Origin of the sequence: Pseudomonas cichorii (assembly GCF_019719005.1) — a bacterium.
GTDB lineage: Bacteria > Pseudomonadota > Gammaproteobacteria > Pseudomonadales > Pseudomonadaceae > Aquipseudomonas > Aquipseudomonas cichorii_E.
The window spans coordinates 1-57,671 of sequence record NZ_JAIGPJ010000030.1; the positions used below are offsets into that span (position 1 = coordinate 1).

General features: G+C 59.0%; 25 protein-coding genes and 4 tRNA genes. 17 read left to right on the forward strand and 12 right to left on the reverse strand.

Annotated features, from left to right (window positions below):
• Positions 1-156: 156 nt before the first annotated feature.
• Genes K5D32_RS19420 through K5D32_RS19440 form a run of 5 tightly spaced genes read left to right on the forward strand, consistent with a single transcriptional unit; the run spans position 157 to position 26,779 of the window.
• Positions 157-462 carry a hypothetical protein gene (locus K5D32_RS19420; RefSeq protein WP_221601476.1) on the forward strand — a complete coding sequence of 102 codons (306 nt, stop codon included), beginning with the start codon at positions 157-159 and terminating at the stop codon, positions 460-462.
• Positions 459-3,872: a non-ribosomal peptide synthetase gene (locus K5D32_RS19425; protein WP_221601478.1), complete on the forward strand. Its 3,414-nt coding sequence runs from the start codon at positions 459-461 to the stop codon at positions 3,870-3,872. Before K5D32_RS19420 ends, K5D32_RS19425 begins: the two co-directional genes overlap by 4 nt.
• Positions 3,869-11,683, forward strand: coding sequence for a non-ribosomal peptide synthetase (locus K5D32_RS19430; protein ID WP_221601480.1), 7,815 nt, complete (start codon positions 3,869-3,871; stop codon positions 11,681-11,683). The genes K5D32_RS19425 and K5D32_RS19430 overlap by 4 nt, the downstream gene beginning before the upstream one ends.
• Positions 11,684-11,697: 14 nt before the next feature.
• A complete protein-coding gene (locus K5D32_RS19435; RefSeq protein WP_221601481.1) occupies positions 11,698-18,153 on the forward strand; it encodes a non-ribosomal peptide synthetase in 6,456 nt (2,151 codons plus the stop codon).
• A 1-nt stretch (position 18,154) separates the two neighbouring features.
• Positions 18,155-26,779 carry a non-ribosomal peptide synthetase gene (locus tag K5D32_RS19440; RefSeq protein ID WP_221601483.1) on the forward strand — a complete coding sequence of 2,875 codons (8,625 nt, stop codon included), beginning with the start codon at positions 18,155-18,157 and terminating at the stop codon, positions 26,777-26,779.
• A 96-nt stretch (positions 26,780-26,875) separates the two neighbouring features.
• Here the strand turns inward: K5D32_RS19440 and K5D32_RS19445 are convergent, their stop codons facing one another.
• From K5D32_RS19445 to pvdM, 6 genes are all read right to left on the reverse strand, one after another.
• Positions 26,876-29,218 carry a TonB-dependent siderophore receptor gene (locus K5D32_RS19445; protein ID WP_260407461.1) on the reverse strand — a complete coding sequence of 781 codons (2,343 nt, stop codon included), beginning with the start codon at positions 29,216-29,218 and terminating at the stop codon, positions 26,876-26,878.
• A gap of 295 nt (positions 29,219-29,513) precedes the next feature.
• On the reverse strand, positions 29,514-31,952 hold the full coding sequence (locus K5D32_RS19450) for a TonB-dependent siderophore receptor (protein WP_409372883.1): 2,439 nt from the start codon (positions 31,950-31,952) through the stop codon (positions 29,514-29,516).
• A gap of 317 nt (positions 31,953-32,269) precedes the next feature.
• A complete protein-coding gene (locus tag K5D32_RS19455) occupies positions 32,270-33,934 on the reverse strand; it encodes a cyclic peptide export ABC transporter (protein WP_221601487.1) in 1,665 nt (554 codons plus the stop codon).
• Positions 33,935-33,977: 43 nt separating this feature from the next.
• Positions 33,978-34,838, reverse strand: coding sequence for a formylglycine-generating enzyme family protein (locus K5D32_RS19460; protein WP_221578638.1), 861 nt, complete (start codon positions 34,836-34,838; stop codon positions 33,978-33,980).
• Positions 34,839-34,879: 41 nt separating this feature from the next.
• Positions 34,880-36,160 (reverse strand): aminotransferase class V-fold PLP-dependent enzyme, encoded by a 1,281-nt coding sequence (locus K5D32_RS19465; RefSeq protein WP_221601488.1) that lies wholly within the window; start codon positions 36,158-36,160, stop codon positions 34,880-34,882.
• A gap of 42 nt (positions 36,161-36,202) precedes the next feature.
• Positions 36,203-37,546 carry a dipeptidase gene (pvdM, locus tag K5D32_RS19470; protein ID WP_221594734.1) on the reverse strand — a complete coding sequence of 448 codons (1,344 nt, stop codon included), beginning with the start codon at positions 37,544-37,546 and terminating at the stop codon, positions 36,203-36,205.
• A 182-nt stretch (positions 37,547-37,728) separates the two neighbouring features.
• Here pvdM and K5D32_RS19475 point away from each other — a divergent pair, with 182 nt between their 5' ends.
• Positions 37,729-39,372 (forward strand): PvdJ/PvdD/PvdP-like protein, encoded by a 1,644-nt coding sequence (locus K5D32_RS19475; protein ID WP_221601490.1) that lies wholly within the window; start codon positions 37,729-37,731, stop codon positions 39,370-39,372.
• A 95-nt stretch (positions 39,373-39,467) separates the two neighbouring features.
• Here the strand turns inward: K5D32_RS19475 and K5D32_RS19480 are convergent, their stop codons facing one another.
• The 6 genes from K5D32_RS19480 to K5D32_RS19505 all read right to left on the reverse strand — a co-directional run bounded on the left by K5D32_RS19480 (position 39,468) and on the right by K5D32_RS19505 (position 46,630).
• On the reverse strand, positions 39,468-40,859 hold the full coding sequence (locus tag K5D32_RS19480; protein WP_221601492.1) for an efflux transporter outer membrane subunit: 1,392 nt from the start codon (positions 40,857-40,859) through the stop codon (positions 39,468-39,470).
• A gap of 7 nt (positions 40,860-40,866) precedes the next feature.
• Entirely contained in the window at positions 40,867-42,834 is a 1,968-nt protein-coding gene (locus K5D32_RS19485) for a MacB family efflux pump subunit (protein ID WP_221601494.1), read from the reverse strand.
• On the reverse strand, positions 42,835-44,007 hold the full coding sequence (locus tag K5D32_RS19490; protein ID WP_221601496.1) for an efflux RND transporter periplasmic adaptor subunit: 1,173 nt from the start codon (positions 44,005-44,007) through the stop codon (positions 42,835-42,837).
• A gap of 236 nt (positions 44,008-44,243) precedes the next feature.
• On the reverse strand, positions 44,244-44,681 hold the full coding sequence (locus tag K5D32_RS19495; protein ID WP_221594851.1) for a hypothetical protein: 438 nt from the start codon (positions 44,679-44,681) through the stop codon (positions 44,244-44,246).
• A 148-nt stretch (positions 44,682-44,829) separates the two neighbouring features.
• Positions 44,830-45,246, reverse strand: a complete 417-nt coding sequence (locus K5D32_RS19500; RefSeq protein WP_221601498.1) for a hypothetical protein — start codon at positions 45,244-45,246, stop codon at positions 44,830-44,832.
• 187 nt (positions 45,247-45,433) lie between these two features.
• Positions 45,434-46,630, reverse strand: coding sequence for an amino acid aminotransferase (locus K5D32_RS19505; RefSeq protein ID WP_221594853.1), 1,197 nt, complete (start codon positions 46,628-46,630; stop codon positions 45,434-45,436).
• A gap of 356 nt (positions 46,631-46,986) precedes the next feature.
• Between K5D32_RS19505 and uvrB the strand changes: the two genes are divergently transcribed.
• The 11 genes from uvrB (at position 46,987) to K5D32_RS19560 (ending at position 57,615) form a co-directional block, all read left to right on the forward strand.
• Positions 46,987-49,002, forward strand: a complete 2,016-nt coding sequence (gene uvrB / locus K5D32_RS19510; RefSeq protein ID WP_221528475.1) for an excinuclease ABC subunit UvrB — start codon at positions 46,987-46,989, stop codon at positions 49,000-49,002.
• 166 nt (positions 49,003-49,168) lie between these two features.
• Positions 49,169-50,650 carry a glutamate--tRNA ligase gene (gene gltX / locus K5D32_RS19515; protein WP_221578775.1) on the forward strand — a complete coding sequence of 494 codons (1,482 nt, stop codon included), beginning with the start codon at positions 49,169-49,171 and terminating at the stop codon, positions 50,648-50,650.
• A gap of 179 nt (positions 50,651-50,829) precedes the next feature.
• Positions 50,830-50,905: transfer RNA gene (locus K5D32_RS19520), tRNA-Ala, on the forward strand.
• A gap of 85 nt (positions 50,906-50,990) precedes the next feature.
• Positions 50,991-51,066 (forward strand) — tRNA-Glu (locus K5D32_RS19525).
• Positions 51,067-51,118: 52 nt separating this feature from the next.
• Positions 51,119-51,194, forward strand: a tRNA-Ala gene (locus K5D32_RS19530).
• 45 nt (positions 51,195-51,239) lie between these two features.
• A tRNA-Glu gene (locus K5D32_RS19535) sits at positions 51,240-51,315 on the forward strand.
• Positions 51,316-51,515: 200 nt separating this feature from the next.
• The gene (locus tag K5D32_RS19540) at positions 51,516-52,055 is read left to right on the forward strand and encodes a TetR/AcrR family transcriptional regulator (RefSeq protein ID WP_221540968.1); all 540 of its coding nucleotides are present in this window, start codon (positions 51,516-51,518) and stop codon (positions 52,053-52,055) included.
• A gap of 49 nt (positions 52,056-52,104) precedes the next feature.
• Complete coding sequence (locus K5D32_RS19545) at positions 52,105-52,542, forward strand: thioesterase family protein (protein ID WP_221601500.1); 438 nt, start codon at positions 52,105-52,107, stop codon at positions 52,540-52,542.
• 376 nt (positions 52,543-52,918) lie between these two features.
• Positions 52,919-53,485 (forward strand): hypothetical protein, encoded by a 567-nt coding sequence (locus K5D32_RS19550; protein WP_221601502.1) that lies wholly within the window; start codon positions 52,919-52,921, stop codon positions 53,483-53,485.
• A 505-nt stretch (positions 53,486-53,990) separates the two neighbouring features.
• Positions 53,991-55,112: a hypothetical protein gene (locus K5D32_RS19555; protein ID WP_221601504.1), complete on the forward strand. Its 1,122-nt coding sequence runs from the start codon at positions 53,991-53,993 to the stop codon at positions 55,110-55,112.
• Positions 55,018-57,615, forward strand: a complete 2,598-nt coding sequence (locus tag K5D32_RS19560; RefSeq protein WP_221601506.1) for a calcium-binding protein — start codon at positions 55,018-55,020, stop codon at positions 57,613-57,615. The genes K5D32_RS19555 and K5D32_RS19560 overlap by 95 nt, the downstream gene beginning before the upstream one ends.
• Positions 57,616-57,671: the final 56 nt, after the last annotated feature.

A 57,671-nucleotide genomic window follows, 5' to 3' on the forward strand; every position in this document is an offset into this window, starting at 1 on the left:
GGCCTCTGTGCCGGTAAAGGCCAGTACCTTGAAGTCGTGTTTGACGTCTTGCAGGTTCAGGCTGAAATGCGTTTGATGGGCGGGTGCGGACATCCTTTTTCCTCCGTCTTTAGGGGCAATAACGCCCGTTGCACGGAGTGAGGACTGTCAAAAAGCGTGCCGACAGAAATTCATCCAGCAAATACAGGCATATGGCGTTTTGCGGACTGGAAAAAAGGCGAAGGATTCAGCAAAAAGTGCGCAAAGGCTTGCGCACCTGCGCAACTTCTTGCATATGGGTTGGAAGCCTTTAAAAACGTGGCTTTCAGCGCTCATGGTCAATTTTTGGTGCGCATTTTCTTGCGCATCAAGGCCGTGAGCTATCAAGCATTAATTTCCGTTAAATATTTTGTCTCCAGTTCGTTCTTGTTGATACGACCAAGCCTCATGGTCAGGCCTATTCAGCAAGGACCCAATGCATGAATCCCGAACACGCCCATAAACTGGCTCGCCGTTTTGTCGAGCTGCCTCCTGAAAAACGTCGGTTGTTTCTCGACGGTATGCGCCAGGAGGACATGGACTTTTCGTTGTTCCCGATCCCGTCCTGCGTTGGGCTTGTTGAGCGTGATGGCTTGTCCTATGCCCAGCAGCGCATGTGGTTTCTCTGGCAGCTGGACCCTGAAAGCTCCGCCTATAACCTGCCGATGTCGGTGTGCCTGAACGGCTCGCTGGATGTCGCGGTGCTGGAGCGGGCATTCAGTGTCCTTGTGGAACGCCATGAAAGCCTGCGCACGACCTTTGGCCAGGAAGGAGACCGTGCTTTCCAGCGGGTGGCCGAGCCTGCGCCGGTGACTATTGAGCTGCTGGACCTGAGCGCCTTGCCACTTGATCAGCGCTGGTCGAAGGCGCATGAGGAAATGGCCCGTCAGGCCGGGCAGTCTTTCGATCTGGAAAAAGGTCCGCTGTTCAGCATTCGTCTGCTGCGTCTGCAAGAACAGGAGCATGTGCTGCTGTTGAACCTGCATCACATGATCACCGACGGCTGGTCGATGAATGTGCTGATCGATGAATGGCTGCATGGCTACGATGCGCTGGTCGCTGGCAAGCCCTTGCAACTGAATCCGCTGGCCGTGCAATACCGCGATTATGCGTTGTGGCAGCGCAGCTGGCTGGAGGCGGGGGAGCAGGAGCGTCAGCTGGATTACTGGCGCGAGCATCTGGGTGAAGAGCATCCGGTGCTGGAACTGCCCACCGACCGGCCTCATCCGGCCTTGCCGACTCATCAGGGCGCACGCCTGGAAGTCTCGCTGGACACCGCGCTGCTGCGGGACCTGAAAACCTTGGCCCAGCGCCAGGGCGTCACCTTGTTCGTGGTATTGCTGGCCTCCTTCAAGAGCCTGCTGCATCGCTACAGCGGGCAGACCGATATCCGCGTCGGCGGGCTGATTGCCAACCGCACGCGCAGTGAAACCGAGGGTTTGATCGGCTGCTTCATCAACACTCAGGTGCTGCGCAGCGAAGTGACGGCGCAGACCCGTTTTGTCGACCTGTTGCAGACCGTGCGTCAGGCGGCGATGGGTGCGCAGTCCCATCAGGAGTTGCCGTTCGATGCCGTGATCGATGCCTTGCAGCCCGAGCGCAGCCCGAGCCATAACCCGCTGTTCCAGGTGATGTTCAACCATCAGCCGGTGGTTGCCGATCTGCTGGACAAGCAACTGGCAAGCGGCCTGCGGGTTGCGAATCTGCCCGCCGAGCAACAGGCCGCCGCCGGGCGCGCCCATGCTGCTGCCAGCGACCTGATGCTGGCCACCAGCGGCGAAGGCGAACAGCTCAATGCGGCCTTTACCTACGCCACCGATATTTTCGACGAGGCGACCATCGTCCGTCTGGCCGGACACTGGCGCAACCTGCTGGCCTCGGCCTGTGCTGATCCGCAGCAGCCGGTGGGCGAGTTGTCGATGCTGGCGGCTGACGAGCGCCAGCAATTGCTGGCGGTGGACGCAGCGCCACGGGCCAGCATTGCCACGCCTGCGCATCGTCTGTTCGAGGCACAGGTCAAGCGCACGCCCCAGGCGCAGTCGCTGGTCATGGCGAGTGAAAGCCAGGCACCCGGCCTGAGTTACGAGCAACTGAATAAACTCAGCAATCGTCTGGCCCACCGCTTGCGTGAGCAAGGTGTGGGTCCCGACGTATTGGTGGGCATTGCGCTGGGCCGTTCGCTGGAAATGGCCGTGGCGTTGCTGGCTGTGCTCAAGGCGGGCGGTGCCTATGTGCCGCTGGACCCCAAGACACCGGCCGAGCGCTTGAGCCATGTGCTGCAAGACAGCGGCCTCAAGTTGTTGCTGACCCGTAGCGAACTGCTGCCCGATCTGCCGCCGCTGGGCGATATCCAGTGCTTGCTTCTGGACCGGCAGGCTGAGCAGAACGATGTCGCCGAACATGATCTGGATGTAAACGTCGATCCGGCCAATCTGGCTTACGTGATCTACACCTCCGGCTCCACCGGTCGCCCCAAAGGCGTGGCCATCAGTCACGGAGCATTGGCCGAATTTATCACCCTGGGCGCGACCTACAGCGATTTGCGCGAAGGTGATCGGGTTCTGCAATTCGCCACCAACAGTTTCGATGGCTTTGTGGAGCAGTTCTATCCGCCGCTTTGCCACGGGGCCTGTGTGGTGCTGCGCGATGATCGGCTCTGGGACAGCAGCACCTTCCATCAGGCGATTGTCGAGCATGGCATCACCCTGGCGGACTTGCCTGCCGCGTACTGGCTGACCCTGGTTCAGGATTACGCCGCCCGTCGGCCCGCGCACTATGGCGCGTTGCGTCAGATTCATGTGGGTGGCGAGGCCATGGCGGTGGAAGGCTTGCGCTTGTGGCGCAAGGCCGGTCTGGGGCATGTGGTGCTACTCAATACCTACGGCCCGACCGAGGCCACCGTGGTGTCGAGCATTCATGATTGCAGCGCATTGACGCCGGACACCGTTTCCTGGCGCGGCGTGCCGATTGGTCAGGGACTGGCGGGACGTCGCCTGTACGTGCTCGACGATCAGTTGAACCTGCTGCCTCAAGGCGCGGTGGGTGAGTTGTATATCGGCGGGCCGGGTCTGGCCCGTGGTTATCACGGCCAGCCAGCGCTGAGCGCCGAGCGTTTTATTGCCGACCCGTTCGTGGCGGGTGAACGGCTGTATCGCACCGGTGACCGGGCGCGGCTGGGCGCCGATGGCGCGCTGGAGTACATCGGTCGCGTCGATCATCAGGTGAAGATTCGCGGCTTCCGGATCGAGCTGGGTGAAATCGAATCGCGCCTGCAACAGTGCCCCGGCATTCGCGAAGCGGTGGTTCTGGCGCTGCCACTGGCCGGCAGCACGCAACTGGTGGCTTATCTGGTGCCTGAAACCGTTGCGACCACCGATGCCGAACAGGCGGCGCTGCGCCAGAACATCAAGGCGCAACTGCAAGCCAGCCTGCCGGACTACATGGTGCCGACCCATCTGCTGCTGTTGCCGAACCTGCCTTTGACGCCCAGCGGCAAGCTCGACCGCAAGGCCTTGCCGGTTCCTGACCCAAGCCAGTTGCAGGCCATCTATCGCGCACCGCAAACCGAGCTGCAAATCTGTCTGGCCGCCATCTGGGTGGAAGTGCTGCACGTACCGCAGGTAGGGCTGGACGATCAGTTCTTCGAGCTAGGCGGTCATTCCCTGCTGGCTGCGCAAGTGATTGCCCGGATCAAGACGCAACTGGGCGTCAGCCTGCCGCTGCGCGTCCTGTTCGAGAAACCTGTACTGAGCGATCTGGCCGCCGAAGTGGCGCTGCTCACCGATGACACGGCTGACAACGACTGGAGCGATATGGACCAGTTCATGGATTCACTGGAGGAATTTGGCGCATGACCGGGACTACTGCTGCACGTATCGCTAAACGCTTTGTCGGGCTGCCCCTGGAACAGCGTCAACAGTTTCTCGCCCGACTGCGCCAGGAAGGCAAGGATTTCAGCCTGTTGCCAGTGCCGGTCAGCCGTCATGATTTCGACGAGATTCCGTTGTCTTTCGCGCAACAGCGCCTGCTGTTTCTCTGGCAGCTCGACCCGCTGAGCGATGCCTACAAGATGACCACCGGCTTGCGTCTGCGCGGTGAGCTGGATGAGTCGGCGCTGCTGTGTTCGTTCGATCATCTGATCGAGCGTCATGAAGTCCTGCGTACGGTCTTCAACACCGAAGGCGACCAGCCACGTCAAGTGATCCTCGGCAATCAGTGTGTGGCGCTGGAACGCGTCGATCTGTCGGCGTTGTCGGTGGATGTTCGTGAGGTCGAGCTGGCTCAGCAGGTCGAGCAGAGCACTCGCCAGCCGTTCGATCTGCAGAAAGGCCCGCTGCTGCGTGCCAGCCTGTACCGCCTGGCTGCCGATGAGCATGTGCTGGTGGTGAGCATGCATCACATCGTCTCTGACGGCTGGTCGATGGACGTGATGATTCAGGAGTTCGTTCACTGCTATCAGGCTTACAGCGAGAGCCGTGAACCGGTGTTGCCGGAATTGCCCTTGCAGTACGCCGATTATGCGATCTGGCAGCGCAAGTGGCTGGAAGCGGGTGAGGGCGAGCGACAACTCGATTACTGGCGTCAGCAACTGGGCGATGAGCAGCCACTGCTGGAAGCCGCCCATGACTTCCAGCGGCCTGCGACCCAGAGTTTTCAGGGCGAGCGACTGCACTTCGACTTCGGCCTCGACCTGTCCCGTCAACTGAACGCCTTTGCCCGCAGCCAGGGCATGAGCCTGTTCATGCTGGGGCTGGCCGGTTTTTCCCTGTTCCTGTCCCGCAAGGCCGGGCAGCGGGACATCCGCATAGGCGTGCCCAATGCCAACCGTGGCCGGGCTGAAACCGAAGGCCTGATCGGCTTTTTCATCAATACCCAGGTGCTGCGCTGCGAAGTGGACGAGCGCCTGAGCTATCTCGATCTGCTGGCCCGGATTCGTGAAACGTCCTTTGGTGCTCAGGCTCATCAGGACGTGCCGTTCGAGCAACTGGTGGATCAACTGGCGCCGGAGCGCAGCCTGGGCCACAACCCGCTGTTCCAGGCCAAGTTCAACCAGAACGTGGTCCTCAAACAGAAAGTGGCCCTCAAACTGCCGGGGCTGGACGTCAGCGAGTACGAGTTCCACAAGGACGGTGCGCATTTCGATCTGGCGCTGGACATCACCGACGACGGCACGCTGATTCATGGCGACATGACCTTTGCCAGCGACCTGTACAAACGCTCGACGGTCGAGGGGTTCATCCCGGCATTGCTGGAGCTGTTCAAGACCTTGCTCTCAGCCCCCGACGCGCCCTTGTTCAGCCTCGGCACGTTGCCGGTCCAGCCTTCGCAAATTGCCCGTGAACCTGCTGCGCAGGTGCTGCAACAGTGGCAGGCTCAGGTCGAGAAGCAGCCTCATGCCCTGGCCGCTCGTTGCCTTGAGCGCACCTTGAGCATCGCCGAACTGGATCAGGCGGCCAATCGTCTGGCTCATCATCTGGTGAGTCTGGGTGTGAGCGAAGGCCAGCCCGTGGCGGTGCTGATGGAGCGCTCCCTGGACTGGCTCACGGCGGTGCTGGCGATCTTCAAGGCGGGTGGTGTTTACATGCCGCTGGACGTCAAGGCCCCGGATGCGCGCCTGCAACAGATGCTGGAAAACGCCCGTGCCCGAGTGCTGCTGTGTGCCGAAGGCGATCAGCGCCAGACTTCGCTGGCGGTGGCTGGCTGTCAGGGCCTGGCCTATGCGCCCACGCTCTGGCAGCAACAGCCTGCGAGCAGCCCGGTCAGCAAGGTTTCGGCGCAGTCACCGGCCTATGTGATTCATACCTCCGGTTCCACCGGCCAGCCAAAGGGTGTGCTGGTCAGCCATGGCGCGCTGGCCAGTTATGTACGCGGTCTGCTGGAGCGTCTGGAGCTGGCTCCGAACGCCAGCATGGCGCTGGTTTCGACCATCGCCGCCGACCTGGGCCATACCGTGCTGTTCGGTGCCCTGTGTTCGGGGCGTCCATTGCATGTATTGACCGAGGCCCAGGGTTTCGACCCGGATGGTTTTGCCGAGTACATGGCCGAGCATCGCGTCGGTGTGCTGAAAATCGTGCCCGGCCATCTTGCCGCGCTGTTGCAGGCCGCCAATCCCGCCGACGTACTGCCACAGCATGCGCTGATCGTCGGTGGCGAGGCGTGCCCGCCAGCCTTGTTCGAGCAGGTTCGCCAGCTCAAGCCGGGCTGCCGTTTCATCAACCACTATGGCCCCAGTGAAACCACGGTGGGCGTGCTGACTCATGAAGTCCAGGCCATCGACCCGGCTCGCTCCGTGCCGGTAGGTACGCCATTGCCGGGTGCTCATGCCTACGTGCTGGACGATGTGCTGAACCTGAGCGACGAACAGGTCGCGGGCGAGTTGTACATCGGCGGCGACAGCGTAGCGCTGGGGTATCTCGGGCAACCCGGCCTGACAGCCGAACGCTTTGTGCCAGACCCCTTTGCCGTCGAAGGACAGCGTGTCTATCGCAGTGGTGATCGGGTGCGTCGCAGCCGTCAGGGGTTGCTGGAATTTATCGGTCGCAGTGACGATCAGGTCAAAGTGCGCGGCTATCGCGTGGAGCCCGCCGAAGTGGCGCGGGTGCTGTTGCGCTTCGATTCGGTGGCCGAAGCCACGGTGGTGGCGCAAGGGGTTGAGGGCGACGAATCCCGCCTGCAACTGGTGGCCTATTGCGTAGCGGCTGCGGGAGCGACGCTGCAAGTCGACACCCTGCGCGAACAGTTGACTGCCAGCCTGCCGGAATACCTGGTGCCTGCGCAGTTCGTGGTGCTGGAGCGCCTGCCGCTGACCGCCAATGGCAAGCTGGATAAACGCGCCTTGCCCAAGCCGGGCGTGGTTAAACAGCGCTATACCGCGCCGGTGGGCGAGATCGAGGAAAAACTCGCTGCCGTCTGGGCCGATGTGCTCAAGCTGGAGAAGGTCGGCACCACCGATAACTTCTTCGAGCTGGGCGGCGACTCGATCCTCAGCCTGCAAATCATTGCCCGTGCCAAGCGTCAGGGCCTCAAGCTGAGCCCCAAGCAGCTGTTCGAGAAACAGACCATCGCGCAATTGGCGACGGTGGCCAAACTGATCCAGAAAAAAACTGCTGCCGTTGTCGAGCAGGTCAGCGGCAACTTGCCGCTGCTGCCGATTCAGGCGCGCTTCTTCGAGATGAACATTCCCGAGCGTCATCACTGGAACCAGTCAGTGATGCTCAAGCCCAATCGCCCACTGGAAGCCAGCCATCTGCTGGCGGCCTTGCAGGCCTTGATCGAGCAACATGATGCGTTGCGCCTGGGCTTTGCCCAGCAGGACGGTCAGTGGCAGGCGACCTTCGGGCCGCTGAACACCCGCGACCTGCTGTGGGTCCATGAGCTGGACGATATCTCGCGCCTGACCGAGCTGGCCGACGAAGCCCAGCGCAGTCTGGACCTGAAAAACGGCCCGTTGCTGCGCGCAGTATTGGTGAGCCTGCCCGAAGGCGAGCAGCGCCTGCTGCTGGTCATCCACCACTTGGTCGTGGACGGCGTGTCGTGGCGAGTGTTGCTGGAAGACCTGCAACAGGCCTATATCGCCCTGAATACCGGCAAGGCTCTGGCGCTGCCCGCCAAGACCAGTTCCCTCAAGGCTTGGGCCGAGCAGCTTCATCGTTATGCTGCCAGCGAAACCCTGGCTGCCGAGCGTGATTACTGGCTGCAAACCCTCAGCGGCGATATCCAGCCGCTGCCCCGGGACAATCCCGAGGGCACGCAGCGCAATCGCGATGTTGCTCACGCTTCGTCCTGGCTGAGCAAGGACCTGACCCACAAGCTGCTCAAGGTTGCGCCAGCGGCTTATCGCACCCAGGTCAACGACCTGCTGCTGACTGCACTGGCGCAGGTGTTGTGTGAGTGGAGCCAGCAGTCTTCGGTGCTGATCCAGCTGGAAGGCCATGGCCGCGAAGACCTGTTTGACGATATGGACCTGAGCCGCACGGTCGGCTGGTTCAGCAGCCTGTTCCCGGTCAAGGTGACGCCACACGCCGAAGTGGGTGCCAGCATCTGCGGCATCAAGGAGCAACTGCGTGCGGTGCCGAACAAGGGCGTCGGCTATGGCGTGCTGCGTTACCTGGGCGATGCCGGTTTTGGTCGCGAACTGGCGGCCTTGTCCCAGGCGCAAGTGACCTTCAACTACCTGGGACAATTTGACGGCAGCTTCAATGAAAGTGAAGGCGCGTTGTTTGTGCCGAGCGCTGACAGCTGCGGCCATGCCTTGAGTGAAGACGGGCCGTTGAGCAACGGGTTGAGCATCAACGGCCAGGTTTTCGATGGTCAGTTGCAACTGGATTGGGCGTTCAGTGCCGAGGTGTATCAGGCTTCGACCATCGAGGCTCTGGCGCATCAATACGAGCAGGCGCTGACGGCTGTGATCGAGCATTGTCTCAATGGCCAGCAGGGCGTCACGCCATCGGACTTCCCGCTGGCGGCCCTGACTCAGACGCAGCTGGACCGCTTGCCGATTGCTGCCGGGAATATCGACGATATCTACCCGCTGGCACCGATGCAGCAGGGCATGTTGTTCCATAGCCTTTTCGAGCAGGAAGCGGGCAACTACATCAACCAGTTGCGCGTCGATGTGTCGGGTCTGGACGTCGAGCGCTTCAAGGCTGCATGGCAAGCGTCTGTGGATGCCCATGAAGTGCTGCGCAGTGCATTTGTCAGCCACCTTGAGCACTCACTGCAAGTGGTGCAACGTCAGGCCATCGTGCCCTTTGTCGAGCTGGATGCCCGCGGACAACAGGCGACGTGGCTGGATGACTGGGCGCAGGCTGATCGGCAAAAAGGCTTCGATCTGGCCCAAGGGCCGCTGTTGCGTCTGGCGCTGCTGCGCACGTCGGACACGGCCCATCACCTGATCTACACCAGCCATCACATCCTGATGGATGGCTGGAGCAGTTCGCGCTTGCTGGGCGAAGTGCTGCAACGCTACAGCGGTCAGCCCATGCCACAACAGGGCAGCCGCTATCGCGATTACATCGAATGGCTGCAACGTCAGGATGCCCAGGCCAGCGAGCGCTTCTGGACTGAACAGGTGGCCGAGCTGGATGAGCCGACCCGACTGGTACAGGCGCTTAAATCCGTTGCAGGCGGGCAGGGTTATGGCGATTACTTCCACCTGATCGATGCAGCGGGCACTCAACGCTTGAGTGATTTCGCCCGCGAGCAGCGTGTGACCCTCAACACGCTGGTGCAATCAGCGTGGCTGCTGCTGTTGCAGCGCTACACCGGGCAGTCCAGCGTGACCTTCGGTGCCACTGTGGCAGGACGTCCTGCGGACTTGCCGGGTGTCGAAGAGCAATTGGGTCTGTTCATCAACACCTTGCCGGTCATTGCCAGCCCGCGTCCCGAACAGAGCGTGGCGGACTGGGTGCAGCAGGTACAGGCCAGGAACCTTGCTTTGCGCGAGCACGAACATACACCGTTGTACGAAATCCAGCGTCTGGCAGCCAGTGGTGGCGAAGCGTTGTTCGACAACATTCTGGTGTTCGAGAACTACCCGGTGTCCGAGGCCTTGCAACAGGCTCCGGCAGGCCTGGCCTTCAGTGGCCTGCACAATCAGGAACAGGCGCATTACCCGCTGACCTTGGTTGTCGAAGCGGGCGACGTGCTGTCGGTGCGTTTCAGCTATGACCGCCAGCACTTCGCTGCCGAGGCCGTGGCGCAACTGGCCAGCCATTTCGACCATTTGCTGCAAACCCTCAGCGCTGCGCCGTCGGCCTCTTTGGGCGAACTGACATTGCCGACTGGCTGGACGCAAGCCGTGCAGACATGGCCAAGCGCACAATGCGCTCATCAACTGATCGAAACCCAGGCCGCTCGCGTACCCCAAGCCATTGCCCTGAGCCTGGGCAATGAGCAACTGACTTACGAGGCCCTGAACCGTCGCGCTAACCGTTTGGCCCATAAACTGCGGGAGCAGGGCGTTGGCCCGGATGTGCGGGTCGGGCTGGCGGTTGAGCGCAGCCTGGAAATGATCGTCGGCCTGCTGGCGATCCTCAAGGCCGGTGGTGCCTATGTGCCGCTGGACCCGGACTCCCCGCAGGAGCGTTTGAATTACCTGATGGACGACAGCGGCATTGCGTTGCTGCTGACCCAGGATCACCTGCTGGCCAGTTTGCCGCTGCCGCCGCAGGTGAAAACCCTGTCGCTGAGCGATGCGCTGGAAGGTTATGCCGGGAGCAATCCGGTCAACCTGAGCTCGCCCGATAACCTGGCTTATGTGATCTATACCTCGGGCTCCACCGGCAAGCCGAAGGGTACGCTGTTGCCGCATCACAACCTGATGCGCCTGTTTTCGGCCACCGATGAGTGGTTCAGGTTCGGTGATCAGGACGTCTGGACGCTGTTCCATTCCTACGCCTTTGACTTCTCGGTTTGGGAGATTTTTGGCGCATTGCTGCACGGCGGTCGCTTGGTCATCGTGCCTCGTGACGTCAGCCGTTCACCGGAAGATTTCCACGCCTTGCTGGTGCAGGAAAATGTCACGGTGCTGAACCAGACGCCATCGGCGTTCAAGCAATTGATGCGGGTCGCTTGCGACAGCGAAAAAGCTCTGGCCCTGCGCTCGGTGATCTTTGGTGGTGAGGCGCTGGACGTTACCAGCCTGAGCCCATGGTTCGAGCGCTTTGGCGATCAAAGCCCGCAACTGATCAATATGTACGGCATCACCGAAACCACGGTCCACGTGACTTATCGCCCGATCACCCAGGCGGATACCTTGAGTGCCGCCAGCCCCATTGGCGAGGCGATTCCCGATCTGTCCTGGTACGTGCTGGACGCGGACTTCAACCCGGTGGCACTGGGTTGCAGCGGCGAACTGCATATTGGTCATGCAGGCCTGGCGCGGGGTTATCACAACCGTGCAGTCCTGACGGCTGAGCGCTTTGTGCCGGACCCTTTCTCTCAGGACGGCGGTCGCTTGTATCGCACCGGTGACCTAGCCCGCTATCGCGCCGAAGGCGTGATCGAGTACGCCGGGCGTATCGACCATCAGGTGAAGATTCGCGGTTTCCGTATTGAGCTGGGTGAAATCGAAGCGCGTCTGCAAGTGCAGGCCAGTGTCCGGGAAGTCATCGTACTGGCGCTGGACGGGCAACTGGCGGCTTATCTGGTGCCCCAGGATTCAAGCATCGATCACCCAACCCTGCGCGATGAACTGAAAGCCGAACTCAAGGCCCATCTGCCGGATTACATGGTGCCGACTCATTTCGTAGTGCTGGACGCCATGCCATTGACCGGCAACGGCAAGCTGGATCGCAAGGCCTTGCCCAAACCGGATGCCAGCCAGTTGCAGAGCAGTTATGTGGAGCCCCAGAGCGAACTGGAGCAGCAATTGGCGGCGATTTGGGCGGATGTGCTGAAAGTCGAACGGGTTGGCTTGAACGACAATTTCTTCGAGCTGGGCGGTCATTCGCTGGTGGCGGTGCAGGTGCTGGTTCGTGTGCGCGAGCAATTGCAGCACGAGGTTTCGCTCAAAGAGTTGTTTGAACAACCTTGTGTGGCGGGTCTGGTTGCCGTGATCGAGCAAAAAAATGGCAAAAGTGACCCTGCACTGGACGAATTGACTAAATCGCTAGAGGCACTCAAACGTTTATCAGCGGAGGAAATTGATAATTTGATTGCTTAGCAGGAGATACCCCCGTGCAAGAGTTGCTTGAGTCCGTTAAATCGCTGTCCGCCCGTGAACGAAAGGCGCTGGCGGTACTGCTGAAGCGACAGGGGGTGAATCTCTACGCCGTCACGCCAATCTTCAAGAGAGAGTCGCAGGAGCCTTCTGCGCTTTCTTTCGCCCAGCAGCGGCAATGGATCATCTGGCAGCTTGACCCTCAAGGCGCCACCTACAACATCCCCCTGGCCTTGCGCCTGCACGGCAGCTTGAATGTCGAGGCCTTGCGCCGCAGTTTCGAACACCTCATTGCCCGCCACGAAACCCTGCGTACCACCTTCGAGCAGCAAGGCGATAACGCCCTGCAAGTGGTGCATCCGGCTGGCACTTTCGCCTTGAACGTGGACCGGTTGCAGACTGGTGAAACGGTCGAGGCGTACGTCGAACAGGAAGTGCAGCGCCCCTTCGATCTGCAAAAAGGGCCGCTGTTGCGGGTCAAGCTGTTGAGCCTGAACGACAACGAACATGTGCTGGTGCTGACCCAACACCATATCGTCTCCGATGGCTGGTCGATGCCGATCATGGTCGATGAGCTGCTGCGCTTTTACGAGGCCTGCAGCCAGGGACGCGAGCCGGAACTGGCCGCGCTGCCGATCCAGTACGCCGATTACGCCTTGTGGCAGCGCAACTGGCTTGAGATGGGCGAGCAGGAGCGTCAGCTGGCCTATTGGAAAAACCAGTTGGGCGACCAGCAGCCGGTGCTTGAACTGCCCACCGATCGCCCGCGCCCGGCGGTGCGGACCTATGGCGGCGCACGCCTTAATGTCGAACTCGATGGCGCATTGCTGGGCCGTTTGAAGGACGTGGCGCGGCAACAGGGCGTTACCTTATTCATGCTGTTGCTGGCGTCGTTCCAGACCCTGTTGCATCGCTATACCGGGCAAAACGATGTGCGTGTCGGCGTGCCGATTGCCAACCGCACCCGCGCCGAAACCGAGGGCCTGATCGGCTTCTTCGTCAACACCCAGGTGCTCAAGGCCGGGTTCGATCCGCAGACAACCGTTGTCCAGTTGTTGCAGCAGATCAAGCAGACCGCCTTGCAGGCTCAGGCCCATCAGGATTTGCCTTTCGAGCAACTGGTGGAAGCCTTGCAGCCGGAGCGCGACTTGAGTCGCAGTCCGCTGTTTCAGGTGGCCTACAACCATCAGACCCAAGGCCGGAACGAGGCGCGGCAGTTGCCCGGCCTGCGGCTGGAATATCAGGTGTCGGACAAGCACACCGCGCAGTTCGATTTGACCCTGGACACCTGCGAGCGGGAAGACGGCCTGGGTGCTTCGCTGATCTACGCCACCGACCTGTTCGATGCCGCCACCATCGAGCGCATGGCCGAGCACTGGCGCAATGTGCTGCAGGCCATGACTGCCAATATCCAGCAGCGTATTGCGGACCTGCCCTTGCTGAGCGCTGCCGAGCGGGAGCAAACGCTGCTGGACTGGAACCGCGAGGTGGCGGTTTTCCCAAGCGTGCAGTGCGCTCATCAACTGATCGAAACCCAGGCCGCTCGCGTACCCCAGGCCATTGCCCTGAGCCTGGGCAATGAACAACTGACTTACGAAGCCCTGAACCGTCGCGCCAACCAGTTGGCCCATAAACTGCGGGAGCAGGGCGTTGGCCCGGATGTACGGGTCGGGCTGGCGGTTGAGCGCAGCCTGGAAATGATCGTCGGCCTGCTGGCGATCCTCAAGGCCGGTGGCGCCTATGTGCCGCTGGACCCGGATTCTCCACCGGAGCGTTTGAATTACCTGATGGACGACAGCGGCATCGCACTGCTGCTGACCCAGGATCACCTGCTGGCCAGTTTGCCGCTGCCACCGCAGGTGAAAACCCTGTCCCTGAGCGATTCGCTGGAAGGCTATGCCGACAGCAACCCGGTCAATCTGACGACGCCGGATAACCTGGCTTACGTGATTTACACCTCTGGCTCCACTGGCAAGCCGAAAGGCACGCTGCTGCCCCATCACAATCTGATGCGTCTGTTTGCGGCCACCGATGAGTGGTTCAGGTTTGACGATCAGGACGTGTGGACCTTGTTCCATTCCTACGCCTTCGACTTCTCGGTCTGGGAGATTTTCGGCGCGCTGTTGCACGGCGGACGCCTGGTGATCGTGCCTCGGGACGTCAGCCGTTCGCCGGAAGATTTCCATGCCTTGCTGGTGCAGGAAAACGTCACGGTGCTGAACCAGACGCCATCGGCGTTCAAGCAGTTGATGCGGGTCGCTTGCGACAGCGAAAAAGCGTTGGCCCTGCGCTCGGTGATCTTCGGTGGCGAGGCGCTGGACGTCACCAGTCTGGCTCCATGGTTTGAGCGATTCGGCGATCAAAGCCCGCAACTGATCAATATGTACGGCATCACCGAAACCACGGTTCACGTGACTTATCGCCCGATTACCCAGGCGGACACCTTGAGTGCCGCCAGCCCCATTGGCGAGGCGATTCCGGATTTGTCCTGGTACGTGCTGGATGCGGATTTCAATCCGGTGGCGCTGGGTTGCAGCGGCGAACTGCATATCGGCCATGCTGGCTTGGCGCGGGGTTATCACAACCGTGCAGCCCTGACGGCCGAGCGCTTTGTGCCGGACCCGTTCTCTCAGGATGGCGGCCGCTTGTATCGCACCGGCGACCTGGCCCGCTATCGCTCCGAAGGCGTGATCGAGTACGCCGGTCGTATCGACCATCAGGTGAAGATTCGCGGCTTCCGCATTGAGCTGGGTGAAATCGAAGCGCGCCTGCAAGCGCAGGCCAGTGTCCGGGAAGTCATCGTACTGGCGCTGGACGGGCAACTGGCGGCGTATCTGGTACCTCAGGATTCAAGCATCGACCCGCAAGCCCTGCGCGAAGAGCTGAAAGCCGAGCTCAAGGCCCATCTGCCGGATTACATGGTGCCGACTCACTTTGTAGTGCTGGATGCCATGCCATTGACCGGCAACGGCAAGCTGGACCGCAAGGCTTTGCCGAAACCGGATGCCAGTCAGTTGCAGAGCAGCTATGTGGAGCCCCAGAGCGAGTTGGAGCAGCAATTGGCAGCCATCTGGGCGGACGTGCTGAAAGTCGAACGGGTTGGTTTGAACGATAACTTCTTTGAACTGGGTGGCCATTCGCTGCTGGCGACTCAGGTGATTTCCCGTATTCGTCAGCAACTGAACCTCGAACTGTCGTTGCGTAACCTGTTTGAAGCCCAGAGTCTGGCCAGTTTTGCTCAGGCTGCGGATCAGGGTCAGACCAGTCAGGCTCCGGGATTCGTTAAAGCAGATCGCAGCCAGCCGTTGGGCTTGTCCTATGCCCAGCAACGTCAGTGGTTCCTCTGGCAGCTTGAGCCAGAGAGCACCGCGTACAACATGCCAGCGGCCTTGCGCCTGAGCGGGTCGCTGGATATCGAGGCGCTGGAGCAGAGCTTCACGGCCCTGATCGCCCGTCATGAAACCCTGCGCACCACCTTCCGCCAGAACGGTGAGCATGCGGAGCAGGTTATTCATCCGGCGTCGTTGTTCACGCTCCCTGTCGAGCATGTGCCAGCCGGCCAAACGCTGGAAGCCTGCGTGCAGCAGGAAGTGCAGCGTTCCTTCGATCTGGAGCAAGGGCCGCTGTTGCGGGTCAAGCTGCTGAACCTGGGCGAGAACGAGCATGTGCTGGTGCTGACCCAGCACCATATCGTCTCCGATGGCTGGTCGATGCCGATCATGGTCGACGAACTGGTGCGCCTGTACGAAGGCTACAGTCAGGGGCGTGAAGTGGATCTGGGTGAACTGGCGATTCAATACGCCGATTACGCCCTGTGGCAGCGCACCTGGATGGAGGCGGGTGAACAGGCCCGGCAACTGGCCTACTGGAAAGAGCAACTGGGTGACGAGCAGCCGATTCTGGAGTTGCCTGCCGATCGACCAAGACCCGTTGTGCAAAGCCATGCCGGTGCAAGATTCGGCCTTGAGCTGGAAAACGGTCTGGTGGATAGCCTCAGAAACGTGGCGCGCCAGGAAGGCGTGACGCTGTTCATGTTGCTGCTGGCTTCGTTCCAGAGCCTGTTGCATCGCCATTCCGGGCAGAACGACATTCGCATCGGCGTACCGATTGCCAACCGTACCCGCGCTGAAACCGAGGGCCTGATCGGCTTCTTCGTCAACACTCAGGTGCTGCGCGTCGAGTTCGATCTGCACACCACGTTCAGCGAGCTGTTGCAGCAGGTCAAACAGACTGCCTTGCAGGCTCAGGCCCATCAGGAGTTGCCATTCGAGCAACTGGTGGAAGCCTTGCAACCGCAGCGCAGCCTGAGCCATAGCCCGCTGTTCCAGGTGATGTTCAATCACCAGACCCAGGCCAATGCAGACGTTCGCGAATTGTCCGGGCTGAGCATCAAAGGGCTTGAGTCGGACAGCCATGCGGCGCAGTTCGACCTGAGCCTTGGTACTACAGAACATGCTGACGGCCTGAGCGCAGGCCTGATTTATGCGACCGCGCTGTTCGACAGCGCGACCATCGAGCGTATGGCCGACCACTGGCTGACTTTGCTCAAAGCCATCTGCATCAATGCCCGCCAGCGGGTCAGCGAACTGCCGATGCAGAGCGAGGCCGAGCGTCAGCAGATTCTGCAAGGCTGGAACGACAGCGCCGCCGTTTACCCGAGCGAGCAATGCCTGCCGGCACTGATCGAGGCTCAGGTTCAGGCCGCGCCGGATGCGGTGGCATTGGTTCTCGGCAATGAACAACTGACCTATCGCCAGCTCAACAGCCGAGCCAACCAGTTGGCCCATAAGCTACGTGAACTGGGCGTTGGCCCGGATGTGCTGGTGGGTGTCGCGGTGCAGCGCAGCCTGGAACAGGTTGTCGGCCTGCTGGCGATTCTCAAGGCGGGCGGTGCCTATGTGCCGCTGGACCCGGATTTCCCTCAGGATCGTCTGGCCTACATGATCGAAGACAGCGGCCTGCAATGGCTGCTGACCCAGACGGCGCTACGTGAGCGTCTGCCGATCCCCGCATCCGTCCAGAGCCTTTGTCTGGATCAGGCCGGTGACTGGCTGGCAGGTTACAGCAGCGAAAACCTGGTCAATCCGGCGCGGCCGCAAAACCTGGCTTATGTGATCTATACCTCGGGCTCCACCGGTCTGCCAAAAGGCGTGACCATCGGCCATCAGGCGCTGGTCAACTTCCTCCATAGCATGGCGGAACAGCCGGGGTTGAGTGCCACAGACAAGGTCCTGTCCCTGACTTCGCTGTCGTTCGATATCGCCGGGCTGGAGTTGTACCTGCCGCTGATGCGCGGCGCTTCGGTGGTGCTGTTGCGCCCTGATGAAAACAAGGACCCGCAAGCCTTGCTGGCCGTGATTGCGCAACAGGCGGTCAGCGTGATCCAGGCCACGCCGTCCACTTGGCGCATGCTGCTGGACAGCGCTCCGGCGGGTGCCTTGCACGGCAAGACCGTACTGTGTGGCGGCGAGGCCTTGAGCAACGAGCTGGCCCAGCGGCTGATCGATCAGACCGGGCATGTCTGGAACGTCTACGGGCCGACGGAAACCACCATCTGGTCGGCGCGCCATTACCTGACCCGCAGCGACGATATCTGGCTGGGTCGGCCTCTGGCCAATACCCGTCTGCACATTGTCAGCGACGATATCAATGTGTTGCCGATTGGCACCCGAGGTGAATTGCTGATCGGTGGCGATGGCCTGGCTCGCGGTTATCACCAGCGGGCTGCGCTCACCGCCGAGCGCTTCATTCCCGACCCGTTCGGTCCGCCCGGTTCGCGGCTGTACCGCACCGGCGACCTGACGCGCTATCACGCCGACGGGGTGATCGAGTACGTCGGGCGTCTGGACCATCAAGTGAAGATTCGCGGTTTCCGTATCGAGCTGGGTGAAATCGAAGCCAGCCTTCAAGAGCACCCACGTGTTCATGAAGCCACGGTCATCGATGTCGACGGGCCTGCGGGCAAGCAACTGGTGGCCTACTTGGTGCCCGCTGACGCTACCCGGGACCCCAATGCCCTGCGTGACGAACTCAAGGCGCATCTGCGGGGCAGCTTGCCGGATTACATGGTGCCGAGTCACTTCGTCTGCCTGGCGCAGATGCCGCTGACCCCCAACGGCAAGCTGGATCGCAAGGCGCTGCCCAAGCCCGATGCCAGCCAGTTGCAGCGCAGTTACGTGGCACCGTCCACCGAGCAGGAACGGCAGATCGCCGAGATCTGGGCGCAAGTGCTGAAGGTCGAGCGTGTCGGCCTGACCGATGACTTTTTCGAGCTGGGCGGGCATTCACTGCTGGCGGCCCGGCTTATTTCCAGAATCCATTCAGGCCTGGGGGTCGATGTACCCCTGCGCCTTGTTTTCGAGAAACCGCAATTGAACGACTTTATCCAGGCACTGGAGAGCAGCGGCTTGTCGCTGACCGAGGACGGCTTGTCCGATATCGAAAAAATGATGAATGAAATGGCGGGTATCTGACATGGAAAAGTCTGCAGCAGAACGTATTGCCCAGCGCTTCGTCGGTTTGCCCGTGGAGCAGCGCCGCCAGATCCTCACCAAGATGAGCGAGACCGGGCAAAGCTTCAGGTTGTTGCCCATCGCGGTGACCCGCCATGACGTGCAACGCATTCCGTTGTCCTACGCCCAGCAGCGCATGTTGTTCCTCTGGCAACTGGAGCCGGGCAATATTGCCTACAACGTGCCGCTGGCTGTGCGCCTGAACGGCCCGCTGGACGAGCGCGCTCTGGCGCAGGCCCTTGAGCGGCTGGTGCAACGCCATGAAACCCTGCGCACCCGATTCGTCTCGGTGGAGGGCGAGTTTCATCAGGAAATTCTTGAGCAGGCGAGCGTGGCACTGGAAGTGGCTCATGCCAGCGCTGACGATATCGAGGCGCAGGTCAAGGCCGAACTGCAGACGCCTTTTGACCTGCTAAGTGGCACGCTGCTGCGGGTGAAGCTGTTCCGCCTGAGCGACGCTGAACATGTGCTGACCGTGTGCATGCATCATGTGGTGTCCGATGGCTGGTCGGGGGAATTGCTGATTCGCGAGTTCGTCCAGCTCTATCAGGCGCAGGTCGCAGGTCAGGCAGCGCAACTGCCGCCGCTGTCGATTCAATACGCCGACTACGCTATCTGGCAGCGCGCCTGGCTGGAGGCCGGGGAGGGCGAGCGTCAGCTAGAGTACTGGAAGCAGCAACTGGGCAGCGAGCATCCCTTGCTGGAATTGCCGCTGGACCATGAGCGGCCGGTTCAGCCGAGTTATCGCGGTGCCATTGTGCGTGCCGATCTGCCGGAAAAACTCTCCGCCCAGCTCAAGACCCTGGCGCGCAATAACGGCCAGACTGTCTTCATGCTGACCCTGGCCGCGCTGTCGGTGGTGCTTTCGCGCTACAGCGGTCAGGCCGATATTCGCATCGGCGCGCCCAATGCCGGGCGTACCCGCCGCGAGCTTGAAGGCCTGATCGGCTTCTTCATCAATACTCAGGTGCTGCGCATTCAGGTGGATGAGCGCCAGACCTTTGCCGAACTGCTGGATCAGGTGAAGAGCGTGGTGATGGGCGCGCAGTCCCATCAGGAACTGCCGTTCGAGCATCTGGTGGATGCCCTGGCACCCGAGCGTAATCTGGGCCACAACCCGCTGTTCCAGTTCAAGATCAACCAGCATGTGTTCGCCGGTGATGAAGGCGACGCCGGTAAGGCCCTGGCCGGTCTGACGGTGGCCGAATTCCCGGTGGGCGGCGGCGATGCACGTTTCGATCTGGCCTTTGACTTCACCGACACCCCGTCAGGCTTGCGCGGTTATTTCACCTACGCGACCGACCTGTTCGAGGCCTCGACCATCGAGCGTATCGCTGCGTCGTTGCATGAGGTGCTGGAAGCGCTGGTGGCGCATTCCGGCGAGCGTCTGGCGGATCATCCGTTGAACGCTACGGCTGTGCCTGCACTTCAGGCGGCCGATTTTGCCAGCTCCGACTTCCTGACTCTTTGGCGAAAAGGCCTGCAAACCGGGCAGGGCAAACCCGCCTTGCGCGTCGGCCAGCACGTGCTGAGCTATGACGAACTGGAGCAGCGCTCCAACCAGCTCTCCCGTTACCTGCAAGGCGAAGGCATTGCCGCGGGCATGACCGTGGCGCTGTGTCAGGACCGTTCGGTGGAGTGGGTGGTCAGCCTGTTGGCCGTGCTGAAACTGGGCGCGGTGTACCTGCCGCTGGACACTCAGCAACCCGCCGAGCGCTTGCAGCAACTGGCCAGAGACAGCGGCGCGGTGCTGCTGATCCACGCCCGTGGCGATGACAAGGCTGCTGGCCTTGGCATCTGCCCTGTTCTGGCCTATGAAGCCAGCCTGTGGGCCGCTACCGATACGAGCCCGCTGAATATTCAAGTGGCGTCGGAACAACCGGCCTACATCATCTACACCTCCGGCTCCACCGGGCAGCCCAAGGGCGTGGTCATCAACCATGGCGCGCTGGCCAACTACCTGCAAGGCGTGCTTCAGCGTCTGGCCCTGAGCGCCACTGCGAGCATGGCCATGGTTTCCACCGTGGCTGCGGACCTCGGGCATACGCTGTTGTTCGGTGCCCTGGCATCCGGTCGTCAACTGCACTTGCTGTCCCATGAGCAGGCTTTCGATCCCGATGGTTTTGCCGCGTACATGGCCGAGCATCAGGTGGAAGTGCTGAAGATCGTGCCGAGCCATCTGCAAGGTCTGTTGCAGGCGGCAAGGTCGGCCGATGTGCTGCCGAGCCAGTTGCTGATTCTGGGCGGCGAGGCCAGTTCCTGGGCCTTGATCGAACAGGTCCGCACCCTCAAGCCGGGCTGCCGGATCGTCAACCACTACGGCCCGACCGAAACCACGGTGGGCATCCTGACCCATGAGGTGCAGGAAAAACTGGAGGCCTGCCGCAGCGTGCCTGTAGGCCAACCCCTGGCCAATGGCAAAGCGCGGGTGCTGGATGCCTGGCTGAACCCCATGGCCGAACGGGTGGCCGGTGAGTTGTACCTGGGCGGGCGCGGTCTGGCCCAGGGTTATCTGGGCCGTGCGGCCATGACTGCCGAACGTTTTGTGCCGGACCCGGAAGGCGATGGCGAACGCCTGTACCGTGCGGGTGACCGTGCGCGCTGGGTAGACGGTTTGCTGGAATACCTGGGGCGTGCCGACGATCAGGTGAAGATTCGCGGCTATCGGGTCGAGCCGGGCGAAGTGGGTCAGGTGCTGCAAGGGCTGGAGGGCGTGGCCGAAGCCGTGGTGCTGGCCCTGCCGCTGGAAAGCGACGAATCCCGCCTGCAACTGGTGGCCTATTGCGTGGCGGCTGCGGGCTCCACACTGCAAGTCGACACTCTGCGCGAGCACCTGACCGCCAGCCTGCCGGAATACCTGGTGCCTGCGCAGTTCGTGGTGCTGGAGCGCCTGCCGCTGACCGCCAACGGCAAGCTGGACAAGCGCGCCTTGCCCAAGCCGGGCGTGGTCAAACAACGCTATACCGCACCGGTGGGCGAGATCGAGGAAAAACTCGCTGCCGTCTGGGCCGATGTGCTCAAGCTGGAGAAAGTCGGCACCACCGATAACTTCTTCGAGTTGGGGGGCGACTCGATCCTCAGCCTGCAAATCATTGCCCGCGCCAAGCGTCAGGGCCTCAAGCTGAGCCCCAAGCAACTGTTCGAGAAACAGACCATCGCCCAACTGGCGACGGTGGCCAAACTGATCCAGAAGAAGCCGGCTGCGGTTGTCGAGCAGGTGAGCGGCAAATTGCCGTTGCTGCCGATTCAGGCCCGCTTCTTCGAGATGAACATTCCCGAGCGTCACCACTGGAACCAGTCGGTGATGCTCAAGCCCAATCGCCCGCTGGAAGCCAGCCATCTGCTGGCGGCCCTGCAGGCCTTGATCGAGCAGCATGATGCGTTGCGCCTGGGCTTTGCCCAACAGGACGGCCAATGGCAGGCGACCTTCGGGCCGCTGAACACCCGCGACTTGCTCTGGGAACACGAACTCAATGACCTGTCGCGCCTGACTGAACTGGCGGACGAAGCCCAGCGCAGTCTTGACCTGAAAAACGGCCCGCTGCTGCGCGCAGTGCTGGTCAACCTGCCTGAAGGCGAGCAGCGTCTGCTGCTGGTTATCCATCACTTGGTCGTGGATGGCGTGTCTTGGCGTGTCTTGCTGGAAGACCTGCAACAGGCTTACGTCGCGCTGAATACCGGCAAGGCTCTGGCATTGCCCGCCAAAACCAGTTCCCTCAAGACCTGGGCTGAGCAGTTGCACACTTACGCCCAAAGCCCGGCGCTGAAGTCGGAGCTGGCTTACTGGCAGGCGCAGTTGCAGGACGTCAGCGATGCCTTGCCAGTCGACCATCCGGGCGGCGGCCAGCAGCAGAAACACGCTGCTTCCGTGACCACTCACTTGAACAGTGAGCTGACCCGGCAACTGCTGCAGGACGCTCCGGCCGCCTATCGCACTCAGGTCAACGACCTGTTGCTCACCGCGCTGGCCCGTGTGATCAGCCGCTGGACCGGCCAGCCTGATACCTTGATCAAGCTGGAAGGCCATGGCCGTGAAGACCTGTTCGACGACATTGACCTGAGCCGCACCGTGGGCTGGTTCAGCAGCCTGTATCCAGTCAGGCTCACCCCGCATGTATCCCTTGCCGATTCGATCATGTCGATCAAGGAGCAACTGCGCGCCATCCCCAACAAGGGCATCGGTTACGGCGTGTTGCGTTATCTCGGCACGGAACCTGTGCGCCATAGCCTGCAACAACTGGCGCAGGGCAGTATCGTCTTCAACTACCTGGGTCAGTTCGACGGCAGTTTCGATGCCAGCGACGCATTGTTCGCGCCCTCTGGCGAGAGCAGTGGCTCGTCCCAGAGTAGTGAGGCTCCGTTGGCCGCACCGATCAGCATCAATGGTCAGGTCTACAACGGCGAGTTGCGCCTGAGCTGGAGTTTCAGCGCGGCGCTTTTCGAGCACAACACGCTGCAACGTCTGGCTGATGAATACGCTCAGGAATTGCAGCAACTGATCGCCCATTGCACCACCGAGGGCGCGAGCGGCATTACCCCGTCCGACTTCCCGCTGGCCCGCTTGAGCCAGAAGCAGCTGGGTCGTCTGTCGGTCAACCCTCGTGAGATCGAAGACATCTATCCACTGTCGCCGATGCAGCAAGGCATGCTGTTCCATACCCTGTTCGAGGAAGAAGCGGGCAACTACATCAACCAGATGCGCGTCGATGTGGCCGGTCTTGAAGTCGGGCGCTTTCAGGCGGCGTGGCAAGCGACAGTGGATGCCCATGAAGTGCTGCGCAGTGGTTTCGTCAGCCATCTGGAGCATTCGCTGCAAGTGGTGCAGCGCACGGTGAAGGTGCCCTTTGTCGAGCTGGATGCTCAGGGGCAATCCGCTGTCTGGCTGGATAACTGGGCACAGGCGGATCGGCAAAAAGGTTTCAATCTGGCTCAAGGCCCGCTATTGCGCTTGGCGGTATTGCGCACCGGCGACAATACCCATCACCTGATCTACACCAGCCATCACATCCTCATGGATGGCTGGAGCAGTTCGCGTCTGTTGGGCGAAGTGCTGCAACGCTACAGCGGTCAGCCAATGCCACAACAGGGCAGCCGTTATCGCGATTACATCGAATGGCTGCAACGCCAGGATGCACAGGCCAGCGAGCGCTTCTGGACCGAGCAGGTGGCCGAGCTGGATGAGCCGACCCGCCTGGTGCAGGCGCTCAAGTCCCATGCCGGCGGGCAGGGCCATGGCGATCACTTCCAGTTGATCGATGCGGCCAGCACCCAGCGCCTGAGCGAGTTTGCCCGTGAGCAGCGCGTGACGCTGAACACGCTGGTGCAATCGGCGTGGCTGTTGCTGTTGCAGCGTTATACCGGGCAATCCAGCGTGACCTTCGGTGCTACCGTGGCAGGACGTCCAGCGGATTTGCCGGGTGTCGAAGAGCAGCTTGGCCTGTTCATCAACACCTTGCCGGTCATTGCCAGCCCGCGCCCTGAACAGAGCGTGGCGGACTGGGTGCAGCAGGTTCAGGCCAAGAACATTGCCCTGCGCGAGTACGAACATACGCCGCTGTACGAAATCCAGCGCCTGGCCGCCAGCGGTGGCGAAGCGCTGTTCGACAACATTCTGGTGTTCGAGAACTACCCGGTGTCCGAAGCCCTGCAACAGGCTTCGCCGGACGGTCTGGCCTTCAGCGGCCTGATCAACCAGGAACAGACTCATTACCCGCTGACCCTGGTGGTGAATCTGGGCGAAGCGTTGTCCTTGCGCCTGAGTTACGCCCGGCAGCACTTCAGCGAAGAGGGGGTGACGCAACTGGCCACTCACTTCCAGCATCTGCTTCAGGCACTGGTGCGTGATCCGGCTGCAGCCATCGGTGAGTTGTCGCTGCTGAATGAGCAAGAACAGCAACAGATTCTGCACGACTGGAACGCCACCTCTGCCGAGTTCCCGGGCGAGCGGTGCGTACAAACCCTGATCGAAGCCCAGGTGCTGGCGACCCCCGATGCTCCGGCGCTGATCTTCGGCAATCAGCAGATGAGCTATGCGCAACTGAACGCACGCGCCAACCAGTTGGCCCACAAACTGCGCGAGTCGGGTATCGGTCCGGATGCGCTGGTGGGGATCTGCGTCGAGCGCAGTCTGGAACTGGTGATCGGCTTGCTGGCGATTCTCAAGGCCGGTGGCGCTTATGTGCCGCTGGACCCGGATTATCCGCAGGATCGTCTGGCCTATATGCTGGCCGACAGCGGCATTGGCCTGCTGCTGACCCAGACGTCGCTGCTGCAAGGCCTGCCGGTACCCGGTCATGTACAAACCTTGTGTCTGGATCAGGAAGGCGACTGGCTGGAGGCTTACAGCCAGGACAACCCGGTCAACCGCACTCATCCGCAAAACCTGGCGTATGTGATCTACACCTCAGGCTCCACGGGCAAGCCCAAAGGCGCAGGCAACAGCCATCTGGCCCTGGTCAACCGCCTGCACTGGATGCAGAAAGCCTACGGGCTGGATGCCAGCGACACTGTGTTGCAGAAAACCCCGTTCAGCTTCGACGTTTCGGTCTGGGAGTTCTTCTGGCCGCTGCTCACCGGCGCACGTCTGGCGATAGCCTTGCCGGGCGATCATCGGGACCCTGAGCGACTGGTGCAGACCATCGCCCAGCACGGCGTCACGACCCTGCACTTCGTACCCTCGATGCTCCAGGCCTTCATGACCCATGAACAGGTTGAAAGCTGCCACAGCCTGCGCCGCGTGGTGTGCAGTGGCGAGGCCTTGCCTGCGGAGCTGGCGTCGCAGGTGCTCAAGCGTCTGCCTCAGGCCGGTCTGTTCAACCTCTATGGCCCGACCGAAGCGGCCATCGACGTGACCCACTGGACCTGCACGCCGGACGATACCCTGAGCGTGCCGATCGGTCGGCCTATCGATAATCTCAAGACGCACATTCTGGATGATGGCCTGCTACCAGCAGCCCGTGGCGCTGCGGCCGAACTGTATCTGGGCGGCGTCGGTCTGGCGCGGGGTTATCACCAGCGTGCTGCGCTGACCGCCGAACGCTTTGTACCCGATCCGTTCTCGACGGAGGGCGGTCGTCTGTATCGCACCGGCGATCTGGCGCGTTATGGCGACGACGGGGTGATCGATTACGCAGGGCGGATCGACCATCAGATCAAGATTCGCGGCCTGCGCATCGAACTGGGTGAAATCGAGGCGCGGCTCAATGAACATCCGGGCGTGCGCGAAGCCCATGTGATCGACATTGACGGCCCGAGCGGCAAGCAGCTTGTGGCCTACTGGGTGGCGAACGATGGGGCACAGGATGCGAATGAACTGAAGGAACACCTCAAAACGCTGCTGCCGGATTACATGGTGCCGACGCACTTTGTCGCACTTGAAGTCATGCCGTTGACTGCCAACGGCAAGCTGGACCGCAAGGCCCTGCCAAAACCCGATGCCAGTCAGTTGCAGCAAGGTTATGTCGCGCCGCGTACCGAACTGGAAGAGCGGCTGGCTGCTCTTTGGGCGGACGTGCTGAAGGTCGAGCGGGTTGGCTTGAACGACAACTTCTTTGCTCTGGGCGGCCACTCGCTGCTGGCGGTGTCCCTGGCGGGCAGGATTCGTGAAACGTTCGATATCTCCATCAAGCTGCATGACTTCCTGCTGATGCAGACGCTTGGCGAACTGGCGGACTTCCTGCGTGCAGGCGAGGCGAAGGTCAAGTCTGCGGTGATCCGCATGAACAACAACCAGTCTGACAAGACCCCGCTGTTCTGCCTGCCGCCGGGTGGCGGCGGCACTTACTCCTATTACCCGCTGGCAGGCCGACTGAGCGAAGATCGGCCGGTGTATGGCCTGGTCAACAAGGCCTATGTGGTGCCGGGCTGGTTCGACAGGTCATGGGAGGAAATGGTCGGTTACTTTGTTGAGCAGATCAGACTCACCCAGCCTGTCGGCCCTTACAACCTGCTGGGCTGGTCCCTGGGCGGAGCCTTGGCCATCGATGTCGCGCATATTCTTGAACGCGGCGGTGACAAGGTGAACTTCCTGGCACTGGTGGACACGATGCTGCCGGCTTCCGCAGGCCTGAGCTGGATCGAAGAAGACCCTGAAGTCCGGGCACAGAATCAGGACCAGAACCTGTTCCAGAGCCTGATCCAGAGTCTGGTGGCCTTCGTGCCGGGGCTGGCTCGGGAGCGTGTGATGGAATTGATCGCAAGCGCCAGGGTATCGCTCAAGGACGAGCGTGAAATCGCTGATCGTGTGATCGAACAGGTTGCTCAGGATGCCGGTATCGGCGTCGAAAGCTTGCGCAGCGTGTTCCAGGACATCGCCATTCAGGATGAAATCGAAACCGGCTACAAACTGCTGCACGCCAACGCCGTACTGGCCGAAGCCTTCACCCTCAAGACACTCGACGTAAAAGTGGATTGCTGGTGGGCAGGACAAAGCCGCGAACCGGACCAGATCCTCAAGGCGCAAACCGTGGTGGAAGAACAATGCTCGGTCAACGGGTTGCGCTCCTCGATCACCATTCAGGAACGGCACGACAATATTGTGATAGGGGAGGCGTTTTTAGGCTCGGTGGTGGAGCGGCTTAGGGTTTGAGCGGCAAGCGGCAAGCGGCAAGCTTTAAGCTTCAAGTCAAAAGCTTGTAGCTTGTAGCTTGTAGCTTGTAGCTTGCCGCTGCTGCCTTCACCAGCTCTAAAACTCCCCTCGCAGCGTGAGCATATAATTACGCGGGTCGCCGTAGTAATTCCCTCGGTCGACATCCCCGGTCGCCTTGTAATACTTGCGGTCCAGCAGGTTGTTGCCGTTGAGGGCCACACTCCAGTTTTCGTCGATTTTCCAGGAGGCTCTGGCATCCCAGATGGCGCGTCCGGGGTTTTTGATTTCTGCTGATGATTCGGCTTCTGAATAGCCGCTCTGGGCTGAAACCCCGGCGCCGAGGGTCAGGCGGCTCCAGGTACCGGGCAGGGTGTAGTTGCCGGTCATGCGGAACAGGTGCCGGGGTGTTTCGGCCGAAATGGACTGGCCGTCGCTGCCACGGGTCATATTGAAGGTGTAGCCCGCCACGGTTTGCAGGCCGGGCAGGGGTTCGCCGCTGGCTTCTACTTCAAACCCCTTGCTGCGGCGGATATTGCCGTTCAGGTAGCAGGTTCCGTAGATATCGTTCATCAGGCATTCGCCAGGATTGGCGTTGTCTTCCACCGCCACATCCTTCTGCTTGACGTAAAACATCGCAAAGGAAAGATTCAGGCGTTGATCGAAGAGTTCGCCTTTGATTCCGGTTTCGTAGTTTGCGCCGATGGCCGGTTTCAGCAGGTTGCCGGCAGCATCCCGGTAAACGCTTTGGGGCAGGAAGATATCGGTGTAACTGGCATACAACGACCAGTTCGGATTCAGGTCGTAGATCGTGCCTATGAAAGGCGTGAGTTCATGTTGCTCTATGGATTTTCGAGTGACGCCCGCCGCCTGGGTCTGGTAGTCATACCAGCTGAGGCGGCCGCCCATGACCAGGCTCAAGGACTCCGACAGATGCAGGCGCAGATTGGCGTAGGCGCCATAGCGTTTGTCACTGAAGTCGGTGATGGAGGTCCAGTCGGGTTGGGCCGGCTCGGCAATCAGGTGGCTGTCGGGGTCGAATACATCGATGGGCTGGTTGGAGGTCACATTGACCTGGCTGGACTTACGCATCTGCTCCGACCAGTTGCCGCCGAAGGTTAGCTGGTGTTCCAGGCCGAACGCCTCGAAATGGCCGTCCATGTGCGCATCGAAACCGTTGCTGTGCAATTGGTCGGAGCGGAACAGGGTTCGAGCGATACGTGAGCCGGTCAATGTCGTCGGGTCGATGGCACCTTGGGCATAGGCCACTTTCTGCTCGAACGAACCCGTGGAATGGGTGGCGGACAGTGTGCCCGACCAGTTCTCGCTGAAGTGATGATCCAGTTCCGTGAACACTTCGTCCGTGCGGGTCTGGTGACGGTTCCAGTCCTGGGCCAGGGAAGTCGAGCGTGGTACGTCCAGGGCACTGCCATCGCTGTAGCGGGGCAGGCCGAAGATGGTGAAGCCTTTGATATCGGCTTCCTGACGGCGAACGCCCACAGCCAGGGTGGTGTCGTCATTCAGGTCGGCTTCGAGGATGCCGTACAACAGCGGGGCGGATTTGCTGAGGCCATCGATAAAGTAGTCACGGTCGGCATAAGACGCCACGAAGCGGCCCCGGATGCTGCCCGAATCGTTCAGTTTGCTGCTGCCGTCCAGATCCACCCGGTTGTTGTTCCAGGTGCCGGTGCGGGTGGTGATCGAAAACTGCGGTATGGCGGTCGGGCGTTTACGCACCAGATTCACCGTGCCGCCGGGGTTGCCCGCGCCGATCAGCAGCCCGGCCGCGCCCCGGAGGATTTCCACCCGGTCGTAGATTTCCATATCGGGGGTCATCCAGCCGGTCACGCTGTAGCCCTGACCGGAGATGCCGTCGATGGTGTAGCTCTCGTCTTCCATGGCAAAACCGCGGGAGCTGAAGACATGGGAGCCGAAATTGCGCTGGGAAAAAGTGACGCCGGTGGCCTGGGCCATCACGTCTTCCAGGCTGTAGAGGTTCTTGTCGTTCATCAACTGGCGGGTCACGACGCTTACCGACTGCGGAATTTCACGCAGGGACCGGGCGCTTTTGGTGATGCTCACTGCCGATGTGGTGTAAGAGCCCGAACCTTCGGTAATAAGGCCTGCCGGTGGTGCCTGAATCGACAGGGGCTTGAGGCTGACCGGAGGAATAATGGCGGTCAGCGTCAGGGTGTTGTTCTCAAGGCTGTAAGGCACTCTGGCCTGATCGAGCAGGTTTCTGGCTGCCTGCTCGAGGGTAAATCTGCCGCGCACGGCCTGGCTGCTTTTGCCCTTGATATCGTCCGGGTTGTACAGCACTTGCAGATCACCCTGACGGCCCAGCTCATTCAGGGCGCTGTTCAGGGGTTGGGCCGGGATATCGAATTCGATCTCCTGCGCCAGCGCCTCGACCTTGAACGTCATCAGCAGCGCAAGCCCCATCACTCTTATCGCAGGCCTTGGCTGGAACAGCAGGCGGACAGGCAGTGGAGGGCGGGTGCGTGATTGCATGGTGATGGCTCTTCGATCAATGACGCAGGGTAAACCATACCGTCGTATGGGGGCACTGCCTCTGGTCATCCTTTACTGGGCGATTTTTCAACGTGGTTCATAAGGGATTCATACGAATGGGGCAGGAATTAATTTAGTGAATTCCTCAATAAAAAAGACCAGAGGCTACCCTCTGGTCTTTTTTTGGTGTGCTACGGATCGGTTTATCCGCAGAGATTGCGCGTTATCAGAAGTCGCCGCGCAGGATCAGGACATAGCTGCGTGGTTCGCCGTACAGGTTGGAACGATCCACTGCCACGGCTGTGGTGTAGTACTTGCGATCGAACAGGTTGTCGGCGTTCAGGGCGACGGTCCAGTGCTCGTCGAGTTTCCAGGCGGCGCGTGCATCCCAGATGGCGCGGCCTGAAACGCCCAGTTGATCGTTGGACGGTACGGTGTAACCGGAGTCCGCCGATACGCCAGCGCCCAGGGTCAGACGATTCCAGGCTCCTGGCAGGTTGTAGCTGGTGTTCAGGCGCAGCATGTGTTTCGGTGTTTCGTAGGCGACTTCCATATCCGAACTGTTTGCCAATTGATTGAAGGTATAACCGCCAAAGACCTGCAGGCCCGGCAGTACTTCGCCGCTGGCTTCGATATCAACACCTTTACTGCGCTTGATGCCGCCCTGGACGTAGCAGGATCCGTCAGAGCTGCCCGGGCAGAGTTCTTCTGTCTCCAGGTCGACGTAGGCTACGTCTTTCTGCTTGATATAGAACAGGGCCATCGACAGATTCAGGCGCTTGTCGAACAATTCGCCCTTGATACCCGTTTCGTAGTTGGAGCCAATGGCCGGATCCAGTGGAGCGCCACCGACCTTCCTGTAAGCGGCTTGCGGGGTGAAGATATCCGCATAGCTGGCGTACCACGACCAACTGTCGTTGATGTCGTAGATCAGGCCGGCGAACGGGGTAAATTCCTGAGTCTGTTTGGATTCATAGGAAAGGGTCGGGTCGTATTTGGAATTGTAGTTATATTCGTACCAACTGAGACGCCCGCCCAGTACCAGGCTCAAAGGCTCGGTCAGGTGAATGCGGGTATTGGCGTAAAGGCCTGCTCGCTCTTCTGTCGAGACGTAATTGCTCGTCCAGCCTGGATTTACCGGTTTGGCAATTGAGCTGTGGTTGACATCAAAGATATTGATGGGGGAAGCAGTCGCTACTGTGACGTTTTTGTTGTCGGCTCTCTGTCTCGACCAGTCGGCACCAAACGTGACCTCATGGGACAGGCCGAAGGCGTCGAACTTGCCTTCCAGCTGGCTGTTCAGGCCCAGACTGTTGACTTCATCGTGGCGGAACAAGGTACTGCGGAAGCTCGAGCCAGCCAGCGTTGTCGGGTTAACGGCACCACGAGCAAAGGCGATGGCCTGATCGAACCCACCTTCGGAGTAGGTCAGGGAGGTCTTGTTGAGCCAGTTTTCATTGAAGCGATGCTCGACTTCAAAGAAGGCTTCGCTCATGTCTGTTTCGAGGCGGTTCCACTTCTGGGCCAGGTTCGTCGAGCGGGAAAGATCCAGCGACTGCCCGTTGCTGTAGCGCGGCAGGCCGTAGATCGAGTAACCGTTGATGACCTTCTCCTGACGACGCAGGCTCATGGTCAGTGTGGTGTCGTCGGTCACATCGGCTTCGAGGATGCCGTACAGCAGCGGCGTGCGGCTGTTTCGGTTATCCTGGTACGAACCATTGTCTTCATAGGCGGCCACCATACGGCCACGGACCGTGCCCGAGTCATTGAGTTTGCCGCTGCCATCCAGATCGACACGATACTGGTCCCAGGAACCTGCACGGGTGGTGATCGAGAACTTGTTCTCGGCAGTCGGGCGCTTGCGCACCAGGTTCACGGCACCACCGGGCTGACCCGCACCGACCAGCAGGCCGGAAGCGCCGCGCAGGACTTCAACGCGGTCATAGATCGCCATGTCTGGCTGCATCCAGCCAGTAATTTGATAACCCTGACCACCAATACCATCGACCAGGAAGCTTTCCGCCAGCAGCGAGAAACCACGGGAGGTATACACGTGGCCACCGAAGTTGCGGTACTGGAAGCTGATGCCGGGAGTGTCTTCCAGCACTTCGCTCAGGCTGGTGAGGTTGTTGTCGTCCATGACCTGACGAGTCATGACCGTCACCGACTGTGGCGTTTCACGCAGCGATTGAGCCGCGCCTTTGCCGATAGTGGTTGCACCGGTGGTGTAGGAGCCTGTGCCGTCAGTGGCGGTGCCCAGATATTGGGAGTCAATCGCGGTCGGTGCCAGATTGATGGCCGCCGATGAATCCTGCGCACTCAGGGTCAGAGCATTGCCTTGCAGGCTGTAGGTCAGGCCCGCTCCGGCCAGCAGTTTCCCCGCTGCCTGTGCCGGAGTGAACTTGCCTTGTACTGCGCCGCTGGTTTTACCTTGCACGTCCGCCGGGCTATAAACCGCGCGCACACCACCCTGGCGTTCCAGTTGACTCAGGGCACTGCTCAGCGGTTGGGCCGGGATATTGAACTCGATTTCCTGGGCCTGTACCTGAGCGGCCATGGGCATGCTCAGTGCCAGACCAATTGCTGCCATGGCAGGTCTTGGGCGGAACATGCGGCTGATCAGCAAGGCCTTGCTCAGTGGTGTGAGTCGTGATGGTGTGTACATGGAGTGGCTCTTTCTAGTTGGTATTGGCAGGGAGATCAAAGAGCGTTGTTCAGTCCTGTCCGTGGGCTGCTTGTGCAGAATCGGAGCAGACGCTGTGCAACTTTTTATAGGGAGCCGGGCTGACGACAGATGCCCGCGCAGGTGTGCTGTTAAAGAGAACGAAAATGCCTCTCAGTTATTTAATGAATTTTTCACATTTGCCCTGAAAAAGATGGCGCAAGGCTATCTGTGGCAAAGGGGCAGATAATCCAGAGGCAAAAAAAGCCCCGCTCGCGGTTTGATCCGGGCGGGGCCATGTCATGGATAACGGGCTGGATTCAGGCGGATACCTGTTCGGCTTGCACCTGTTCCACTTCGATCTTGCCGGCCTGCATGCGCACCAGTTGGTCGGCAATGGGGAAATACCGGTCGTCGTGGGAGATGACGATGATGGTCTTGCCTTGCTGTTTGAGCTCGGGCAGCAACTCGGTATAGAACACGCGGCGGAAAGCCGGGTCCTGATCGGCGGCCCATTCGTCGAACACCAGCACCTGACGCTCATCCAGCCAGGCATTGATCAGGGCCAGACGCTTGCGTTGGCCGGTCGACAGGTCAGTGGTGGTGAACGCGCCATCGCGAATGCTGACCTTGTGAGCGATATCCAGACGCTCCAGGTATTTGCCCGCATCGGCAGGCAGTTTCGCTTCGCCCTGCATCGGTTCGTCGAACAGGTGGTAGTCGGCGAAGATGGTGGTAAACAACTGGCGATAATCGTCCAGTTCCTCTGGCATGACGGCTTTGCCGTTGAGGCGGATTTCGCCTTGCTGTGGCTTGTATAGGCCTAGCAACAGCTTGATCAGCGTGGTCTTGCCGCAGCCGTTCTCGCCGACGATAAACACGATATCGCCCTGTTTGATGCTCAGGTTGACCGGGCCGAGGTGGAAGGACTCGCTGCCTTCCACTGGCGGGTAGTCATAGCGCAATTGATGGAGTTCCAGGGTCTGCATGTTCGCCAGGGTATTGGGGCGGTCGCTGACCAGCAGGTGCGGCTCGGGGCTGGAGAACTTCCACGACAGCTCGGCGATACGGCGCATGGCGATCTGGGCGCGGCTGATGCCGGGCAGGGCGGTGATCAGGCGTTCCAGCGGGCCTTTCATGTACAGCATGACCAGCACGAAACCGCCCAGCACGGTTTTTTCGGTGCTCGGCCACAGCGCCTGAAAGGCAATGGCAATGCCGATAACCGCGAAGAACAGCATCGAACCGAAGGTTTCTGCGCTGACGAAAATGTTGGCGGCGCGCACGCTGGATCGGCAGATGCGCTCGGTCGCGCCATGGATCTGCTCGTCGAGCATGTGCTGACGACGCTTGCGCTGGATGCGCAGTTCCTTGGCACCGGCCGACAGGGCCTGATAGTGCTTTTGCAGCTCGTCTTCGCCGTTACGGGCCGCGACGATGCTGCGGGTGCCGAAATGATGAGCCAGATACTGCGCGCCAGTGCCCAGCACCACGGTCAGTACTGTCAGCGCCAGGATCTGCCACGACAGCAGGGCCAGGTAAGTCAGGCAGCCCAGGGTGACGGTGAAGGAAATCACCATCGGCGCAATCGACAGGGCGAAAGTGCTGAGGGTGTTCACGTCATTGAGCAACACTGGAATCAGGCGATGGGAGCGGTAGCGCTCCAGTTGCTCGATGGGCGCGACCAGCACCTTGGCGGCCAGCTCGCGCCGCAGGTTGGCGACCACGCGCTGGCCGACATAGTTGGTCGACAGGTTCGAGACGGTGGAGCAGGCCAGGGTCAGCACGCACAGGCCGGCGAACAGCAGGGCAGTGTGGGTGTCAGGTCCGCCTGCCATGTTCATCGCGTTGTTGATGGTGGCCAGCAGGGCGGTCACGCTCAGGCCGCTGACAACCCCCAGCACAGTGGAGAGAGCCACCAGCCACCAGAATGGCTTGAGGATCCTCAGGGTTTCCCGGGCGAGGCTTTCTGATTTGGGTGTCATGCTGTTGTCTCGTGATTATCCGTTGATCGGCCTGAAGAAAGCGTCAGAGTTCGCGAACGACCCGGAAGCCCAGCCAGTCGCCGCGCACATCGGGCTTGCGGCTGTTGCGGTTGCCGGAGCGGGAGAAAATCGGCGCTTCGGTCCAGTCGTTGCCGCGAATCATCTTCCAGCTGCAATCACCGGCCAGCCAGGCACTGCCATCGGTGGGGGCGCCGTTGTAGTTGCTGGTTTCGCAATCGGCGGTCCACTCGTAGACATTGCCGTGGGCGTCATAGATGCCGAAGTCATTGGGGCTGTAACTGCCTGCCGGGGCCGTGACGCTGAAGCCGTCTTCCGGGCCATAGGTGTTGGCATGCTTGGCGATGCTGTATTGCTTGCCTTCATCCATGGGGAAGGGGAACGGTCCGGTGCTGCCGCCACGGGCTGCATACTCGCGCTCGGCCTCGCTGACCAGCCGGTAGGTTTTGCCGGTCTTCTTCGACAGCCAGGCGGCGTAGGCCTTGGCTTCGTTCCAGTCCATGCACACCGCAGGCTGGCGGTCGGTCAGTGGATAGCGCGGCTGGCCGGCCTTGCACTCGCGACCCGGACGAGTATCGCCATCGGGCATCTTGTAGCCGGTGCTTTTGATATAGGTCTTCCACTCGCCGCTCAGCACTTGAAACTGGCTGATGGCGAACGGCTTGGCGAAGGTCACTTCATGCAACGGGCCTTCGTCGGGCTGGCGGCCGAGTTCGGATTCCGGCGCGCCCATGGTGAAGGTGCCGGCAGGCAACACGACCATTTCCGGACAATCCTTGCAGTCCTTGAACACCTTGCCCGGTTCTGGCGTGGCGGCCATGGCGGCTGCGGGTAATAGCGCGCCCAGCAGGGCGGTCAGGGACAGGTTGGACAACATCTTGTTCATAGCGGGCCTCAAGGCAGAAATCTGAAAGCGGGTGACAAGCGTCATGGGCGTTGGCTGAGGACGGCCAGGAAGCGGTCTATCTCGGCCTCGTTATTGAGCAGGCCCGGAGCGGTGCGCACGACCGGTCCGATATCGCGATCCACGGCATCGACTACGACATGGTTTTTCATCAGCCAGGCCGCCACGTCGTCGCAGTTGCGGTCCTTGACCCTGAAGAAGCTGAACCCCGACGACAGCTCGGGCGCCATGGGCGTGACCAGTTCGATGCCCGGCTGTTCTTTCAGGCGCTGCTTGATGTAGGTGTTGAGCTGATGAATGCGTGCCTGGACATCGGCCTTGCCCAGTTGCAGGTGCAGTTCGAAGGCTTTGTCCGCTGCCCAGCGGTACTCAAAGGAGTGATAGCCGCCGGGTGTCATGATGGTGCCGAAGTTGATGGCTTCCGAAAAACTCGGGATCAGCGGGGTGACATCCTTCAACTGCTCCGAGCGCGCGCAGATGATGCCGGTGCCCCGTGGACCGAACATCCACTTGTGGGTCCCGGCGACAAAGAAGTCGCAATTCATGCTCGGGAAGTCCACATCTTCGACCCCGAAACCGTGCACGCCATCGATCACGTACAGAATGCGGTCCTTGTCGTCGCGATTACGGTTCTGCTCCTGAACCAGCGCGCCTATTTCGCCGACCGGCAGTTTGACGCCGCTGCCCGATTGCACCCAGGTCATGCCCAGTACGCGGGTTTCGGGGCGAATGGCCTGGGCGATATTGCCGATGATTTCGTCGCTCGAAACCGTGGTGGGATCCTTGAACAGGCGGATCTTGCGAACCTGGGTGCCTTCTCTCTTGTGGCGCGAGTTCAGGATATTGCGGGTGCAGAAGTGTTCATGCTCGGTGGTGAGAATTTCCTGATCCTGCCGTACATGAATGCCGCCATAGATAATCGCCAGGCCTTCCGTCGTGCTGCCGGTCAGGGCGATCTGGCCGGGCCTGGCATTGAAATACTTGCCTGCCCACTCGCGCACCGCGTCTTCGCGGTGGGCGATTTCCTTCAGGTCCCAGTCCATGGCCAGACCGGGGTTGCGGTCGATATTGGCGCGGTGAAACTCGATGGCTTCGCGCACGGGCTTGGGGTGCGAAGTGATCAGGAAGTTGGCGAAGTGGATGTAATCCGGGTCCTGATCGAACAGCCCGCGCAAGGTGGTCCACTTGTCCTTTGAGGTCGGGGCGGTGCTGGAGGCCATGGCCGAAGGCAGCAGATTCGCGCCCATGGGCAAGGCGGCGGCGAGCAGGCCGGCCTGTTTGAGGAAGGTTCTGCGGTCAGTCATGAGCGGCCATACCTGGAATGTCGGTGTGCAAGCGGAATAGGTTCATTGGCTGGCCACCGGTTTTGCCGATTTCTGTACCTGCTCCCAGACCCGCAGGAAGTTGCCGCCCCAGAGTTTGGCAATGTCGGCTTCGGCATAGCCGCGCTCGATCAGCTCGGCGGTCACGTTGCGGATTTCGCTGACATCCTTGAAGCCATCCACGCCGCCGCCATCGTTGAAGTCGGAGCTGATGCCCACATGATCGATGCCGATCTTCTTCACCGTGTAGTCGATGGCGTTGACGAAATCCTTGACGGTGGCCTTTGGCTCTTCTTCGAGAATGGCGTACAGCTTGCTGGCGTAAGCGCCGAAACGTTGCTCCGGCCAGACGGTAATGATCGCGTCGCCGGGCATCAGGGCCATGGCCAGGTTCGGCAGCGGTGGCAGGTCGAAGTCCTTGCGCAGCTTGTTGAGCTTGTCCTGGGTCTTCTGGGTCAGGGGTTTCAGGTAGGCCGGGAATGCCACGACCTGTACCACGCCGCCGCTCTGCTTGATGATCTGCAGTTCTTCGTCGCTCAGGTTGCGCGGGATGTCCACCAGCGCCCGTGGTGCGGAGTGCGAGGCAACCATGGGTGTGCGGCTCAACTGGCTGACCTGCTCCAGGCCCTTGGTCGACATCTGCGATACGTCGATGATCACGCCCAGATCGTTCAGGCGATGCACAGCCTGCTTGCCGATCTCGGACAGCCCGCCCAGCGGGTCTTGGGAATCATTGAAGAACGGCAGCGGGCGTGAAGAGTCCGCCCAACTGTTGTTGCCCACATAGCTGAAGCCGAACATGCGCATGCCGCGCGCCGTCCACTGGTCCAGCAGATTGATGTCGTTGCCCAGCGGATAGGCGTTGAGCATGCTGATGAAAATCGCAAACTTGCCTTCGCCGTGCAGGCGGCGCATGTCATCCGGGGTGTAGGCGATGCCGACCTGATTCGGGAAATCGCGGACCATGCCGGTGATGATCTTGTAGCGGACCTCTTGCTGATGGCGCGCTTCATCCACGAAGCCTGGCGTCGGGCGATGGGGCGCATTGGGGCCGTTCCAGATTTCCGGCCAGCCAAACACCGTCAGTGCCGCACCCGACAAGCGCCCGCGTGCGGTCTTCACCAGATCGAATTGCCCGGAACCGTCCTTGTCCGCTTCGTTGCGCTCGCTGCCGAACTTCAAGGGCACAGTGATGTGGCTGTCGAAGGAAATGATTCGCTCCTGCAGCTCTTCAGCCTGTTTCATCACCTTGACCGGGTAACCCGATGGCGACCAGTAATTCCAGGCCAGCCAGCCTGCGCCGGCACTGATTGCCAGAGCCAGGGGCAGGCCAATGAAAAGAGCCTTTTTCCAACGCGGTTTTGTCATTGCCATCTCTTTCAGGTTCGCCGTTCAGAAGCAGGCACAAGGGCCTTTGCTATCTGGGGAGAACGAGCGGATGGCAGAAAAATTTAGCGTGGATGCAGTTCGCGGTCTTGGCCCTAAATTTCTTGGGCGATGTTACGTCCTAGCTTGGATAAAGGCCGTTTCGGGGCGTTAACAGGTAAGGTATGACGATTTCTCGACGAGGGTTTATAGCGGGCCTGGCGCTCACCGGTGCTGCGGTACCGGCTGCTTATTACGCACATCGCGAACTCACGCGCGTCGAAGAACCCGTTACACCGGGGGAAGCGACAGCCGCGCCGGCCGATACCGCCACCCAACGGTTGGCCGACAAGCTGCGCGGGGTTTGGGCTATACGTTTCGAGGGGCGTGATGCCGGGTTGACCGGTGCGCCACTTCAGGGTCTGGAAATGTTCCTCGACATTGCCCCGCGTGGCCGTGGCCTGCGGGGTTATATCGACACTGCCGAGCGTCTGCGGGGTGAGGCCGAGCCACGTTTTCGGGTCATCGGCGACCTGCGTTCTGCCGACGCCTCGAAACTGTATTTCCGTGTCATTGACGGCCATGCCGATGACAGCCCGCAAAGCGATGCGCCGGACTATGAATTCAGTATGATTCTGGATGAGGTCTGGGGCAGCTTCGGCAATGCAGGCAGCGGCACCTTGAGTGGACGCATCGAGCGTCTGGATCGTCCGCTGGCGCTGCCTGAACTGGAAAACCGTTTTATCGCCACCAAGCATGTGTTTCCCGAAGCCCGTGATCGTGTCGCGCTGACGCCGCCGTTTCTGGCCTGGCTGGTTTCCAAGGAGCATCGCCTGTTTCACCAGCTCTGGCATGCCAGCCGCGACAAGTGGCATCGCCTGCCCGAAGACAAGCGCAATGCCCTGCGCGGTATCGGCTGGCAGCCCGGCCCGCGAGACAAGGAGCGCGATGCCCGTGGTGAACACAAGGACCGTAACGGTTCGGGCATCGACTTTTTCTACATGCATCGGCACATGCTGATTCAGGCCCGCCAGTTTCAGGAACTGCCTTCCTGGCCGCGCTTCCCCTTGCCGCAGCCGGAGCTGGAGCGGGATCGTCAGGGCTTTGCCCGATACTTCGATAACCACGATGGCTGCGCGTTGCCACCGTCCTGGCAGGCCAATGGCGATGCGGAATACAGCCAGTTGGTCAGCGATATCAAAAGCGACGAGACATTCAGCACACATTTCCAGGCGTGGGAATCCCAATACCGGGACCCGCGCTTCCTGTCGAAACTGACCCTTGGCCAGTTCGGTTCCCAGGTTGAACTGGAACTGCATGACTGGCTGCATATGCGCTGGGCATCGGTGGCACGCGACCCTTCAAATGGCGAACCGGTGCCCATGGCCCGTGATTCCGCGGACTTCGCGGCCCGCTGGTTCGAGCCGGAAAACGATTTTCTCGCTGATCCGTTTTCGTCCCATGTGCATCCGGTGTTCTGGATGTTCCATGGCTGGATCGATGACCGGATCGACGACTGGTTCCGCGCCCATGAGCGTTTTCATCCGGGAGAAGTAAGCCGTCTTGAAGTCAATGGCGTGCCCTGGTTCGCGCCGGGGCGTTGGGTTGAAGTCAGCGATCCCTGGCTCGGCCCGCAGACCCATGGTTGCAGCACCACGCCGGGCCTGAATGCCGGAACGACCATGGAAATGGACCCGGAAGTCATGAAGCTGGCGCTGCGCATCACCTTTGCGGCGGATGACAAACTCGGCAACCTCCTGCGCCGTGTGCCGCGTCGGCCGTGGTATGCGAGAAACCTGCTGCCGGAGAAGTGGTTTGGCGGGTTTTAATCCCTGAATCTGTAGGAGCGAATTCATTCGCGAGACGGCATTGAATCCGATGGATTTTCTTTGAATTCACCGGATCTTCGCGAATGAATTCGCTCCTACAGGGGTTGTGTCCAGCCGCCGCCCAGGGCTTTGTACAGGGCAATACTTGCCTGCACCCTCGACAACCGAAGTTGCACGCTCACATCCTGTGCCAGATACAGCGTGCGCTGGGTTTCCAGTACGGTCAGCAAATCTTCGGCTCCAGCTTCGTAACGGCTCTGGGCGATGCGAAATGCAGTCTGGGCTTCCTTGAGTTCTTCGTCGTGCCAGTACCTTTGCTGGTCCAGGCCGGTGATGCTGTTCAGGGCTTTTTCCACGTCGGCGAAGCTGTTGATGATCGCGCCGCGATAGGTTTCCAGTAGCTCTTCCTGACGAGCCGTGGCCTTGTCGCGTTCTGCGCTCAGGCGTCCGTTATTGAAGATCGGCCCGGTCAGGCCTGCAGCCAGGCTGCTGAAAGGCGCGCGCAACCAGTCTTCGGCCCGAACCACTTCCGTGCCCAGTGTGGCGCTCAAGGTCAGTTTGGGCAGCAGTGCGGCGCGGGCTACGGTGACATCCGCCTGAGCAGCGGCCAGTTCGGCTTCGGCCTTGGCGATGTCGGGGCGACGGGTCAGCAGCTCGCTGGGCAATCCTGTACCAATCTGCGGCCAGCTCAAGGTTTCGAAATCCTGATTGCCCAGTTCCAGGCGCTGAACAGGTTGGCCGAGCAGGGCGGCCAGGGTGATCCGTTGCTCATTGGCCAAGTGCTGAATACGTGGCAGTTCGCGTTGCTGAGTGGCGACCAGATTCTTCTGCTGAGCCAGTTCCAGCGCCGTTGCAGAGCCTGAGTCATAGCGGGTCTGTACCAGGCGCAGCACGTTTTGGGCATTGGCCAGGTTCAGTTCGGCGATATGGCTTTGTTCCTTGGCCGACAGGGTTTGCGCGTAACGGTCGGCCACGCTGCTGAGCAGGGTCAGTTCCACTGTGGCCCTGTCGAACTCGCTGGCTTTCAAACTCTGTAGCGCACTGTCCCGAGCAGCCGATACGCCACCCCAGAAATCCACTTCGTAACTGGCGGTCAGGCTGGTGGTAAAGGCGTCGGTATTGTTGTCATCCGAAGGGCTGGCCTTGCGGTCGCTGCTGCGCAGGAACTTGTTGCGCTCGCCACGGATGTCGTAGGTGATTTCGGGGCGTGTGGGGGCTCCGGCAATGGTTGCCGTGGCCTGAGCCTGTCGCACACGGGCCATGGCGGCAGCGACTTCATGGCTGTTGACCCGTGCCTGTCCGATCAGGCGGTTCAGGTCCGGGCTGCCAAATTGCTGCCACCATTGAGCATCGGTGCGTTGCAAGGCGGCGCTTTGGGCGAAGGCCCAACTCGGCGGCGGCTGGATGCCGCTATCGATGGTGGGCGCAGAAGTGTTGCAGGCCGCCAGCAGCAGGCAGCAGGTCAGCAGGGTCAGGGTTGGCTTCATCGATAGATCATTCGCTGGTGAGGGCCGCAACCGGATCAAGCCGGGCAGCTTTGCGGGCAGGCATAAAACCGAAGACCACGCCGGTGACCAGTGCACAGGCAAAGGCCCCGACAACGGCAAACAGCGAAAACGCCACGGCGATCTTGCCGAGCAGCAGCACGCCGCCCATGCCAAGGGCCAGCACGATCCCGGCCAGCCCGCCGACCACCGAGAGCATCACGGCTTCGGTGAGGAACTGGCGCAGAATGTCGCCCTGGCGTGCGCCGGTGGCCATGCGGATACCGATTTCCCGGGTGCGTTCACGCACGGTCATCAACATGATGTTCATCACGCCGATACCGCCCACCAGCAGCGAGATGGCGGCAATGGAGCCGAGCATCAGCGACAGGGTGTTCTGGGTCCGGGCTTCGGCCTGGATCATTGCGGCGTTGTTGGTCAGTTCGTAATCGTTCTTGCCGTTGTGCAGGCGCTGCATCAGGTCATGGATCGAGCGCTCGGCTTCCTTGACCTTGCCGGCATCCCTGGTGGCGATGGCAATGTATTCCGGGTTCTGGGTGCCGAACAGGCGGATGCTGGCCGAGGAGTAGGGAATGGCAATGCGGTTGTCGCTGTCCAGGTCGCCGGAGCTGGCACCTTTTTCCTGCAAAACGCCCACCACCTGGAAGGGCACATTTTCGATGAGGATGTACTGGCCGATGGGGCTGGCCAGGTCCTTGAACAGCTTTTGCCGGACTTTATGGCCGATCACTGCCACCGCTGCGGCGTTTCTTTCGTCGGCTTCGGTAAAGTAACTGCCTTCGACGACCGGCCAGTTGAAGATGGCCGGAAAGTGCGTGTCGTTGCCGCCCACATAGCTGGAGTGATCGAGGTTGCCGAAGCGCACGCCTGCCTGCCCGCCATTGACCGGCATGATCATTTTCACTTCGGGCAACTCGCCCAGTGCGGCGACTTCTTCCAGGGTGATGATGCCTTTGGGAGTGCGTGGGCTGGGGGATTTGCCGTTGAGGTAAATGATGTTGGAACCAAAGGACGACATCTGCGCCATGACCTGACGCTTGCTGCCTTCGCCCACGGCCAGCATGACCACCACCGACGCGACGCCGATCACGATGCCCAGCAAGGTCAGTGCGGTGCGGAACCGGTTGATCCACATCACCCGCCACGCGGCCTGAATGGCATCGAGCAGTTCGCCTTTCCAGGCACCATTGCGGGTACTGCCTTCACTCAGACGCTGGCGCAGGTCAACGGCCTGCAAGGCCGCCGGGTTGGTCGAGGCTTGCGGATTGCCTGAGGCCGTGTCGCTGACAATCAGGCCGTCACTGACTTCGATGACGCGTCTGGCGCGGGCGGCGACTTCCCGGTCGTGAGTGATCAGAATCACCACATGCCCCTGGCTGGCCAGTTCGTCCAGCAGGGTCATGACCTCCGCACCGCTGTGGCTGTCCAGTGCGCCGGTAGGTTCGTCGGCGAGGATGATATGCCCGCCGTTCATCAAGGCGCGAGCAATGGAAACCCGTTGCTGCTGGCCGCCGGATAGCTGGTGCGGGCGGTTGCCGGTGCGTGAAGCCAGCCCCAGCCGGTCGAGCAGGGCGGCGGCGCGGGCATGACGCTCTGCTGCGGGCGTTCCGGCGTAGATCGCCGGCATCTCGACGTTTTCCTGCGCCGAGCCGGACGGGATCAAGTGATAGCCCTGAAACACGAAGCCAAAGGCTTCGCGTCGCAGCCAGGCCAGTTCGTCGCTGTCCAGCCCGGCCACATCTTCCCCGGCGAACAGGTATTGCCCGGCGCTTGGGCGGTCGAGGCAACCGAGAATATTCATCAGGGTCGATTTGCCCGAGCCGGAGGCACCGACAATGGCCACGAACTCTCCGGCATGGATCGACAGGTCGATCCCTCGCAGCACGTTAACCAGCGGGTTATCGCCACCCCCGTAGGATTTGCGGATATCCCGCAGGTCGATCAGCGGCATTTGCATTCAGCCTCCACTGCCGATGGACGGGCCGATCAACAGCCGGTCACCTTCATTCAGCCCTTCGAGAATCTGCACCCGCAAACGGTCGCTGATGCCGGTGCGCACCTCGCGGTTCTGTATGTCGCCGCTGGCGGTGAGCACGCGGGCCGTTTGCAGGTCGGCCTGCGGCCCGCTTTTCAGGGCAGCGAGAGGCGCGGTCAGGGTGTTTTGAGCACTGTTGGCGACAAAGAATATCTGCGCGGTCATTTCCGCCATCAATGCCTGATCGGCGTTGTCGACATCCAGCAGTACGGTATAGAGCACCACGCGACCGCTGCCGTTCTTGCCCGAACTGCTCGGGCTGCCGCCGCCCTGATTGGCCTGTTCCAGCGGCTTGGGCGGCACCGGGAGAATCTGCCGGACCGTGCTGCTCCAGCGCCGGGTGCCGCCGCTCAGGGTGGTGAAATAGGCGTTCATGCCGGGTTTGACATGGCCGATATCGGCTTCGGACACCTCGGCCCAGACGGTCATGGGCGAGAGTCGGGCGATGCGCAGGATCAGCGGCGTCTGCTGCTGGGCATTGAGGGTCTGGCCTTCCCGCGCATCCAGCGCGACCACGGTGCCAGACATCGGCGCGTAAATGCGGGTGTAGCCCAGCGCGGCTTCGTCACTGCGCAGGCTGGCCTGGGCCTGGAGAATCTGCGCCTTGAACATGTCGACCCGTGCCTGGGTGGCGCGAAACTCCGATTCGGCCGCCTGCACATCTTCGGCACGTGTGGCACCTCCGGCGGCCAGGCTTCGCTGGCGCTGCTGTTTCTGCTGGGCCAGTTCGTGCAAGGCACGCTGCTCCTGAAGCTGGGCCTTGAGGTTTTCAATGGCGTAGCGGGCGACATCGAGACGGGCTTTTTGCGTGGACGGATCGATCTCCACCAGCAACTGGCCTTCCTTGACCTGATCCCCGACCTGCGCGTGGATCTTCATGATCTGGCCGGTGGCCTGAGAACCCACATCCACATAACTGCGCGGTTGCAGAGTGCCCAGCGCCGTCACGCTGCTTTGAATATCGCTGCGAGTGACGAGGGCGGTGGCCGCATCGCTGTTGCCCGAAGGCATGATTTGCCAGGCGCACACAGCGATGACCGGAAACATGCACAGCGCCAGAAGGACGGCGCGTCCAGGGTGTCGAGAGCGTTTCATGCAGGGTTCCTGCTTGGAGAATTCAGCCCGTCGGCAGGCGACGGCCACGGGAACTGTCCATTAAACGAGGAACGCGGGCGGGAATTTAGCGCGGTACACTTTAGAGAGTTGCTTTGGTGGCTGGAGCTCTCTGCCGTCCTTGATGACTGATATCTTTGCGATGCAGGACAGCCTGTGTTGCTGAGCATAGAGTGATCATCAAGGGCAAGCAGTGGAGTCTATAAACGCCTGCCTCCCTAAAGGAATGAGCTGTTTACCGCACCTTGTATTGCTACAAAAGTTACAGCAAAAAATGCGATATACGTAATAATTAATACGAGGACCACTTCCAGGAAGCCGAGTTTGTTGTGCTTCCATGCGGCAGCGGTTAGCTTCCAGATTCGCGGCCAGAACTTGATTTCTTGAAGCGTTATTTCATCGGTGATGGGTTTGAGTTCATCGGGGGTTGTCAGGGCTGCTTCGATGAACTGGGTCATATTTGCTAGAAAAGCCCCAGCAAATACAAGGGCGCAGGACAAGAACGGCATCGTCCTTTTAAAACCTTCAAAGCTGAGATCAAATTTGCTCAGGTCCAGCTTTGAGGAAAATATGAATGCCAATGTCAGGAACAAAACCTGAGGTGTCAGGTTTCTCAAAAATTCAAGAAGTGCTTTTCTGTTTTTTCCAAAAAACATCATTACTCCAAATCAAAGTGTTTGTGCGGGCTGTGTAGACTCCTGCTTAACGGAGTCGGTGGTGCATGGCAGGAAATAACATCATGAAAAAGGGAAGCCAGACTTGCGTCTGCTTCCCCTTGTTGTGCTTATCGACGTGGGCCGATACTTACTGCGACATCATGAAATGGATTTTGTAGTTGTAAGGTGCCGACCATTTCTTGGAAACGTATTCATAGCAGGCACCATCCGAGAGTTGTCCATAACCCTTGGCGCTGCTGGTGTATTGCGGGCCGGTGGAATATTCCTTGTGGCCTGCCTGGAATCGGCATCCGCCGGTGGACTGGCCGCTGGCATAATCAGCCTGTACATCGCTGCTGCTGAAGCCTGATGGCGCGATGAAGGTGACGGTTTGAAAAGGTGCCAGCCGGGAAGGAAAGCCGCTGGTCGAAGAAACAAGCGTCAAGGTCTTTGGCGTGTTGTTCTGCATGGTGACTTCAATGACGGCGGCCATCGATGCCAGAGGGCTCAGTGAAAGTGCCAGAGCTGCGGCGGTGAAGGGGAGTTTGAAAGATTTGAACTTCATGTAATCTCCGTGTTGTCCTGAATACATCCTGATGCAGGCGATACCGTCTGCATGTCCATGTGGGTTTTCATCCGGAAAACCACGGACAGCTTAGCGGCACTCCCTTGAATAACTTGAGGTGTTTTTGCAGGCACAAAAAAGGGAAGCCGGACTTTCGCCCGGCTTCCCTTCAGGTTGCAGCGAAGATTTACAGCACTTGTTTGATCGCGTCACAGACCGCGTCGATGTTCTTCTGGTTCAGTGCCGCCACGCAGATACGGCCGGTATCCAGCGCGTAGATACCGAACTCGCTGCGCAGGCGCTGGGCCTGTTCGGCGGTCAGGCCCGAGTAGGAGAACATGCCGCACTGACGGCCGACAAAGCTGAAGTCCTGACCGGCCGGGTTAGTGGCCAGACGTTCTACCATGGCTTTGCGCATGCCGTGGATGCGAACGCGCATTTCGCCCAGTTCTTCTTCCCACATGGCGCGCAGTGCCGGGTCGTTGAGGACCGCGGCAGAGATGATTGCACCGTGGGTAGGGGGGTTGGAGTAGTTGGTGCGGATCACGCGCTTGACCTGGGACAGGACGCGGGCGGTTTCTTCTCTGGACTCGGTGATGATCGACAGTGCGCCGACACGCTCGCCATACAGAGACAGGGACTTGGAGAACGAGCTGGAAGCAAAGAAGGTCAGGCCCGAGTCTGCGAACAGGCGTACTGCCAGTGCGTCTTCGTCGATGCCTTGACCGAAGCCCTGGTAAGCCATGTCCAGGAACGGCACGTGCCCCTTGGTCTTGACGACTTCCAGAACCTTTTTCCAGTCTTCCAGCGTCAGGTCGACGCCGGTCGGGTTGTGGCAGCAGGCGTGCAGAACAACGATGGAGCCGTTCGGCAGGTTCTGCAGGTCTTCCAGCATGCCAGCACGGTTCACGTCGTGGGTCGGGGCATCGTAGTAGCGATAGTCCTGAACCGGGAAACCCGCCGCTTCAAACAGGGCACGGTGGTTTTCCCAGCTTGGGTCGCTGATGGCGACCACGGCATCTGGCAGCAGGCGCTTGAGGAAGTCTGCGCCGATTTTCAGAGCGCCAGTACCACCGACGGACTGGGTGGTCAGCACGCGGCCCGAGGCGATCAGCGGCGAGTCGGCACCCAGCAGCAGTTTCTGCACGGCCAGGTCGTAGGCCGAGATGCCATCGATTGGCAGGTAGCCACGAGGTGCGTGTTGCGCCACACGAATCTTCTCGGCTTCGGCCACTGCGCGCAGCAATGGAATGCGCCCGTCTTCGTCACAGTAGACGCCCACCCCAAGGTTGACCTTGTTGGTGCGGGTGTCGGCGTTGAATGCTTCGTTGATACCCAGGATCGGATCGCGGGGCGCCATTTCGACAGCGGAGAACAGGCTCATTGTTTGCGGCAGCTCTGAATGAAGAGTGAAGGGGAGTGCAGTGCATGCTCCAACACAATGCGCCAGAGCGGTGCACAAACGGGGAGTCAGTATAAAGAGCATCAAGCCGGGGAGCGACAGGGTGTGACAGGTTTTTTCAAGGTTTTTCCGGCTCCGGGGACAACGTTCGTCTGGCCGACCGGCAATCGGTGATGCAATCCATGACTTGAAAGACGAGTATATGGCTCCATCTACAGTGCATCACTTCAAACACTGCACGTCTTTCCCGGCGGGATCGGGCGTTGGCGGTGATTTCGTTTTTGCGGGTATGGCCTGCGCAGACGAACCCTTGGCGTAAACGAATCAAGAGGTAGGTCATGTCCGAGTTTCAGCTCGTCACCCGTTTTGAGCCAGCTGGCGATCAGCCCGAGGCCATCCGCCTGATGGTGGAGGGGATCGAGGCAGGTCTGGCGCACCAGACTCTGCTGGGTGTGACCGGTTCGGGCAAGACCTTCAGCATCGCCAACGTCATTGCCCAGGTACAGCGCCCGACGCTGGTGCTGGCACCGAACAAGACGCTGGCGGCCCAGTTGTATGGCGAGTTCAAGACGTTTTTCCCCAACAACGCGGTGGAATATTTCGTCTCTTATTACGACTACTACCAGCCCGAAGCCTATGTGCCGTCATCGGACACCTTCATCGAGAAGGATGCTTCCATCAACGACCATATCGAGCAGATGCGCCTGTCCGCGACCAAGGCCCTGCTGGAGCGCAAGGACGCCATTATCGTTACCACGGTGTCCTGCATCTATGGTCTGGGCAGTCCGGAAACCTACCTGCGGATGGTCCTGCACATCGACCGTGGCGACAAACTCGATCAGCGGGCCTTGCTGCGCCGTCTGGCGGACCTGCAGTACACCCGCAACGACATGGATTTTGCTCGTGCGACCTTCCGGGTGCGAGGCGATGTCATTGATATCTACCCGGCCGAGTCCGATCTGGAAGCGATCCGCGTCGAACTGTTCGATGACGAAGTGGAGAGCCTGTCGGCGTTCGACCCGCTGACCGGCGAGGTGATTCGCAAACTGCCGCGGTTTACCTTCTACCCCAAAAGCCACTATGTGACGCCCCGCGAGACGCTGCTCGAAGCGATGGAAGGCATCAAGATCGAGCTTCAGGAGCGCCTGGAATACCTGCGCAACAACAATAAGCTGGTGGAAGCCCAGCGTCTGGAGCAGCGCACCCGTTTCGATCTGGAAATGATTCTGGAACTGGGTTACTGCAACGGTATCGAAAACTACTCGCGCTACCTATCGGGTCGCCCGTCGGGAGCGCCGCCGCCGACGCTTTACGACTATCTGCCGCCTGACGCCTTGCTGGTGATCGACGAGTCTCACGTCAGCGTGCCGCAGGTCGGCGCGATGTACAAAGGCGACCGCTCGCGCAAGGAAACCCTTGTGGAATATGGCTTCCGGCTGCCCTCGGCGCTGGATAACCGGCCCATGCGTTTCGACGAGTGGGAAGCGGTCAGCCCGCAGACCATTTTCGTTTCGGCCACACCTGGAAATTACGAGGCCGAACATGCCGGGCGAGTCATTGAGCAGGTGGTGCGCCCGACAGGGCTGGTGGACCCGCAGGTGGAGATTCGTCCTGCGCTGACTCAGGTCGATGATCTGCTTTCGGAAATCAACAAGCGTGTGGCGCTGGAAGAGCGGGTGCTGGTCACGACCCTGACCAAGCGCATGGCCGAGGACTTGACGGACTACCTGGGCGACCATGGGGTGCGGGTCCGTTATCTGCACTCGGACATCGATACCGTGGAGCGGGTCGAGATTATCCGCGATCTGCGTCTCGGGGCTTTCGATGTGCTGGTGGGGATCAACCTGCTGCGCGAAGGCCTGGACATGCCGGAAGTGTCGCTGGTGGCGATTCTCGATGCCGACAAGGAAGGTTTCCTGCGCTCCGAGCGCTCGCTGATCCAGACCATTGGTCGGGCAGCGCGTAACCTTAATGGCCGGGCGATTCTGTATGCCGATCGCATCACTGGGTCCATGGAACGGGCCATCGGCGAGACTGAGCGGCGTCGTGAGAAACAGATCGCCCATAACCTGGCCAATGGCATCACGCCAAAGGGCGTCATCAAGGACGTGGCGGACATCATGGAAGGCGCGACAGTGCCGGGCTCTCGGAGCAAGAAGCGCAAAGGCATGGCCAAGGCTGCCGAGGAAAACGCCCGCTACGAGAACGAACTGCGCTCACCCAGCGAAATCACCAAGCGCATTCGGCAACTGGAAGAGAAAATGTACCAGTTGGCCCGCGACCTGGAGTTCGAGGCCGCGGCGCAGATGCGCGACGAAATCGCCAAATTGCGTGAGCGGTTGCTGGCGGTTTGATTCAGTGAGTTTTTCGCGACTGAAGTCTCTCCCACAGAATGAACACAAATCCTGTGGGAGCGACTTCAGTCGCGAAGAGGTCGCTCGGAATTCATTCGCGAAGTGGAGCCAGAAGGGTTCGGCCTGTTAAGATTCCGCGCTTGATCGATCTATTTCGGAATTTTTCATGACCACCGTTCGCACTCGCATTGCGCCATCACCCACTGGCGATCCCCACGTTGGCACCGCCTACATCGCGCTTTTCAACTACTGCTTTGCCAAGCAGCACGGTGGTGAGTTCATCCTGCGTATCGAAGATACCGATCAGTTGCGTTCGACCCGTGAGTCCGAGCAGCAGATTTTCGATGCATTGCGCTGGCTGGGTATTGAGTGGAGCGAAGGTCCGGATGTGGGCGGCCCACATGGCCCGTATCGTCAGAGCGAGCGGGGCGACATCTATCGCAAGTACGCTCAGCAACTGGTGGATCTCGGCCACGCCTTCCCGTGCTTCTGCACTGCCGAAGAGCTGGACGAGATGCGCGCCGAGCAGATGGCCAAGGGCGAGACGCCGCGCTATGACGGTCGCGCCTTGCTGCTTTCCAAGGAAGAAGTGCAGCGTCGCCTGGACGCCGGCGAGCCGCACGTCATCCGCATGAAAGTGCCGACCGAGGGCGTTTGTGTGGTGCCGGACATCCTGCGTGGCGAAGTGGAGATCCCGTGGGATCGCATGGACATGCAGGTTTTGATGAAGACCGACGGTCTGCCGACCTACTTCCTGGCCAACGTGGTCGATGACCATCTGATGGGCATCACCCACGTGCTGCGTGGCGAAGAATGGCTGCCGTCTGCGCCTAAACTGATCCTGCTCTACGAGTATTTCGGCTGGGACAAGCCACAGCTGTGCTACATGCCGCTGCTGCGTAACCCCGACAAGAGCAAGCTGTCCAAGCGCAAGAACCCGACTTCCGTGACTTTCTACGAGCGCATGGGCTTCATGCCCGAGGCGATGCTCAACTACCTGGGCCGCATGGGCTGGTCGATGCCGGACGAGCGCGAGAAGTTCTCGCTGCAGGAAATGGTCGATAACTTCGACCTGTCCCGCGTCTCCCTGGGCGGTCCGATCTTCGATATCGAGAAACTGTCCTGGCTCAATGGCCAGTGGCTGCGCGAGTTACCGGTCGAAGAGTTCGCTTCCCGCGTGCAGAACTGGGCGCTGAACCCCGAATACCTGATGAAGATCGCGCCTCATGTTCAGGGTCGCGTCGAAACCTTCAGCCAGATCGCACCATTGGCCAGTTTCTTCTTTGCGGGCGGCGTGACGCCGGATGCGAAGCTGTTCGAGCACAAGAAGCTGTCGGGCGATCAGGTCCGCCAGTTGATGCAGTTGATCCTGTGGAAGCTCGAATCCCTGCGTCAGTGGGAGAAAGACCCGATTACGGCCTGTATCCAGGCGGTGGTCGAGCATCTGGAGCTGAAGCTGCGTGATGCCATGCCGTTGATGTTTGCGGCGATCACAGGGCAGGCCAGTTCGGTTTCGGTGCTCGATGCAATGGAAATCCTCGGGCCGGACCTCACCCGTTTCCGCCTGCGTCAGGCTATCGATCTGCTCGGTGGCGTTTCCAAGAAAGAAAACAAAGAGTGGGAAAAGCTGCTGGGCGCCATAGCCTGATGCAGTGAAGGATCACTGTGTGCTCGCAGGGCAGGGGCGCACAGTGGTCGATTCGACCTCGGCTTTACGGGGGCGAAGCGTTAAGTGTTTGTTATGTCGACGAAAAATTTTCAAAAATGTTGAAAATAAATTTGACAGGTCAGCGACTCGCGCTTAACATGCGCCCCGTCCACTGATGTGGGGCTATAGCTCAGCTGGGAGAGCGCTTGCATGGCATGCAAGAGGTCAGCGGTTCGATCCCGCTTAGCTCCACCAAACAAAGAGTTTCAAGGTCGGCTACATTGCCTTGAAGCAGTACGATGACAGGAACCAGCGCCTGTCATGTACGCAAGAAGGTTTTGTCCCCTTCGTCTAGTGGCCTAGGACACCGCCCTTTCACGGCGGTAACAGGGGTTCGAGTCCCCTAGGGGACGCCATTTTCAAAGAGTGATGCCGCAAGGTTGATCTCCGCCGCGAGGCGATAAATCCGGGGCTATAGCTCAGCTGGGAGAGCGCCTGCATGGCATGCAGGAGGTCAGCGGTTCGATCCCGCTTAGCTCCACCAATTTTGCCAGGATTCGCTTTTAGCGAATTTGCTCGAAGGTTTTGCGTCCCCTTCGTCTAGTGGCCTAGGACACCGCCCTTTCACGGCGGTAACAGGGGTTCGAGTCCCCTAGGGGACGCCACGATTTCTCGCTCTGCGAGACCAAGGGTCATTCGATTATTGAATGGCCCTTTTGTTTTTTGGGCCTTTTTTAATTTTGCCCGTTCCGTTGTAACTCCTTCCTTCTCGCGCAATTGCTCTGCCTTTGGCAGATCAGCCGCGTTGCGCTTGTCATTCAGGATTATGCGAATAATATTATCTGCGTAATTTCTGGAGAGCGGCATGACTGATAAAAAAGCGCAAACTCGTGAACGGATTCTTGACGCTGCCAGTGCGGCTCTTATCAGCCGTGGTCCGGAACAACCGAGCGTCAGTGAAATCATGAGCGCTGCGGGGCTTACGGTAGGCGGCTTCTACGCTCACTTCGACAGCAAAGAGTCGCTGATGCTTGAGGCCTTTGACCGATTGCTGAAGCAGCGAAGGTCTGCCATTGCGCAAGTCGACGAGCAGCTTCCCTGCCATGAGCGGCGTGCCTTGCTGGCGGCGTTCTATCTGTCACGCAAACATCGCGATGCCACCGATGAGGCTTGTCCGCTGCCTTCCACGGCCGGGGACATGCCGCGCTTGCCGGAGGGCTTTCAGGCTTCATTGGCCGAGCATGTGGAGTTGATGATGGCGCAACTGTCATCGAGCCCTGAAGAGGCGGACAAGGTGCTGGCTGATCTGGCGCTTATGGTAGGCGGCCTGGTGCTGGCTCGTGCGCTGGGCACCGGCGAGTTGTCGGATCGTGTGTTGCGGGCGGCCAAGTCGGCGGTGGTTTAGACTGAGCTCCTTGTGGACATGAGTCCTTCTCACGACAACAGGAGCAATTATGGTCTGGGATCGGGCAACGCCTTTTGTGATCGACCTCAATGTGGCAGCCGATGATATCGATGGCCTGGGACACGCCAATAACGCGGTGTATGTTTCCTGGCTGGAGCGCTGCGCCTGGCGGCATTCCCAGCATCTCGGGCTGGACCTGAGCGAGTATCGGCGCCTGGATCGAGCCATGGCCGTGGTGCGGCATGAAATCGATTACCTGGCCAGCGCCTACGAAGATGACGAGCTGCAACTGGCCACCTGGATTGTCGACTGGGACAAGCGCCTGAAGATGACCCGCTGCTTTCAGCTCAAGCGTCCGGTGGATGGCGTGACCCTGCTGCGTGCCCGGACCACTTTTGTCTGTATCGAGTTGTCCAGCGGCAAACCCAAGCGCATGCCGGGTGAATTCATCGAGGGTTATGGGGCTGCTGTGTTAGTCGATCTGTAGTTCTCAATTTAACCCGAAATCCAAAACTTGCCATTTCAATGAGTTAGTAACCCTAATCTCAAAAAACCGAAAAATTCGCAAATTTTTCTTACTTTGATGAGAGGTCTTACGGCAACTTGATAGGCTTGCTGTCGCCAAGGCCGAAGAAATGGCGAGGTTATGGCTGCGTGAACTGTCTCAAAAACGGCGCAATACTATGATCTGGATTGTGATTTCAATTCTGAGCATCATACCCTTGAGGGGGGCGACCAACGGCACTAAATATTTCGGAACCAATGTGGATAAAGTGATAAAAGGATGCTTTCCTTGTCTGAAGTCAAAATGATACTGATTTTATCTTTGGATTCGTCGGGCATGATTGCCGCAAGGATGTGGAATGAACGACCAGAATTCGGCTTTATCCCAGTCTGGCGTTTTCAACTTAACGTGCTTGGTTATGTTTGCGTATCGCCACAGTATTGCAGGCTTTACTGAACAGCACTTTCATGAGTTTTGCGCTCTGTGCTATCCACATGATCAGCCTCAGATGCAGTTGTTTAGGCTTAAGGTTAAGCCCGTCAAAACGAGTAGTGACCGGTTCGAGTGCATCACTTTGCTGGGCATCGCCGATGATCTTGCAGACGGCTATTTCATCATCGTTCGTCTGAAGTGGTATAAGGCTCTGATCCACGATCCTCGCTCGCAGCGACCTGAGACTTTCTCGAATAAGCTAGAAGCATGCGGGCTGGGAGCATTGGTCCTGATGCGCTCTGAGGCTGGGAGTTTCGGAGAGTTATCTTGTTTTGAATTAATCTGGTTTCTCTCGACCCTTGTTGAATGCTGTGAGCTCTTAATGCTGAAGATATCGTTGATTACACCACTATTTATACGGGTAGATGGGCGGAGTGCTGATGTATTCGGTATAACCACGTTTCGTATTAAGAGAGAAGTGGTTGGTGGTTAAGCTATTTTTACTGTTCGAGGTTGGTGTGCAGTGCATTAGCTTTGGATCAACTGTGATGAATTTGGTGATTTCAGATAGAGGTTAGCAGTGTTGAGCTCGAATGTTGCAGTGAGTTTTTGTTGTGGATTCTGCTGCAATGATTTGGAGGGTGTCTTTTTGGAAAGAGTTTTGTGGTTGGGGAAGTGTTTTATTTGATAGGGTTGAGTTTGAGTTGTTGTTTTAAAATTCTAATCGTCGGGTGAGCTGGCAATAAGAAAATGGTGAGGGGTCAGAGATGTGGTTAGAGGCTATTTTAATATTAATACCAATGCTGTCCTTTGGGGCGCAGAATTATAAAATTTATCAGCGTTATCGTAAGGGGGAAGTTAGTCGTTGGTTGAAGTATGTCTCTGGTTCTCTTTATGTTTTAATGTTTTTGGAAGTTGTATTTATTGTATGGGTTGTTGTTAAGTTAGCCTGAGGTGAAATGGCCATGTCTGCAATTTAAAATACTGCTAGTGATGGTGTGGTTGACAAGGATCTAACTGTCAGTGGCTCAGATTTTGCGGCAGGGTTCGCTGAGGCTGAAGCGTTGTTTCTGCAGCTATCATCAAAGGGAGGGGTTTCCGCAGACAAAGCGTTAACTGTTATGCGTGATATGTGGGAAAATTCATCGGATATGGAAAAGGCCGGGAAGGTGCTCGGAGCTGCAAAATTTATCGTGGGTCAGCTACCTTTAAAGTTCCTTACTCTACCGCCCTTCGCCATTAGTTCATTGGCCGCTAATATTGGCGTGCTGAGTGAAGGCGTTTCAAAGGGTAATGTGAAAGCCAGTGATGTCACTGGTGTTGCGAGCGGAATAGTATCTTTAATTGGATCGTTTGCAGCGCTTGCAGCTATAGGAATTGCAGGGACAGCCGTAGGTGCAACGGCTGCACTTACAGCGGCATGGGCTGCGGGTATAGGCGCTTTGCTGTTTGTGGGCGGGGTAATGCTGGATGTTTGGGGTGATGATATTGCGGAGTATCTTGGTGATAAATTTGACTCCTTGCAAAGAGAGTTTTCAGAGCTTTCCAGCTATTTTTCATCACTGAATGATTTCTCCAGTTTGTCTGTTGGAAAACTTATTAGTAGCCTGTCCGAAAAATTTTCCTTGGCTGTACTGACTGCTTCGCCGTTAATTTTGGATCTGGATGGTGATGGGGTTGAAACTCTAGGAGTAGAACAGGGTGTGCATTTTGATCATGATGGGAATGGTTTTGCAGAGTTAACCGGCTGGGTAGGCAAGGATGATGGTCTACTGGTTTTGGATCGAAATGGTGATGGTGTTATAGACCGTGGTGCAGAATTATTTGGTAATTATACAGCAGGATCGGGGGTGGAGTCGCCTAACGGTTTCAATGCTCTTGCTGTGATGGATGAGAACCATGATGGAGTGGTCAATAGTCTAGATTCTTTGTTCGGTGAGCTTCAGGTGTGGAGGGATAGTAATAGTGACGGAGTTGTAGATCTGGGTGAGTTATTAACAATGGAACAGGCTGGGGTACTTTCACTTGGAACGGGCTACGCTTGGTGGCGTGACGGACTCGTTTGGGAATATTACAGCGCAGATGGGTTTCTACATAAATATAATAGGCGAAACGCATGAGTTGAATGATGTTTGGTTTAAAGTGGACTTTGCGCGTACCATAGATCTAAATGAGGTGATTTTTCTGGAGGGGATGGAGAACTATCCAGAAATTTCAGGCTTCGGCAATGTGACGAACTTTAGTCAGGCTTTGGCGAATGATGCATCTGGTAAGTTGCACGATTTGGTGTTGAGGTTTTCAAGTGCGGATGATTACTCTCAGCGGAAATTAATTTTGAATGATATTATATTTTTTTGGTCGGGAGTTTCCGGTTTTTCGACGGGTAGTCGCGGATATTACATTGATGATGCTCGTAAAGTTTATGCGCTGGAAGCATTTTTAGGTCAGCAACTTAGGCAGTCTACGGGTATTAATTCTGGAACTTCAGATCCAGGGCCTAATGCGGCCGCTGTTTTAATGAAGGCGTACGATCAATTGGCCATATATGTCGATGCTATGTTGATGTTGCAAACACGTTTCAGCTCTTATGTTGGTAAGGTTGATTTTTACTTTAAAGGTGAGGAAGGGTTTGCTGTCGACGTGGTAGCTTTGGTTTTAGAGCTTTACGAAAGTTATCAAGTTGATCCGGTGGGAGTGACAGAGTCTATTCGTTCTTTTTCATCGTCATTACTGGCTGTCGGCGGAGACTTGGGTGCGCAAGTCGTTGCTGAACTTCGTAGTGCTGGAGGCGAAGAAAGTATAGGTTTTTACTTTGTCTTGTCCTCCTTGGGGCCGTTTCTCGGCGAGGGAGGCGATGATGAGTTGTACGGCGATACTGGCGACGATACTCTACTCGGACTTGGTGGTGACGATATTATATATGGTGGCTCGGGTAATGATTTGATTGATGGTGGGGCAGGCGATGATTATTTAAGTGGAGATGCTGGGGCTGATATTTACAGCTTTAGTGTCAGTTGGGGGCAAGATGTCATAAATAATGCTGATGCTGTTTTAGGTCGGCCTGATAAAATAGTTTTTGATGGTACTGTGTCTTCTGAAAATATTATTTTACGTAGGTCTGCGGATAATCTGATTATTCGCTCCGCTATTAGTGATGATATGATTACGGTCGTTAACTATTTTGCATCTGAAGGTTTTGGAGTTTATTCGCTTTCTGAAATTCGGTTTGCCGACGGTTTGGTGTGGCAATGGGCTGAAGTAAAAGCTATTACCAGTGCTAGTACTGAGGGCGATGATGAGCTCCATGGGTTTGATGCAGTAGATATTATAAAGGCCGGTGCGGGGAACGATTTGTTATATGGTAATGGGGGTGATGATCTTCTGTTTGGTGGTCGCGGTAATGATGAAATTTATGGAGGTGAAGGCTCGGATGTATATTCCTTTGAGCTTGGAGACGGATTCGATAGTGTAGTTGAAGAAGGACGAAGCATTTTTGATGTGGATGTGTTGGTTTTTGGTTCTGGAGTATACGCCTCAGATATTAAGTTTTCTTTGTCAGGAGTGAGTTTAGTGCTTGCTCATGATAACGGTTTCGACAAAGTTACAATAAAAAACTGGTTTCAGTCCAGCAGCGGCCAGTATCAAATAGAGCGTGTAGAGTTCGCTGATGGCACATTCTGGTCCAGTACGTCACTGTCTGCCCAACTGAAGGAGTTCTCTGGGACTGCGGGCGACGATACCTATGATGGTGGCTCATTCCCATTAGATCTATTGGTATCGGGCGACGCGGGCAACGATACCTTGAGCACCGGTAAAGGCAGCGACCAGTTGCGTGGCGGTCAGGGCAGCGACACCCTGACTGGCGGTGCTGGTTCGGACACCTACCTGTTTGAACTGAGGGATGGCCAGGACGTCATCCACGATGATGCTTTCGGTACGTCGGGGAGTATTGATGTACTGAGATTTGGAGAGGGTATTTCAAGTGGTGACTTTGCAGCTGTATTCAATGGCAATGACCTAGTCTTGAGTCATGCCAATGGTGTCGATAAGGTCACTGTGAAGAATTGGCTGGCAGCCACGACTGATAGATATAAAGTGGAGCGCATAGAGTTTGCCAATGGAGTCTTGTGGACCGATGCTCAGGTTCAAAGACGAGCGGGTACTGCGGACGCCGATGTGATTGTTGGGTTGGCTGGCGACGATAGGCTACATGGTGGTAAAGGCAACGATCAGGTGTCTGGTGGTGATGGAAACGATACCTACGTGTTCGCTACCGGTGATGGTGTTGATTACATAAACAACAGTTCAGCCGCACCAAGTGATATCGACGTTTTAGAGTTTCAGTCTATTGATCCAAGTAAGCTGTGGTTCTCGCGGAGCGGCAATGATTTGCTGATTGACGTAGTTGGTAGCTCTGATCAAGTCAATGTGTCGGGGTGGTACTCAAGCGATTCCCATCAACTTGATATTATCAAGTCTGGGGAGGCGGCGTTGTACGCGAATGCAGTGGATAGTTTAGTCAGCGCTATGGCTGGATTTGGGCCTGCAAGTGGAGGCGAGTTGACTCTGACTCAACAGCAGCGAGATCAGGTGGATGTCTTGATTGCCGCTAACTGGAAGTGATCTCGTACTTGTATGTTCGGATATTTTTTACCTCAGCTAATGTTTGGAAAGAATAA

Excerpts from the sequence above, each read along its gene's own strand:
- K5D32_RS19455 (WP_221601487.1), bottom strand. The coding sequence starts at position 33,934 with ATGACACCCAAATCAGAAAGCCTCGCCCGGGAAACCCTGAGGATCCTC.
- K5D32_RS19460 (WP_221578638.1), bottom strand. The coding sequence starts at position 34,838 with ATGAACAAGATGTTGTCCAACCTGTCCCTGACCGCCCTGCTGGGCGCG.
- K5D32_RS19550 (WP_221601502.1), top strand. The coding sequence starts at position 52,919 with ATGAACGACCAGAATTCGGCTTTATCCCAGTCTGGCGTTTTCAACTTA.
- pvdM (WP_221594734.1), bottom strand. The coding sequence starts at position 37,546 with ATGACAAAACCGCGTTGGAAAAAGGCTCTTTTCATTGGCCTGCCCCTG.
- K5D32_RS19425 (WP_221601478.1), top strand. The coding sequence starts at position 459 with ATGAATCCCGAACACGCCCATAAACTGGCTCGCCGTTTTGTCGAGCTG.
- K5D32_RS19475 (WP_221601490.1), top strand. The coding sequence starts at position 37,729 with ATGACGATTTCTCGACGAGGGTTTATAGCGGGCCTGGCGCTCACCGGT.
- uvrB (WP_221528475.1), top strand. The coding sequence starts at position 46,987 with ATGTCCGAGTTTCAGCTCGTCACCCGTTTTGAGCCAGCTGGCGATCAG.
- gltX (WP_221578775.1), top strand. The coding sequence starts at position 49,169 with ATGACCACCGTTCGCACTCGCATTGCGCCATCACCCACTGGCGATCCC.
- K5D32_RS19545 (WP_221601500.1), top strand. The coding sequence starts at position 52,105 with ATGGTCTGGGATCGGGCAACGCCTTTTGTGATCGACCTCAATGTGGCA.
- K5D32_RS19540 (WP_221540968.1), top strand. The coding sequence starts at position 51,516 with ATGACTGATAAAAAAGCGCAAACTCGTGAACGGATTCTTGACGCTGCC.
- K5D32_RS19495 (WP_221594851.1), bottom strand. The coding sequence starts at position 44,681 with ATGTTTTTTGGAAAAAACAGAAAAGCACTTCTTGAATTTTTGAGAAAC.
- K5D32_RS19485 (WP_221601494.1), bottom strand. The coding sequence starts at position 42,834 with ATGCAAATGCCGCTGATCGACCTGCGGGATATCCGCAAATCCTACGGG.
- K5D32_RS19440 (WP_221601483.1), top strand. The coding sequence starts at position 18,155 with ATGGAAAAGTCTGCAGCAGAACGTATTGCCCAGCGCTTCGTCGGTTTG.
- K5D32_RS19430 (WP_221601480.1), top strand. The coding sequence starts at position 3,869 with ATGACCGGGACTACTGCTGCACGTATCGCTAAACGCTTTGTCGGGCTG.
- K5D32_RS19445 (WP_260407461.1), bottom strand. The coding sequence starts at position 29,218 with ATGGGGCTTGCGCTGCTGATGACGTTCAAGGTCGAGGCGCTGGCGCAG.
- K5D32_RS19480 (WP_221601492.1), bottom strand. The coding sequence starts at position 40,859 with ATGAAGCCAACCCTGACCCTGCTGACCTGCTGCCTGCTGCTGGCGGCC.
- K5D32_RS19500 (WP_221601498.1), bottom strand. The coding sequence starts at position 45,246 with ATGAAGTTCAAATCTTTCAAACTCCCCTTCACCGCCGCAGCTCTGGCA.
- K5D32_RS19505 (WP_221594853.1), bottom strand. The coding sequence starts at position 46,630 with ATGAGCCTGTTCTCCGCTGTCGAAATGGCGCCCCGCGATCCGATCCTG.
- K5D32_RS19465 (WP_221601488.1), bottom strand. The coding sequence starts at position 36,160 with ATGACTGACCGCAGAACCTTCCTCAAACAGGCCGGCCTGCTCGCCGCC.
- K5D32_RS19490 (WP_221601496.1), bottom strand. The coding sequence starts at position 44,007 with ATGAAACGCTCTCGACACCCTGGACGCGCCGTCCTTCTGGCGCTGTGC.
- K5D32_RS19450 (WP_409372883.1), bottom strand. The coding sequence starts at position 31,952 with ATGTACACACCATCACGACTCACACCACTGAGCAAGGCCTTGCTGATC.